48 protein-coding genes, 1 tRNA gene and 1 CRISPR repeat array (2 of these 50 running past the window's edge) are annotated in these 57,671 nt (G+C 64.8%); of the genes, 18 read left to right on the top strand and 31 right to left on the bottom strand.

The window, feature by feature from the left end; translation table 11 throughout:
* Positions 1-701 carry the start of a xylulokinase gene (locus NCR93_RS02840; RefSeq protein WP_239294294.1) on the bottom strand. It extends 733 nt beyond the left edge of the window, so the window shows 701 of its 1,434 coding nt (coding positions 1-701); its start codon is at positions 699-701; its stop codon lies off the left edge, out of view.
* A gap of 334 nt (positions 702-1,035) precedes the next feature.
* On the opposite strand from NCR93_RS02840, the gene NCR93_RS02835 reads away from it, so the two are divergent.
* Positions 1,036-2,427, top strand: coding sequence for a nucleobase:cation symporter-2 family protein (locus tag NCR93_RS02835; RefSeq protein WP_008351297.1), 1,392 nt, complete (start codon positions 1,036-1,038; stop codon positions 2,425-2,427).
* A gap of 78 nt (positions 2,428-2,505) precedes the next feature.
* On the opposite strand, the gene NCR93_RS02830 is transcribed toward NCR93_RS02835, so the two are convergent.
* From NCR93_RS02830 to NCR93_RS02805, 6 genes are all read right to left on the bottom strand, one after another.
* Complete coding sequence (locus tag NCR93_RS02830) at positions 2,506-3,966, bottom strand: efflux transporter outer membrane subunit (protein WP_175979857.1); 1,461 nt, start codon at positions 3,964-3,966, stop codon at positions 2,506-2,508.
* A gap of 1 nt (position 3,967) precedes the next feature.
* Positions 3,968-7,147 (bottom strand): efflux RND transporter permease subunit, encoded by a 3,180-nt coding sequence (locus NCR93_RS02825; protein WP_175979856.1) that lies wholly within the window; start codon positions 7,145-7,147, stop codon positions 3,968-3,970.
* A gap of 17 nt (positions 7,148-7,164) precedes the next feature.
* The gene (locus NCR93_RS02820; RefSeq protein WP_175979855.1) at positions 7,165-8,376 is read right to left on the bottom strand and encodes an efflux RND transporter periplasmic adaptor subunit; all 1,212 of its coding nucleotides are present in this window, start codon (positions 8,374-8,376) and stop codon (positions 7,165-7,167) included.
* A gap of 475 nt (positions 8,377-8,851) precedes the next feature.
* Positions 8,852-10,378, bottom strand: coding sequence for an efflux transporter outer membrane subunit (locus NCR93_RS02815; RefSeq protein WP_008351304.1), 1,527 nt, complete (start codon positions 10,376-10,378; stop codon positions 8,852-8,854).
* A gap of 1 nt (position 10,379) precedes the next feature.
* A complete protein-coding gene (locus NCR93_RS02810; protein WP_008351306.1) occupies positions 10,380-13,544 on the bottom strand; it encodes an efflux RND transporter permease subunit in 3,165 nt (1,054 codons plus the stop codon).
* Positions 13,545-13,559: 15 nt separating this feature from the next.
* Positions 13,560-14,819 carry an efflux RND transporter periplasmic adaptor subunit gene (locus NCR93_RS02805; RefSeq protein WP_175979854.1) on the bottom strand — a complete coding sequence of 420 codons (1,260 nt, stop codon included), beginning with the start codon at positions 14,817-14,819 and terminating at the stop codon, positions 13,560-13,562.
* Between the two features lie 449 nt (positions 14,820-15,268).
* On the opposite strand from NCR93_RS02805, the gene NCR93_RS02800 reads away from it, so the two are divergent.
* A complete protein-coding gene (locus NCR93_RS02800) occupies positions 15,269-15,913 on the top strand; it encodes a TetR family transcriptional regulator (RefSeq protein ID WP_033536527.1) in 645 nt (214 codons plus the stop codon).
* A gap of 10 nt (positions 15,914-15,923) precedes the next feature.
* On the opposite strand, the gene NCR93_RS02795 is transcribed toward NCR93_RS02800, so the two are convergent.
* From NCR93_RS02795 to NCR93_RS02770, 6 genes are all read right to left on the bottom strand, one after another.
* Positions 15,924-16,715, bottom strand: a complete 792-nt coding sequence (locus NCR93_RS02795; RefSeq protein WP_008351310.1) for an SRPBCC family protein — start codon at positions 16,713-16,715, stop codon at positions 15,924-15,926.
* Positions 16,716-16,789: 74 nt separating this feature from the next.
* Positions 16,790-17,167, bottom strand: a complete 378-nt coding sequence (locus tag NCR93_RS02790) for a DUF427 domain-containing protein (protein WP_008351311.1) — start codon at positions 17,165-17,167, stop codon at positions 16,790-16,792.
* Positions 17,168-17,310: 143 nt separating this feature from the next.
* Entirely contained in the window at positions 17,311-17,805 is a 495-nt protein-coding gene (locus tag NCR93_RS02785; protein WP_008351312.1) for a hypothetical protein, read from the bottom strand.
* Between the two features lie 138 nt (positions 17,806-17,943).
* A complete protein-coding gene (locus tag NCR93_RS02780; RefSeq protein WP_175979853.1) occupies positions 17,944-19,449 on the bottom strand; it encodes a DegQ family serine endoprotease in 1,506 nt (501 codons plus the stop codon).
* A gap of 133 nt (positions 19,450-19,582) precedes the next feature.
* On the bottom strand, positions 19,583-20,884 hold the full coding sequence (locus NCR93_RS02775) for an ATP-binding protein (protein WP_034470724.1): 1,302 nt from the start codon (positions 20,882-20,884) through the stop codon (positions 19,583-19,585).
* The gene (locus NCR93_RS02770) at positions 20,884-21,546 is read right to left on the bottom strand and encodes a response regulator (protein ID WP_008351316.1); all 663 of its coding nucleotides are present in this window, start codon (positions 21,544-21,546) and stop codon (positions 20,884-20,886) included. Before NCR93_RS02770 ends, NCR93_RS02775 begins: the two co-directional genes overlap by 1 nt.
* 262 nt (positions 21,547-21,808) lie before the next feature.
* Here NCR93_RS02770 and dacB point away from each other — a divergent pair, with 262 nt between their 5' ends.
* On the top strand, positions 21,809-23,407 hold the full coding sequence (gene dacB / locus NCR93_RS02765) for a D-alanyl-D-alanine carboxypeptidase/D-alanyl-D-alanine endopeptidase (RefSeq protein WP_175979852.1): 1,599 nt from the start codon (positions 21,809-21,811) through the stop codon (positions 23,405-23,407).
* A gap of 223 nt (positions 23,408-23,630) precedes the next feature.
* Positions 23,631-24,734: an SGNH/GDSL hydrolase family protein gene (locus tag NCR93_RS02760; RefSeq protein WP_008351318.1), complete on the top strand. Its 1,104-nt coding sequence runs from the start codon at positions 23,631-23,633 to the stop codon at positions 24,732-24,734.
* A gap of 127 nt (positions 24,735-24,861) precedes the next feature.
* A CRISPR array of direct repeats spans positions 24,862-25,256; the repeat unit is 29 nt; unit sequence GGGTCTATCTCCGCGCACGCGGAGGAACC.
* A 76-nt stretch (positions 25,257-25,332) separates the two neighbouring features.
* Here NCR93_RS02760 and NCR93_RS02755 read toward each other — a convergent pair.
* The 4 genes from NCR93_RS02755 to NCR93_RS02740 are packed head-to-tail and all read right to left on the bottom strand — an operon-like array spanning position 25,333 to position 28,998.
* Positions 25,333-26,352: an L-threonylcarbamoyladenylate synthase gene (locus tag NCR93_RS02755; RefSeq protein WP_175979851.1), complete on the bottom strand. Its 1,020-nt coding sequence runs from the start codon at positions 26,350-26,352 to the stop codon at positions 25,333-25,335.
* Between the two features lie 20 nt (positions 26,353-26,372).
* Complete coding sequence (locus tag NCR93_RS02750) at positions 26,373-27,560, bottom strand: 5-(carboxyamino)imidazole ribonucleotide synthase (protein WP_008351320.1); 1,188 nt, start codon at positions 27,558-27,560, stop codon at positions 26,373-26,375.
* 25 nt (positions 27,561-27,585) lie between these two features.
* Positions 27,586-28,098 carry a 5-(carboxyamino)imidazole ribonucleotide mutase gene (gene purE / locus NCR93_RS02745; protein ID WP_175979850.1) on the bottom strand — a complete coding sequence of 171 codons (513 nt, stop codon included), beginning with the start codon at positions 28,096-28,098 and terminating at the stop codon, positions 27,586-27,588.
* Positions 28,099-28,107: 9 nt separating this feature from the next.
* Positions 28,108-28,998, bottom strand: a complete 891-nt coding sequence (locus NCR93_RS02740; RefSeq protein ID WP_034470824.1) for a phosphoribosylaminoimidazolesuccinocarboxamide synthase — start codon at positions 28,996-28,998, stop codon at positions 28,108-28,110.
* Between NCR93_RS02740 and NCR93_RS02735 the strand changes: the two genes are divergently transcribed.
* Positions 28,991-29,140 (top strand): hypothetical protein, encoded by a 150-nt coding sequence (locus tag NCR93_RS02735; protein WP_160172878.1) that lies wholly within the window; start codon positions 28,991-28,993, stop codon positions 29,138-29,140. The two genes, NCR93_RS02740 and NCR93_RS02735, sit on opposite strands and share 8 nt — an antisense overlap.
* Here NCR93_RS02735 and fba read toward each other — a convergent pair.
* The 5 genes from fba to NCR93_RS02710 all read right to left on the bottom strand — a co-directional run bounded on the left by fba (position 29,125) and on the right by NCR93_RS02710 (position 34,825).
* Positions 29,125-30,189, bottom strand: coding sequence for a class II fructose-bisphosphate aldolase (gene fba / locus NCR93_RS02730; protein WP_008351323.1), 1,065 nt, complete (start codon positions 30,187-30,189; stop codon positions 29,125-29,127). The two genes, NCR93_RS02735 and fba, sit on opposite strands and share 16 nt — an antisense overlap.
* 176 nt (positions 30,190-30,365) lie before the next feature.
* Positions 30,366-31,802, bottom strand: coding sequence for a pyruvate kinase (gene pyk / locus NCR93_RS02725; protein ID WP_008351324.1), 1,437 nt, complete (start codon positions 31,800-31,802; stop codon positions 30,366-30,368).
* A gap of 352 nt (positions 31,803-32,154) precedes the next feature.
* Complete coding sequence (locus tag NCR93_RS02720) at positions 32,155-33,351, bottom strand: phosphoglycerate kinase (RefSeq protein ID WP_008351325.1); 1,197 nt, start codon at positions 33,349-33,351, stop codon at positions 32,155-32,157.
* Positions 33,352-33,758: 407 nt separating this feature from the next.
* Positions 33,759-34,082 (bottom strand): AzlD domain-containing protein, encoded by a 324-nt coding sequence (locus NCR93_RS02715; protein WP_008351327.1) that lies wholly within the window; start codon positions 34,080-34,082, stop codon positions 33,759-33,761.
* Positions 34,079-34,825: an AzlC family ABC transporter permease gene (locus NCR93_RS02710; protein ID WP_034470821.1), complete on the bottom strand. Its 747-nt coding sequence runs from the start codon at positions 34,823-34,825 to the stop codon at positions 34,079-34,081. The genes NCR93_RS02715 and NCR93_RS02710 overlap by 4 nt, the downstream gene beginning before the upstream one ends.
* Before the next feature lie 356 nt (positions 34,826-35,181).
* On the opposite strand from NCR93_RS02710, the gene NCR93_RS02705 reads away from it, so the two are divergent.
* The 6 genes from NCR93_RS02705 (at position 35,182) to NCR93_RS02680 (ending at position 39,876) form a co-directional block, all read left to right on the top strand.
* A complete protein-coding gene (locus NCR93_RS02705) occupies positions 35,182-36,102 on the top strand; it encodes a branched-chain amino acid transaminase (RefSeq protein ID WP_008351330.1) in 921 nt (306 codons plus the stop codon).
* A gap of 66 nt (positions 36,103-36,168) precedes the next feature.
* The gene (locus tag NCR93_RS02700; protein ID WP_008351333.1) at positions 36,169-36,366 is read left to right on the top strand and encodes a zinc-finger domain-containing protein; all 198 of its coding nucleotides are present in this window, start codon (positions 36,169-36,171) and stop codon (positions 36,364-36,366) included.
* Between the two features lie 126 nt (positions 36,367-36,492).
* Positions 36,493-37,566, top strand: coding sequence for a lipopolysaccharide heptosyltransferase II (gene waaF / locus NCR93_RS02695; protein ID WP_008351335.1), 1,074 nt, complete (start codon positions 36,493-36,495; stop codon positions 37,564-37,566).
* Positions 37,567-37,731: 165 nt separating this feature from the next.
* Entirely contained in the window at positions 37,732-38,178 is a 447-nt protein-coding gene (locus tag NCR93_RS02690; RefSeq protein ID WP_008351336.1) for a nuclear transport factor 2 family protein, read from the top strand.
* Between the two features lie 33 nt (positions 38,179-38,211).
* On the top strand, positions 38,212-39,285 hold the full coding sequence (locus NCR93_RS02685; RefSeq protein WP_008351338.1) for a YheT family hydrolase: 1,074 nt from the start codon (positions 38,212-38,214) through the stop codon (positions 39,283-39,285).
* Positions 39,286-39,291: 6 nt separating this feature from the next.
* On the top strand, positions 39,292-39,876 hold the full coding sequence (locus NCR93_RS02680) for a DUF2946 family protein (protein WP_008351340.1): 585 nt from the start codon (positions 39,292-39,294) through the stop codon (positions 39,874-39,876).
* 5 nt (positions 39,877-39,881) lie between these two features.
* Here the strand turns inward: NCR93_RS02680 and NCR93_RS02675 are convergent, their stop codons facing one another.
* Positions 39,882-41,852 (bottom strand): M48 family metalloprotease, encoded by a 1,971-nt coding sequence (locus NCR93_RS02675; RefSeq protein ID WP_175979849.1) that lies wholly within the window; start codon positions 41,850-41,852, stop codon positions 39,882-39,884.
* Between the two features lie 167 nt (positions 41,853-42,019).
* On the opposite strand from NCR93_RS02675, the gene moaC reads away from it, so the two are divergent.
* Positions 42,020-42,517 (top strand): cyclic pyranopterin monophosphate synthase MoaC, encoded by a 498-nt coding sequence (gene moaC / locus NCR93_RS02670; protein ID WP_008351343.1) that lies wholly within the window; start codon positions 42,020-42,022, stop codon positions 42,515-42,517.
* Between the two features lie 4 nt (positions 42,518-42,521).
* On the opposite strand, the gene NCR93_RS02665 is transcribed toward moaC, so the two are convergent.
* From NCR93_RS02665 to recA, 8 genes are all read right to left on the bottom strand, one after another.
* Positions 42,522-44,327 (bottom strand): PglL family O-oligosaccharyltransferase, encoded by a 1,806-nt coding sequence (locus NCR93_RS02665; RefSeq protein ID WP_175979848.1) that lies wholly within the window; start codon positions 44,325-44,327, stop codon positions 42,522-42,524.
* A gap of 162 nt (positions 44,328-44,489) precedes the next feature.
* The gene (locus NCR93_RS02660) at positions 44,490-45,080 is read right to left on the bottom strand and encodes a pilin (protein WP_008351347.1); all 591 of its coding nucleotides are present in this window, start codon (positions 45,078-45,080) and stop codon (positions 44,490-44,492) included.
* 111 nt (positions 45,081-45,191) lie between these two features.
* On the bottom strand, positions 45,192-45,902 hold the full coding sequence (locus NCR93_RS02655) for a TerC family protein (RefSeq protein WP_008351349.1): 711 nt from the start codon (positions 45,900-45,902) through the stop codon (positions 45,192-45,194).
* A 110-nt stretch (positions 45,903-46,012) separates the two neighbouring features.
* Positions 46,013-46,894 (bottom strand): succinate--CoA ligase subunit alpha, encoded by an 882-nt coding sequence (gene sucD, locus NCR93_RS02650; protein WP_008351350.1) that lies wholly within the window; start codon positions 46,892-46,894, stop codon positions 46,013-46,015.
* 97 nt (positions 46,895-46,991) lie between these two features.
* Positions 46,992-48,158, bottom strand: a complete 1,167-nt coding sequence (gene sucC, locus NCR93_RS02645; protein ID WP_008351353.1) for an ADP-forming succinate--CoA ligase subunit beta — start codon at positions 48,156-48,158, stop codon at positions 46,992-46,994.
* A 105-nt stretch (positions 48,159-48,263) separates the two neighbouring features.
* Positions 48,264-48,902 carry a DUF2889 domain-containing protein gene (locus NCR93_RS02640; RefSeq protein WP_034470713.1) on the bottom strand — a complete coding sequence of 213 codons (639 nt, stop codon included), beginning with the start codon at positions 48,900-48,902 and terminating at the stop codon, positions 48,264-48,266.
* A 112-nt stretch (positions 48,903-49,014) separates the two neighbouring features.
* The gene (gene recX / locus NCR93_RS32100) at positions 49,015-49,584 is read right to left on the bottom strand and encodes a recombination regulator RecX (protein ID WP_350029596.1); all 570 of its coding nucleotides are present in this window, start codon (positions 49,582-49,584) and stop codon (positions 49,015-49,017) included.
* Between the two features lie 397 nt (positions 49,585-49,981).
* Entirely contained in the window at positions 49,982-51,052 is a 1,071-nt protein-coding gene (gene recA, locus NCR93_RS02630; protein WP_008351360.1) for a recombinase RecA, read from the bottom strand.
* 282 nt (positions 51,053-51,334) lie between these two features.
* Between recA and NCR93_RS02625 the strand changes: the two genes are divergently transcribed.
* The 6 genes from NCR93_RS02625 to NCR93_RS02600 form a co-directional block, all read left to right on the top strand.
* A complete protein-coding gene (locus NCR93_RS02625; RefSeq protein WP_034470819.1) occupies positions 51,335-52,063 on the top strand; it encodes a response regulator transcription factor in 729 nt (242 codons plus the stop codon).
* A gap of 5 nt (positions 52,064-52,068) precedes the next feature.
* Positions 52,069-53,640: a sensor histidine kinase gene (locus tag NCR93_RS02620; RefSeq protein ID WP_008351363.1), complete on the top strand. Its 1,572-nt coding sequence runs from the start codon at positions 52,069-52,071 to the stop codon at positions 53,638-53,640.
* 233 nt (positions 53,641-53,873) lie between these two features.
* A complete protein-coding gene (locus NCR93_RS02615; RefSeq protein WP_008351365.1) occupies positions 53,874-55,532 on the top strand; it encodes an MFS transporter in 1,659 nt (552 codons plus the stop codon).
* An 88-nt stretch (positions 55,533-55,620) separates the two neighbouring features.
* A tRNA-Met gene (locus tag NCR93_RS02610) sits at positions 55,621-55,697 on the top strand.
* A 119-nt stretch (positions 55,698-55,816) separates the two neighbouring features.
* Entirely contained in the window at positions 55,817-56,677 is an 861-nt protein-coding gene (locus NCR93_RS02605; protein ID WP_175979834.1) for a MurR/RpiR family transcriptional regulator, read from the top strand.
* A 107-nt stretch (positions 56,678-56,784) separates the two neighbouring features.
* A protein-coding gene (locus NCR93_RS02600; protein ID WP_175979833.1) for an aspartate aminotransferase family protein crosses the window boundary here: on the top strand, positions 56,785-57,671 show its 5' portion. The gene runs 445 nt beyond the window's last position; 887 of the gene's 1,332 nt are visible here — the first part of the coding sequence; the start codon lies at positions 56,785-56,787; its stop codon lies beyond the right edge, outside the window.

The raw sequence follows: 57,671 nt of genomic DNA, 5'->3' as shown, positions 1-57,671 counted from the left end.
CTGCCGAGCGCAGCGCACGGCGTATCGCCGGCGCCGACGGCCATCGGAATGCCCGCTTCGAGACCGAGCGCGGACGCCGACGCCGCAGACAACGCGCCGGCGACTTCATGCGATGCCGCGAGCGGCGCGAACCACGCGCGCGGCAAGCCGAGCCGGCCGATCAGCGCCTCGTCCCATTCGCCCGATGGCGCGGCGAGCGCGGTCGCGCACGCATCGGATGCATCGGTGACGAACGCACCGCCGAGCTTCGCGCGCAGCCAGTCTTTCGGCTGCAAGGCCCAGCGCGTTTGCGCCGCGATCCGCGGTTCGTTCGATGCGAGCCAGCGCAGCAACGGCCCCGCCATGCCGGGCGCGACCGGATTCGGCTGCGGCTCGCGCCACGCGTCGAGCAGATCGCGGGCACGGGTGTCGGGCCACAGCATCGCGGGGCGAAGCGCGTGGCCATGCGCGTCGGTCAAAACGACGCCGTGCATCTGCCCCGAAAAGCCGATGCCGCGCACCGCTTGACGCTCGTTGGCGGGCAAACGCGATGCTGCGTCGACGAGCGCGCCATACCACGCATCGACGCTGGTTTCGGCCCAGCCGGGCTGCGCGCTCGTCACCGCGTACGCCGCACTCGACGACGCGATGTCGCGTCCGGCTTCATCGACGATCGCGAGCTTGAGGGAGCCCGTGCCGAGATCGATGCCTAAAAAACGCATGGGATTCCGAGTCTGAAAAGGCGTTAGGGAAAACGCGTAAAACGGGGGTTAACCCCGCCATCGCGCGATGAACGTGAAAAATGGACTATACGCGGGGCGTGATGCACATCATAACGACCGTCCGAAGATCGCGGCCTTCCGTCAGGCGACGAATTTCCCTTGATTTGCGTCAAACCCCTTGTGACAGGGCCGTTCGCACGTTTGCGCCGCTCGCGGCGCGCGAGACCCATATCGGCACGCGAACGCGACGTATAGCGCCGCGTGGTCTTGTTCATGGTTGCCGATGCACTTAACTTGGAGGCCATTCAAATGGAAGTAGACATAGGAGAGAGACATGGCTTCAAGTTCGGTGAACCCGTCGGTGCATCCGTGCGACGAACGGCTCCCCGCCGGTCAACTGCTGACGCTCGGCATCCAGCACGTTCTGGTGATGTACGCGGGCGCGGTGGCGGTGCCGCTGATCCTCGGCGCCGCGATGGGCCTGCCGAAAGATCAGGTCGCGTTTCTCATCAGCGCGGATCTGTTCTCGTGCGGCGTCGCCACGCTGATCCAGACGCTCGGCCTGTGGATCTTCGGCATTCGCCTGCCCGTCATCATGGGCTGCACCTTCGCCGCCGTCGGCCCGATGGTCGCGATCGGCACGAATCCTTCGCTCGGCATTCTCGACGTGTTCGGCGCGACCATCGCGGCGGGCGTCATCGGCATCGTCCTCGCGCCGATGATCGGCAAGCTCCTGCGCTTCTTCCCGCCGGTCGTGGTCGGCACGGTGATCGCGGTGATCGGCCTCTCGCTGATGGGCGTGGGCATCAACTGGGCGGCGGGCGGCATCGGCAATCCCGACTACGGCAATCCGGTCTTCCTGCTGCTGTCGCTCGTCGTGTTGTCGCTGATTCTGCTCATCAACAAGTTCGCGCGAGGTTTCATCGCGAATATTTCGGTGCTGCTCGGGATCGTCGTCGGCTTCGTGATCGCCGCGATGCTCGGCCGCGTCGACATGGACGGCGTCGCGCACGCGCCGTGGGTCGGCATCGTGCTGCCGTTCCACTTCGGCATGCCGCATTTCGATGCGCTCTCCGTCGCGACGATGGTCATCGTCATGTTCGTGACGTTCATCGAATCAACGGGCATGTTCCTCGCGGTCGGCGATCTCGTCGAGCGTCCGGTCGACCAGAAGGCGCTCGTGCGCGGCTTGCGTGTCGACGGTCTCGGCACGCTGATCGGCGGCATCTTCAACTCGTTCCCGCATACGTCGTTTTCGCAGAACGTCGGTTTGATCGGCGTGACGGGCGTGAAGAGCCGCTTCGTCTGCGCGACAGGCGGCGTGATTCTCGTCGTGCTCGGCCTCTTTCCGAAAATGGCGCAGGTGGTGGCGTCGGTGCCGCCGTTCGTGCTCGGCGGCGCGGGCATCGTGATGTTCGGCATGGTCGCGGCGAACGGCATCAAGACGCTGTCGCGCGTGGACTTCTCGAAGAATCAGCACAACCTGTTCATCGTCGCGGTGAGCGTCGGGATGGGCATGGTGCCGGTCGTCGCGCCGAAGTTCTTCACGCAACTGCCGCACGCGCTCGAGCCGATCCTTCACAGCGGGATTCTGCTGGCGTCGGTGTCGGCGGTGGTGTTGAACATCGTGTTCAACGGCGTGCGCAAGGAACGCGATGCCGAACGCGATGCGCGTGAAGCCGCGCATGAGTTCGAAGGCGCGGCCCATGCGGGCGACGCGCACTGAGGAGTTTGGGCTGTGCTTGCGTTGAGCGCCGCGGCGGGAGCCGCGGCGTTTTTTGTTTATCGAAGCGAGGGCCGCGCGTCAGCCCGCATCCGCCGCCCGCGGCGCATCGCCCGTCCGCTCGATCCACCCGCCTCCCAGCGCCTGATACAACGTCACGAGATTCGCCAACCGCTGCGTGCGCGCGGCAATCAGCGTCTGCTGCGCCGAATACAGATCCTGCTGCGCGGTCAGCACGCCGAGATAGCTGTCGACGCCCTGCTTGTATCGCAGCGTCGACAACTCCAGCCGGCGTTGCTGCGCGGCCGTATCGCGCACGAGCGCGGCGATCTGCTGATCGTAGGTGCCGCGCGCGGCGAGACCATCGGCGACATCCTTGAACGCGGATTGAATCGCCTTCTCGTAATTGGCGATCTCGATCTTCTTCTGGATATTCGCGTACTCGAGATTCGCGAACTGATCGCCGTAGATCGGCAAGGTGATGGTCGGCGCAAAGCTCCATCCCGCCGACCCCGCTTTGAACAGACCACCGAGCGTCGGGCTCAGTGTGCCGAGCATGCCGGTCAGCGAAATGTTCGGAAAGAACGCTGCGCGCGCCGCGCCGATGTTCGCATTCGCCGCGAGCAGATTCTGTTCGGCCTCCATGATGTCCGGCCGCCGCAGCAGCAAATCCGACGGCAGACCCGCAGGAATGTCCGCGAGCAGGTTTTGACCGTCGAGCGGCATGCCGCCCGGCAGATCGTCGGGCACCGGCTCGCCGAGCAGCAACACGAGCGCATTGACCGCCTGCGCCCGCGCGCGCTCCTGCGCCTGCAGATTCGCCGCCGCGCCTTCCATCACCGTTTGCGCCTGGCTCACGTCCAGCTCCGACGCGGCGCCGTTGTCGAATTGCAGCTTGACGATCCGGTACGATTCGCTCGCGCTGGCCAGCGTCTGATGCGTCACCTTCAGCAGGTCGTCCGTCTGCAAGACCTGAAGGTACTGCGCCGCCACTTGCGAGACGAGCGAAATCTCCGCAGCCTTGCGCGCATAGGCAGTCGCGAAATATTTCGCGAGCGCCTGATTCCGCATGCTCTGCACCCGGCCGAACAGGTCGATCTCCCACGACGCATTCAGGCCCACCGTGTAGGTATTCGAGATGGTCTGATTCAAGAACGACAGATTGTCGGGCTTGCGCGTTTTCGACTGCGCGCCCACGGCGGTGATGGACGGAAGCAGAAGCGTCGTGACGACCTGATACTGCGCCTGCGCGGCCTGCACGTTGAGCATCGCGACGCGCAAGTCACGGTTGTTCTTCAACGCGATGTCGATGAGCCGCTGCAAACGCGCATCGACGAAGAAATCGCGCCAGCCGATATCGGCCGCGGCCACGCCGTTCGCGCTGCGTGCGCCGTCCGGCGTCGCGACCGGCTGCGTCGCGTAGACGCCGTGCGCCGGAAAATTCGCCGACACCGGCGCGGCGGGGCGTTCGTACTTCGGCGCCATCGTGCAGCCGGTCGCCAGTACGGCGACGGCCATTGCAATCAAGGAAAGTCTACGCATGTCAGTGTCCTTCGTTGCCCTGTTGCGCGCGCCGCTGCGCTTCGTAACGCGCGAGCGCGGCATCCGTGTCCTCCTTGTCGCCGCCGAAACGGGAGCGCACCACGACGAAGAACATCGGCACCATGAAAATGGCGAGGAAAGTCGCGGTCGCCATGCCGCCGATCACGCCCGTGCCGATCGCGTGCTGGCTGCCCGAGCCCGCGCCGTTGCTGATCGCGAGCGGCATCGTGCCGAGAATGAACGCGAGCGATGTCATGAGAATCGGACGCAGGCGCAGGCGCGCCGCTTCGAGCGCCGCTTCGATCGGCCCCATCTTTTGCGAGAGCTGGAGATCGCGGGCGAACTCGACGATCAGAATCGCGTTCTTCGCCGACAAGCCCACTGTCGTGAGCAAGCCGACCTGGAAGAACACGTCGTTCTCCAGTCCGCGCAGCGACACGGCGAGCAGTGCGCCGACCACGCCGAGCGGCACGACCATGATCACGGAGAAAGGAATCGACCAGCTCTCGTACAGCGCCGCGAGACACAGGAACACGACGAGGATCGAGATGCCGTAAAGAATCGGCGCCTGCGAGCCGGACTGGATCTGCTGATACGACAGCCCCGTCCATTCGTAGCCGATGCCCGCGGGCAGCTTCGCCGCGAGCGCTTCCATCGCGGCCATCGCCTCGCCGGTGGATTTGCCCGGCTTCGCGACACCCTGGATTTCGATCGACGACAGGCCGTTGTAGCGTTCGAGCTTGGGCGAGCCGTAGCTCCATTCGGTCGTCGCGAACGACGAGAACGGCACCATCGAGCCCGACGCGTTGCGCACGTACCAGCTGTTGATGTTCTCCGGCGACATGCGGAACGGCGCATCGCTCTGCATGTACACCTTCTTGATGCGGCTGTCCGTATCGAGGAAGTTGTTCACGTACTTCGACGCCCACGCGATCGAGAACGTCTGGTCGATGCTCGACGGATCGACGCCCTGCGCCAGCGCCTTCTGACGGTCGATGTTCACCTTGAACTGCGGCGCGTCGTTCAGGCCGTTCGGCCGGACCTGCGCGAGCGTCTCGTCCTTCGCGGCCATGCCGAGGAGCATCGCGCGCGCCTGCATCAGCTTTTCGTGGCCGAGACCGGCGCGATCCTGAAGTTCGAAGTCGAAGCCCGACGCCGTGCCCAGTTCCGGAATCGACGGCGGATTCACCGGAAACACGAGCGCGTTCTTGTAGCCCGCGAACGCGCCGTACGTGCGGCCCACCAGCGCTTGCACCTTCTCGTTGGCGCTCGTGCGCTGGGCGAAGTCCTTCAGCCGCACGAAGATGAGACCCGAGTTCTGGCCATGACCGGCAAAGCTGTAACCGTTCACGGTGAACACCGACTCGACGAGCGCGCTTTCCTTCTTCAGCAGATGGCCCGCGACATCGTCCAGCGCGCGCTGCGTCATCTCCTGCGTGGAGCCGGCGGGCGTCGCCACCAGCACGAACATCGTGCCCTGGTCTTCATCGGGCAGGAACGCCTTCGGCAAACGCGCGAACAACATGCCGACCGCCACGATGATCACCACATAGATGACGAGCCAGCGCCCCGAACGCCTGATGACATGCGCCACGCCGCCGTGATACTTCGCCTGGCTCTTCGCGAACGTGCGGTTGAACCAGCCGAAGAAGCCGGTCGTCTTTTCCGTGTGGCCTTCCGGGTGCGGCTTGAGCATCGTTGCGCACAGCGCAGGGGTGAGCACCATCGCGGTGAGCACCGAGAGACCCATCGCCGAGACGATCGTCAGCGAGAACTGGCGATAGATCGCGCCGACCGAGCCGCCCGTGAACGCCACCGGCACGAACACCGCCGCGAGCACGAGCGCCACGCCGACGAGCGCGCCGGTGATCTGACTCATCGCCTTCTTCGTGGCTTCCTTCGGCGACAGTCCCTCTTCGGTCATCACGCGCTCGACGTTTTCGACGACCACGATCGCGTCGTCCACCAGCAAGCCGATGGCGAGCACGAGCCCGAACATCGACAGCGTGTTGATGGAGAAACCCGCCGCCGCCATGATCGCGAAGGTGCCGAGCAGCACGACCGGCACGGCGATGGTCGGAATGAGCGTCGCGCGCAGGTTCTGCAGGAACAGGTACATCACGAGGAACACCAGCACGATGGCCTCGATGAGCGTCTTCACGACGTCGGCGATCGACTGCTTCACGAACGGCGTGGTGTCGTACGGATACTTCACGACGAGACCGTGCGGGAAGAACTTCGCGAGCTCGTCGACTTTCGCGCGCACCAGATTCGCGGTGGCGAGCGCGTTCGCGCCGGTCGCGAGCTGAATGCCGAATCCGGCAGCCGGACGGCCGTTGTACTGCGTCTCGAAGTTGTAGTTCTCGCCGCCGAGACCGACGCGCGCCACGTCGCGGATACGCACCTGCGAGCCGTCCTGATTCACCTTCAGCAGCACGTTGCCGAACTGCTCCGGTGTGCGCAGCAGCGTCGCTTCGGTGATGGTCGCCTGCATCGACTGGCCCGGCACCGCGGGCACGCCGCCGAGCTGGCCGCCCGCGACCTGCACGTTCTGCGAAGTCAGCGCGTTCTGCACGTCGACCGGCGTCAGGCTGAATTTGGTCAGCTTGTTCGGATCGAGCCAGATTCGCATCGCGTACTGCGAGCCGAAGAGCGTGACGGTGCCGACGCCGTTCAGCCGGCTGATCGGATCCTGCACGTGCGACGCCACGTAGTTCGCGAGGTCTTCGCGGCTCATGCTGCCGTCTTCGGACACGAACGCCAGCACGAGCAGGAAGCTGCTGCTCGACTTGGTCACGCTGATGCCGAGCTGCTGCACGACGGCCGGCAGATTGGGCGTGGCCAGTTGCAGCTTGTTCTGCACCTGAACCTGCGCGATGTCGGCATTGGTGCCGGCCGCGAACGTCAGCGTGACGGTGGCGGTGCCGCTGTCATCGGAGGTCGAGGACAGATACAGCAGATGGTCGAGACCGCTCATCTGCTGCTCGATCACCTGCGTGACGGTGTTTTCGACGGTCTGAGCGGATGCGCCCGGATAGTTCGCGGATATCTGGATCGCGGGCGGCGCGATGGTCGGATATTGCGCGACGGGCAGCGTCGTCACCGACGCGAGACCCGCGAGCATCAGAATGATGGCGATCACCCACGCGAAAATCGGGCGATCGATAAAGAACTTGGCCATGGACGTGTCTCCCGTCCTTACGCGCCGGAGGCGGCCGTTGCGTCGGCTTTCGCTTCGGCTTTCGCTTCGGCTTTAGCGTCGGCTTTCGCTTCGGGCTGACGCGCGGGCACGGCCTTCACTTCCATGCCCGGACGCACGTGATCGATGCCCTCGACGATCACGCGATCGCCCGCGTTCAGACCGCTGTCGACGATCCAGCTCTGGCCGAGCGTCCCGGAGGTGACGAGCGGGCGCATCGCGACCTTGTTGTCCTTGCCGACGACCATCGCGAGCGCGGTGCCTTTCTGATCGTGCGTGATGCCCTGCACCGGCACGACGAGCGCCTTCGGATTCACGCCTTGCTCGATGCGCGCGCGCACGAACATGCCCGGCAGCAGCACCCGGTCCTTGTTCATGAAGATCGCGCGCAGCGTCACCGATCCGGTCGACGGATCGACGCTCACATCGCTGAATTGCAGCTTGCCCTGCTCCGGATACTCACGGCCGTCTTCGAGAATCAGCGTGACCTTCGCCGCGTTCGGGCCGTTGGTCGAAAGACGCCCTTCCTGAATCTGACGGCGCAGCTTGAGACCGTCGAGACTCGATTGCGTGAGATCGACGTACATCGGGTCGAGCTGCTGGACGGTGACCATCAGCGTCGCCTGCGCCGCCTGCACGTATGCGCCGGGCGTGACCTGGGAAATGCCGGCCTGCCCCGAAACCGGCGACGTGACGTCGGTATAGCCAAGCTTGATCTGCGCGGTGTCGATCGCGGCTTTGGCCGACGCGACATCGGCTTCGGCCTGGCCTTGCGCCGCCACGGCGTTGTCGTAGTCCTGCTTGCTGACCGCGTTCGACGCGACGAGCACCTTGTAGCGCTCGGCCTGCGCCGCGGTCGAGACGAGATTCGCATGGGCCTTCGCGAACGACGCCTTCGCGTTGTTCAGTTGCGCGATATACGGCGCCGGATCGATCTTGTAAAGGCGTTGCCCGGCCTTGACGAGGCTGCCTTCCGTGAATTCGCGGCGCAGCACGATGCCATCGACGCGCGCGCGCACCTGGGCATCGAGAAAGGCGCTCGTGCGGCCCGAGAGTTCTGTCGTGACCGGCACAGCGGCCGGCTCGACGATGACAACGCCGACTTCCGGCGTGTGCGGCGCCATCGCGGGATGCTTCTCTCCGCAACCGGCTGCCAGCAAGGCGGCCGTCGTGACACCGATGAGGCGGTATGGAATCCGTATGAGACGCATGGAACGCGAGACCTCTGAGGTTACTGACAATGAAAGGCGCGCGTCTTCGCGTTGACCGCGAGCCGCGCGCAATGTGCTGTCGTGCGATGCGAAAGTCGCTGACCGCGGCGACCGGGGCATTCGTGCGGCCCGCGCGCCTTGGATGGGGCTGGCCGCTTTCGGAAGAAATGCGGCCATATTTTTGGGATAACTGAATGTATGCGACGCTCGCGGCGAGCTTCGTCAACGACTTTTTCGAACGATCGATGGAACGGATCGCGCCGTCACGACTGCGGCAAGCAGCCGATTATAGTTATCGCGCGCAGTGAGGAAGACTAAAGAGTAGGCAGATGTGTGGATCTTTGATGGCAACTGAAACAATGTGCCAAGTCTGTTGCATCACCCAGACATCGATGCAAAACGATGTGGAACAAGTTCGAAAGCGCGAAAAAAAGCCCGGCGCGGCCGGGCTTCGAGTGCGACGGGTTTAGGCGAATCAGCTCGCCGCGGGCGCCGAGGCTGCTTGCGGCGCGCCTTGCGAGCCGTAGTCGACGGGCGCATCGGCGGGACGCGGCGCGTCGCCGGAACGCTCGATCCATCCGCCGCCCATGAACTGATACAGATCGACGAGGTTCGTCAGTCGATTCAGCCGCGCCGTGATGAGCAGCTGCTGCGCTTCGTAAAGCGCCGTCTGCGCGGTCAGTACCGACAGATAGCTGTCCACGCCATTGCGATAGCGCAGGTCCGACAGCTCCAGACGCCGGCTCTGCGAATTGACGAAGCGCTCGAGCGCCTTGATCTGCTCGTCGAAGGTGCCGCGCGCGGCGAGGCCGTCCGCGACTTCGCGGAACGCGGTCTGGATCGCCTTCTCGTAGTTGGCGATCTCGATGCGCTTCTGCACGTTCGCCAGATCGAGATTGGCCTTGTTCTGGCCGCCCTCGAAGATCGGCACCGTGATCTGCGGCGCGAACGACCACGCAGCCGACCCCGGCTTGAACAGGCCGCCGAGCGTCGGCGACAGCGTGCCGAAGCTGCCCGTCAGCGAGACGCGCGGAAAGAACGCCGCGCGCGCCGCGCCGATATTCGCGTTGGCCGCGAGCAGCGACTGCTCCGCCGCCGCGATATCGGGACGGCGCGTCAGCAGATCGGACGGCAGACCCGCGGGAATGTCGGAGAGCAGATTCTGCGTATCGAGCGGCATGCCGGCCGGCAAATCCGCAGGCAACGGCTCCCCGACGAGCAGCACGAGCGCGTTTTCCGCCTGCGCGCGCAAACGCGACTGCGTCTGCAGATTCGCCTGCGCTTCCTCGACCACGCCTTCGGACTGACGCAGATCGAGTTCGGTGCCGGTGCCGTTCTCGTATTGCAGCTTGGTGATGCGGAACGACTCCTGCGCCGTCTTGAGCGTGTTCTGCGTGACGACGAGTTGATCGTCGTAGGCGAGCATCGTCAGATACTGGTCCGCCACCGACGACACCAGCGAGATCTCCGCCGCCTTGCGCGATTCCGCCGTCGACAGATATTGCGCGAGCGCCTGATCCTTCAGGCTGCGGATGCGCCCGAAGAAGTCGATTTCCCACGACGCATTCAGGCCGACCGAATACTCGTTCGAGATCGTGTTACCGAAGAACGACAGATTCTTCGGCGTGCGCTGCTTCGTCTGCGACGCGGCCGCATCGAGCGTCGGGAACAGACCCGCGCGCGTGATCTGATACTGCGCGCGCGCCGCATCGACGTTGAGCACCGAGACGCGCAGGTCGCGATTGTTCTTCAGCGCGAGCTCGACGATCTTCTGCAGGCGCGCATCGGCGAAGAAATCGCGCCAGCCGATGTCCGGCGCGCTCTGGCCGTTCGCCGTGCGGCCGTTGCTCGCGCTCGAACTCGCATCCGGCTGGTGCGCGTACACGCCGCCTTCCGGAAACGTCTGCGTGACGGGCTCGGGCGGACGCTCGTACTTCGGCTGGAGCGTGCAGCCCGCGGCGAATACCGCCACGGCGGCCGCGATCAAGGAATGTTTAAGCATCTCAGTGTCCTTCCTTACCGTTCGTGCCTTCGATGTCGCCCGACGAACCCGGCGCCGGCACGTCCTTGCTCTTGCTGAACTTGCTGATAACGACGAAGAACATCGGAATCATGAAGATGGCGAGGAAGGTCGCGGTCAACATGCCGCCGATCACGCCCGTGCCGATCGCGTGCTGGCTCGCCGAGCCCGCGCCGTTACTGATCGCGAGCGGCATCACGCCGAGAATGAACGCGAGCGAGGTCATCAGGATCGGGCGCAACCGCAGGCGCGCCGCTTCCATCGCCGCTTCGACCGTCGACATGCCCTGCATCCGCAACTCGCGCGCGAATTCCACGATCAGAATCGCGTTCTTCGCCGACAGACCCACCGTCGTCAACAGGCCGACCTGGAAGAACACGTCGTTTTCCAGACCGCGCAGCGTCGCCGCGAGCAGCGCGCCGAGCACGCCGAGCGGCACGACCATGATGACCGAGAACGGAATCGACCAGCTTTCATACAGCGCCGCGAGACACAGGAACACGACGAGGATCGAGATGCCGTAGAGAATCGGCGCCTGCGAACCCGACTGGCGTTCCTGATAGGAAAGGCCCGTCCATTCGTAGCCGATGCCCGCCGGCAGCTTCGCCGCGATCGCTTCCATCGCGGTCATCGCCTGGCCGGTCGACTTGCCCGCCGCCGCCGCGCCCTGGATTTCCACCGCCGAGATGCCGTTGTAGCGTTCGAGCTTCGGCGAACCGTAGGTCCAGTTGCCCGTCGCGAAGGCGCCGAACGGCACCATCGTTCCGGCGCCATTGCGCACGTACCACTTGTTCAGGTCGTCGGGGTTCATGCGGAACGGACCATCGCCCTGCACGTAGACTTTCTTGATCCGGTTGTCGACGTCGAGGAAGTTGTTCACGTACTGCGACGCCCACGCGATCGAGAATGTCTGATCGATGTCCGATACGGCGATGCCGAGCGCGCTCGCCTTCTCGCGATCGACATTCACCTTGAACTGCGGGGTGTCGTTCAGGCCGTTCGGACGCACCTGTGCGAGCGTCGGATCCTTCGCGGCCATGCCGAGCAGCATGTTGCGCGCTTCCATCAGCTTCGCGTGGCCGAGGCCGCCGCGATCCTGCAGCTCGAAGTCGAAGCCCGCCGCCGTGCCGAGTTCCGGAATCGAAGGCGGATTGACCGGGAAGATCATCGCGTCCTTGTAAGGCGCGAAGTGCATGAACATGCGTCCGACGAGCGCCTGCACCTTCTGGTCGCTGTGCTGACGTTCCGCGTAGTCCTTCATCCGCACGAACACGAGGCCGGAGTTCTGGCCGCGGCCCGCGAACGAGAAGCCGTTCACCGTGAAGACCGATTCGACGATCGATTTCTCGTCCTTCAGCAGATAGTCCTGCACGTCCTTCAGAACGTGCGCGGTGTACTCCTGCGTGGAGCCGGACGGCGCGTTCACGAGCACGAACATCGTGCCCTGGTCTTCATCGGGCAGGAACGACTTCGGCAGACGCAGGAACAGCATGCCCACCGCGACGATCACGACGATATAGATGATGAGCCAGCGTCCCGAGCGGCGAATGACGTGCTGCACGCCGCTGTGATACTTCTCCTGACTCTTGTTGAACGTGCGGTTGAACCAGCCGAAGAAGCCCTTCTTCTCGGGCTCATGCCCTTCCGGATGCGGCTTCAGGATCGTCGCGCACAGCGCCGGCGTGAGAATCAGCGCGACCATGACGGACAGCACCATCGCCGCGACGATCGTCAGCGAGAACTGACGGTAGATCGCGCCGACCGAGCCGCCGGAGAAGGCCACCGGCACGAACACCGCCGACAGCACGAGCGCCACGCCGACCAGCGCGCCGGTGATCTGCCCCATCGCCTTGCGGGTCGCTTCGCGCGGCGATAAATGCTCCTCCGACATCACCCGCTCGACGTTCTCCACGACCACGATCGCATCGTCGACGAGCAGGCCGATCGCGAGCACGAGGCCGAACATCGACAGCACGTTGATCGAGAAGCCCACCGCCGACATGATCGCGAACGTGCCGAGCAGAACGACCGGCACCGCGATCGTCGGGATGATCGTCGCCCGCAGGTTCTGCAGGAACAGATACATCACGAGGAACACGAGCACGATGCCTTCGATCAGCGTCTTGACCACTTCCTCGATCGACAGTCGCACGAACGGCGTCGTGTCATACGGATACTTCACCACCAGTCCATGCGGGAAGTATTTCGACAGATCGTCGATCTTCTGGCGGACCAGTTTCGCGGTCTGGAGCGCGTTCGCGCCCGTCGCGAGCTGGATACCGAAGCCGGCCGTCGGCTGTCCGTTGTACTTCGTATCGAAGTTGTAGTTTTCGCCGCCGAGTTCGATCCGCGCGACATCCTTCAGCAACACGCGCGAGCCGTCCTGATTCACTTTCAGCAGGATGTTGCCGAACTGCTCGGGCGTGCGCAGCAGCGTCGCTTCCGTGATGGTCGCCTGGAGCATCTGCCCCGGCACCGCCGGCGTGCCGCCGAGCGCACCCGCCGCCACCTGCACGTTCTGGTTCGTGATCGCGTTCTTCACGTCGACAGGCGTGAGCGCGAAGTTCGTGAGCTTGGTCGCATCGAGCCAGACGCGCATCGCGTACTGCGAGCCGAACAGCGTCGTCGTACCGACGCCGTCGATACGCGAGAGCGGATCCGCCACGTTCGACGCCACGTAGTTCGCGAGGTCGTACTTGCTCATGCTGCCGTCTTCGGACACGAACGCGAGCACGAGCAGGAAGCTCGAACTCGACTTCGTGACCTTCGTGCCCAACTGCTGCACGACTTGCGGAAGCAGCGGCGTCGCGAGCTGCAGCTTGTTCTGCACCTGCACCTGCGCGATGTCCGGGTTCGTGCCCGCCGCGAACGTCAGCGTGACGGTGGCCGTGCCCGAGTCATCGGACGTCGACGACAGGTACAGCAAGTGGTCGAGGCCGGTCATCTGCTGCTCGATCACCTGCGTCACCGTGTTTTCGACGGTGCTCGCGGATGCGCCCGGATACGTCGCGCTGATCTGGATCGCGGGCGGCGCGATCGTCGGATACTGCGCGACCGGCAGCGTGAAGATCGACGCCATCCCCGCCAGCATCAGGATGATCGCGATCACCCACGCGAAGATCGGTCGATCGATAAAAAACTTTGCCATGTAACAGGCTCCCTTTTATTGCGCGCCCGATGCAGCGAAGGCGGCCGATGCGGCTTGCGGACCGCTGGCAGCGCTCGCGCCGCTGGCACTGGCCGGCGCCGATGCCGCCTGCGCATCCGATGCGCCGGCTACGGGATACGGGAATTTCGCGTCGACCGGCTTCACCTGCATGCCGGGCTTCGCCTTCTCCACGCCGTTCACGATCACGCGGTCGCCCGGGTTCAGGCCGCTGTCGACCACCCAGTTGTTGCCGAACGTGCTGCCCGTGACGAGCTGGCGCAGTTCCACCTTGTTGTCCTTGTTGACGACGAGCGCGGTCGGCGTGCCCTTCTGGTCATGCGTGACGCCGATCTGCGGCACGACGAGCGCGTGGTCGTTCGTGCCTTCCTGAATCCGCGCTCGCACGAACATGCCCGGCAGAAGCACGCGGTCCTTGTTCTGGAAGATCGCGCGCACCGTCACCGAACCGGTGCTCTGGTCGACGCTCACGTCGGAGAACTGCAGCTTGCCCTGCTCGGTGTACGTGCGGCCGTCTTCGAGCTGGAGCGTGACCTTCGCGGCGTGGATGCCTTCGGTCTGCAGACGGCCTTCCTGAATCTGACGGCGCAGGCGCAAGCCTTCGACGCTCGATTGCGTCAGATCGACGTAGATCGGATCGAGCTGCTGCACGGTCGTGAGCAGCGTCGCGGCGCTCGCCTGAACGTAGGCGCCCGGCGTGACCTGCGAGAGACCGGTGCGGCCGGTGATCGGCGAGACGACGTCGGTGTAGCCCAAGTTGATCTGCGCGGTATCGACCGATGCTTTGCCCGCGGCGACATCCGCGACGGCCTGGCCTTGCGCCGCGACGGCGTTGTCGTAATCCTGCTTCGACACGGCATTGGCCGCGACGAGGATCTTGTAGCGCGCGACGAGCGCGTTCTGCGACGCGACGTTCGCCTGCGCCTTCGCGAGCGTCGCCTTGGCGTTGTTCAGCGAGGCGATGTACGGCGCCGGATCGATCTTGTAGAGACGCTGACCGGCCTTGACCTCGGAGCCTTCAGTGAACTCGCGGCGCAGCACGATGCCATCGACCCGTGCGCGCACTTGCGCGACCAGATAGGCGTTGGTGCGGCCCGGCAAATCGACGATGACCGGCACGCTCGTCGGCTGCACGGTGACGATACCCACTTCGGGCGTTTGCGGCGGAGGCGCTGATTGTTTTTGCCCGCACGCTGCCAGGAACACGGCAGCCGTCGCGGCGGTGATTAAGCGGAGTGGAACCCGTTCGACGCGCATGGAGCGACCTCTGTCTAAGACTGAGAGTGAAGTTTGGGCACGCGGCGGCCTTCCCCGGGCAACGCCGCGCACGAGCGTCCTTCGGGACGCTGTGAATACACCAACTTGTCCGGCGAGTGAGCGGCGACGCCAGCCTGCGCGTGACGCCTCATACCCGTGCGCGACGCTCGGAGGCGTCGCCCGTGGCCACAGGACGGCCAGAACGGGCAATGGAAACGCAAGCTTATGCGAAATCCGCCCGCCGGATGAATTTGTGAATATTCGTAAACGGGTGGTATTGTATATACATTCACGAATGAATGTAAAAAACCGTACGTGTTTCTCCCCATTGGCGATGAGAAGAAACCGCTCCGGGGAATCGATTACGTTCGACGAACCTTCGACAGAGCCGTCCACAGAGCGGCTTTCAAACGGCAGTAGCAGGAGCAGACGGCCACCGGCCGCAGGATATGGTCAGACGAACCAAGGAAGAAGCGCAGTTGACGCGCAACCGCGTACTCGACGCGGCCGAGCGCGTCTTCTACGAAAAAGGGGTATCGCGCACGACGCTCGCGGACATCGCGCAGGCGGCGGGCGTCACGCGCGGCGCGATCTACTGGCATTTCGCCAACAAGGGCGATCTCTTCAACGCGATGTTCGACCGCAGCCTTTTGCCGCTCGACGAACTCGTGGAATCCACGCTGGACGGCAAGGAGGAAGACCCGCTCGCGCGTTTGCATGAACTCTTCGTCTGGTGCATGCGCAACATCACGACCGACGAGCAGCGGCGCCGCGTCTTCGACATCCTCTTCATGAAATGCGAATTCGTCGAGGAAATGGGGCCGGTGCGCGAGCGGCATCAGAACAACATGCGCGACGGCATGGAGCGCATCGAGCGCGCGCTGCGCAACGCCGTCGAAAAGAAGCAGCTTCCGGCGACGCTCGACACGCGCCGCGCGATGACCATGCTCCACTGTCTCTTCACGGGCATCCTGCACGATTCGCTGATGCTGCCCGACATCGTTCATCCGGAACGCGACGCCGAAGCGCTCATCGACGCATGCTTCGACGCATTGCGCTGCAGCCCGTCGCTGCTGATGCCCGCGAGCGCCTGATTCGCGCCGTCTATTGCGAACCGATGCGCTGCGCGAAATACGCGAACAGCGCGATGCACACGAGCATCGCCGCCCACGCCCATATCGGCAGGCCGAGCGGATGCGGATCGTGGGAATGATCGCGGTCGTTGTGCACGAATCCGTGTCCGTGCAGCCGATGCCGCAGCACGCCGCTCGCGTGGGCGTCGGCGGAATGCCCGCGCATCGCGCCCGAGCGACGCGAGAACGCCGCCGACATCGCGCCCGGCCGCAAGAACACATGCCGGCGCTCGGCGCTTGCGCCTGCCGCGCGCATCGACGGCAAGCCGTGCTTCGCACGCACCACTTCGCAGAACTCGGCGAAGAAATCGTCGGCGCCTTCACGAAGCGCGTTTTCGATCTGACGCGCGGGCAAGCCGGCGAGCGGTCCCGAGACCGTCGCCCAGACGGTGTATTCGATCCACGTCGCGGCGCCGTCGTCATCGGGATTGAGCGCGACCGCGATCTGCCCGCGCAATGAGCCGACGCCTTCGCCGCGCGCCTTGAAGCTCAGCGTGCGCGCGTACGCGCCGTCGTGCGACGCGTCGCTTTCCCCTTCTTCATGCGCCGCCTGTCGCGTGCGCCCGGCGGCGTGCGCGCGGATTTCGTAGCGCGCCCGCAGCGCGCCGAGCGGCACGATCAGCGTGAGGACATACTCGCCGTTGGGCGTGCGCGTGAACGATTCGCAATTGTCGAGGCTCGCGCGCAGCAACGCGAGATCGGAGAGCGCCTCGCGGACGTGCGCGCAATCGAGCGGAACGCACAGCGCATCGGTGACTTCCATTCGAGCCTCCGGGACAAGGATCGCATGCGTTCGTTATGGCGGAGCGGATGTAAGGTGTCTGTTCGGATGCGCGCCTAGGAAGTCTCGTCGATGCGATCGACGCGCGAACCGTAGAACGCGAGATAGCCCTTGATTTTCGCGGCGGCGTCGAGCGGCGCTTCGTAGCTCCACGCGGCGTTCTCGACCGGGCCGTCTTCGGTCAGCAGATGATAGTGCGTCGCCTGGCCCTTCGTCGGGCAGTGCGTGGTGTGAATCGAGCGTTCGAGGCGCGCCATGTTCACGTCGGCGCGCGGAAAGTAGTGCACTTTCTCCGCGCCCTGCTCGACGAGCGTGAGGGATGCGTGCGTATCGGCGTAGGTCACGCCCTGATGGATCACGCGGCAGCGCCGGCCGTTCAGCGTGATCTCGATGTGATGCGCCGTTTCGTGCCCGACGTTCAGTTCCGTGCCCATCGTGCTGCCCCTCCGCGTAAGAACCGGCTTCCAAAGAAAAAGCCACGAGTCATCGAGACACCCGTGGCTTAATTATGAGACAAACTTCCGATTCTGCGTGAGCGCTTTCGACGGCCCGGGCGTTTCCCTTTCGACGCCCGCGCTTACTGAATGTTCCAGTGGAATGCCGCCTTGGCCTTGCCCGGCCCCGCGACCGTCACGGCCTGCTTTTTCTCCTGATCCTTGTACTTCGCGTAGACCGTATAGTTGCCGGGCGGCAGCTTGACGAGCATGTACGGTCCCATCGATTCCGTGGACAGCACCTCGCCGCCCTTGCCGCCGACGACGCGCACATGCACGCCCGAAAGGTAATCGGAAGTCGGACCCGTGAAGCGCAGCGATAGCGGCCAGTGCGCCTGTTCGCGCAACAATGCGCGCGACTCGTCGAGGCCGACGCCGCCCGACGTATACGAAACGTCGCCTTGCTGCTCGATCTGCGGCAGGCCGCCGCCGTTGGTGTTGCCGGCGCTCGACAAATCGGTCGCCGTGCCGCCCGAGGCGCCGCTCGCCTGCTGCGCCCAGGCGCTGCCCGCCATGCTCGCGCTCGCCGCCGCAACGAGAAGCGCGGCCGCCAGCCTGCCCGTGGTTCTGCTCGTCATGTTTTCAGCTCCTTTTTCCGATGCCGCCGCGCTCGAAAGCGCCGGCGGCGTCACGCCCGATGCGTCGGTTTCACGCGATGGGGCACCAGGGAACCCGGGAGCATGGTTCGTGCCCGCGTCGCGGCCCGATGCGCTGCGTCAGCCGAGATCGACAGGCACGAATATCTGCGCGTCGTCGCGCTGGATCAGGAGCGCGATGCTGTCGCCCGCGTGCTGAACCATCGACTTCAACTGTTGCACGGACGTCACCGGCTGGCCGTTGACGGCGAGAATCACGTCGCCCGGCTGAATGCCCGCGTTCGCTGCCGCGCCGCCCGCCTGCTGCACGAGCAGGCCGCGCGAGAGCGAATCGTTCTGCCTTTCTTCCGGCGTAAGCGGACGCACCGCGACGCCGAGGCGCGCATCCTGCGCCGACGATTCGTCACCGCCGCCGGTCTTCGCGCTCGCGGTCTTCGTGTCCTTCAACGCGCCGATGGTCACGCTGAGATGCTTCGCGCTCTTGTCGCGCCACACCGTGACCTTCGCGGACGTGCCCGGCGCGAGACCCGCGACCTGCGACGGCAGCGAGGTCGAATCCGTGACCGGCTCGCCGTTGAGCGCCGTGATGACGTCGCCCGGTTGCAGACCCGCCTTCGCGGCCGGCCCGCCCGGCTCGACCGAGCTCACGAGCGCGCCTTGCGGCGACTTCATGCCGAAGGAATTCGCGAGCGTCTGATTCATGCCCTGCACCGTCACGCCGAGACGGCCGCGATCGACGTGACCCGTCTTGATGAGCGCGTCCTTGACCTTGATCGCCTCATTGATCGGGATCGCGAACGAAAGGCCCTGGAAGCCGCCCGTCTGCGAATAGATCATCGAATTGATGCCGATCACTTCGCCTTGCAGATTGAAAAGCGGCCCGCCGGAGTTGCCCGGATTCACCGGCACGTCGGTCTGGATGAACGGCGTGTAGTTCTCGTTGGGCAGCGCGCGCGACTTCGCGCTGATGATGCCCGACGTCACCGTGTTGTCGAACCCGTACGGCGAGCCGATCGCGACGACCCACTGGCCGACCTTGCTGCCGTTCGGATCGCCGATCTTCACCGTCGGCAGGCTCTTCGCGTCGATCTTCAGCACGGCGACGTCCGACTGCTTGTCCGCGCCGATGACCTTCGCGCGGTATTCGCGCTTGTCCGTGAGCTTCACGGTGACGACGTTCGCGTTATCGACGACGTGCGCGTTGGTGAGGATGTAGCCGTCGCTGCTGACGATGAAGCCGGAGCCGAGGCCTTCGCTCGGACGATCCGCGCGCGGGCCGCCATCGCCGCCGCCGAAGCCGGGCATGCCGCCGAAGCGCTTGAAGAACTGATAGAAGGGATCGTCGGGGTCCATCGGCAACTGATTCTGGCCGCTGCGCGCGGACGTCTGCTTGACGACGTGCTTCGCGCTGATGTTGACGACGGCCGGGCCATACGTTTCCACGAGACCGGAGAAATCGGGGATGCCCGTCTTGGCCGCGGCTTCGGCGGGCATCATCGCGGCGGCTTGCGCGGGCGCGATGACTTGCGGTGCAGGAACGTTGTTATGACCCGCCACGTAACCCGCCGACAAGGCGACGGCAACGGCAGCCGCGACGGCGCTGCGGGTAAGAATCTTCGCTTTCATCGTGTGTGCTCCTGACGAGGGATGCGCTCTCACGGAGCGCGCTTTATCGATGGAGCAAGGTTACGGGGCGTCGCTTAAACCGCTCTTAAAAGAGGAGAAAGAGCGGCTTGCTTCGGCGCGGCGGCCACGCGCATCAGAACGTTACGGCCACCTTGAGACCGCCCGCGCTCGACTCCGCCAGCGTCACCGTCGCGCCATGCTGCTGCGCGATCCGCTTCACGATCGCGAGCCCGAGGCCGCTGCCGGACACATCCGTGCGCGCGCGATTCGCCCCTTCGCCCACGCGATAGAACCGGTCGAACACCCTTTCTCGCTCTTCTTGAGGAATGCCCGGCCCGGTATCGGAGATTTCGACGACGGGACGGCCATCGGCGAGACGAAGGCACACGTCCACGCGGCCGCCGCGAGGCGTGTACTTCGTCGCGTTGTCGATGAGATTGTTGAACATCACGCGCAGCGAATCGGGATCGCCGTTCACGGTCGCCGGTTCGCTCTCCTCGATGCCGAGATCGACGCCGCGTTGCTGCGCCACCAGCACCGAGCCGCGCACGCATGATTCGAGCAGCGCGGCGAGATCGACCGATGCGAACGCCGCCTTGCCATCCGGTTCCGAGCGGGCGAGCGCCAGCAGTTGCTCCGCAAGCCGCGTCGCGCGCGCGATGCCTTCGTGCAGATCCCTGAGCGCCTCGCGACGCGTTTCGTCATCCTGCGCGCGCGCGACGAGCTGCGCCTGAATCTGCACCGCGGCGAGCGGCGTCCGAAGCTCGTGCGCGGCATCGGCGACGAAGGCCTTTTGCGTGTCGAGCGCCGCCGACAAGCGCGACAGCAGCGCATTCAGCGCACGCACGACCGGCCGCACTTCCTGCGGCAGCGGCCGATCCGGCAGCGGATCGAGCGCTTCCGGATGACGCGTGTCGAGCGCGCGCGTGACGCGTTGCAAAGGCGCGAGCCCGAGCCCGACGATCACCCAGATCGCGAGCCCGAGCAGCGGCAGCAGCAGCACGAGCGGCCACAGCGTGCGCCACGCGACGCCCGCCGCGACGCGATTTCTGATCGACAGCGGCTGCGCGAGCTGCACGACGTTATCGCCGACGATCGCGCTATATACGCGCCATTCGCCGCGCGGCGTCATCTCCGTGGAGAAGCCGAGTTCGGCATGCGGCGCGAGCGGCACGCGCGGATGCGAGAAGTACATCAGCGCGCCGTTGCGATTCCAGATCTGGATGACGACGCCTTCGTCGCTTTCGCTGCGCGAACTGAGCACCGAAGAAAACGGCTCGGACGGCAGCGCGGCCGCGATCTGCTGAAGCTGATAGTCGAAGAGTTCGTTGGCTTCGGCGAGCGCCTGCCGGTAAATGAGCCAGCCCGCGAAGCCCACGCCGACGATCACGAGCGCAAGCAGCCAGATCAGCAATTGCCGGCGGATCGACCGCATCAGGCGTCCTTCGCGACCATGTAGCCGAGGCCGCGCACGTTGCGGATGAGATCGGCGCCGAGCTTCTTGCGCAGCGAATGGATGTAGACCTCGACCGTATTGCTGCCGATTTCCTCGCCCCAGCCGTAGATCTTTTCTTCGAGCTGGCTCTTCGACAGCACTGCGCCGGGCCGCGCCATCAGCGCTTCGAGCAGCGCGAATTCGCGTGCCGACAGCGACACGGGATTGCCCGCGAGCGTCACCTGATGACCGACCGGATCGAGCGTCAGTTCACCGTGCCGAACGAGCGATTCGCCGCGCCCCGCATGACGGCGGATCAGCGCACGCATGCGCGCGCCGAGTTCGTCGAGATCGAAAGGTTTGACGAGGTAATCGTCCGCGCCGGCGTCGAGTCCTTTGACGCGGTCCGCGATGGCGTCGCGCGCCGTCACGATCAGCACCGGCAGCGAGTTCGAACGCGCGCGCAGGGTCTTCAATACGTCGAGGCCGTCGCGCTTGGGCAGGCCGAGATCGAGCAGCATCAGATCGTAGGACTCGCCCGCGACCGCCGTGAGCGCGGCCTCGCCGTCCTGGACCCAGTCGACTGCGAAGCCGTCCGCGCGCAGCGCACGGCGCACGCCTTCGGCGATCATCCGGTCATCTTCGACAAGCAGGATTCGCATGGCACATGTCTGTTGATGGTTACGTGGCGCAGCCGGGGGCCGCGAGTCATTGTATCCGCGCGGGGCTTAAACGGGACTTAACGGCGCCGATCGTCCAGCATCGGAGGACAACCGCATGCCGCACCCGAAGCGCGTCGTGCGATGATTTTTTACCCGTACGATTTCCGCAAGCCAGCTTGTCTACAATAGCCGCTTCCTCGCGGCGCGACCCCGCCCGGCCACGCGCCGCCGCTCGTCATCCAGCCAAGAACAACGCTCGTCCATGCCGCCCGTTTTCCGTTCCTTCTCTCGCCGACTGTCTTCGTACGCTCTCGCCGCAGCGTTCGCCTGCGCGGCCCTCGGCCATATGCCGGATGCCGATGCGCGCGGCGGCGGCTCGAAGGCCGATGCGCAAGGTTACGCGCCGCAGCGCGCGGCCATCGGCGGGGCGAAGTCGAAGCGCGCGAAAGCCGAGCGCGCGGCGAAAGCGGTCGTGCCGGCCGGCCCGCTGCCCGCATCGGTGATGACGGCGCTCGCGCACGCGCATGTGCCGCTGTCGTCGATGAGCGTCGTCGTGCAGCGTGTCGGCGCGCCGCTGCCGCTCGTCTCGGTGAACGCGAACGAGCCGATGCTGCCCGCATCGACGATGAAGCTCGTCACGACCTTCTCGGGCCTTTCGATGCTCGGCCCGGACTATCGCTGGAAGACGACCGCGTACGCCGACGGCCAGCTCGATGCGCAAGGCGTGCTGCACGGCAATCTGTACATTCAGGGTACGGGCGATCCGAAGCTCGTGCCGGAAGAGCTGATCGATCTCGTCGATCAGATTCGCAAGAACGGCATCACGGGCATCGACGGCGCGCTCGTGCTCGACAAGCGCTACTTCGACGCGTCGACGCGCGATCTGCCCGCGTTCGACAACGACGACAGCGCGCCCTACAACGTCGGCCCCGATCCGCTGCTTTACGCGTTCAAATCGCTGTCCTTCACGCTGACGCCCAACGCCGACGGACAAGTATCCATCGACGTATTGCCGCAACTCGCGCAACTTCAGATCGACAACGAACTGCGCGTGACGCGCGGCGCGTGCGTCGGCTCGCTTTCGGCGGCGTCGCCGAGCGTCGCGCAGACGCAGGGCGGCTTCGTGCAGGCGTCGTTCGTCGGCGACTATCCGCTGCGTTGCGGCTCGCGCACGATCAACGTCGCGGCGCTCGATCATTCGACCTTCTTCGCGGGCGGTTTCCTCGCGCTATGGAAGCAGGCGGGCGGCACGTTCGCAGGCACGACGCGCGAAGGCCCGACGCCGTCGAATGCGCGCCTCGTCGGCACGCATCGCAGTCCGGTGCTGTCCGATGTCGTGCGCGACATCAACAAGTTCAGCAACAACGTGATGGCGCGCAACCTGTTCCTGACGATCGGCGCGGCGCAACTGAAGCCCCCCGCGACGACGGCGAAATCGGCGACGGCGATCCAGGCGTTCCTGAAACGCAGCGCCCTGCCGATGAACGGTCTCGTGCTCGACAACGGCTCCGGCCTTTCGCGCGACGAGCATATTTCCGCGATCTCGCTCGCCGATCTGCTGATGGCCGCGAACGCGAGTCCGGTCGCGCAGGTGTTCGTCGAATCGCTGCCGATCGCGGGCGTCGACGGCACCATGCGCAACCGTCTAACGAACGCGGGCGCGCTCGGCAACGCGCACATCAAGACCGGCACGCTGCGCGACGTGCGCGCGATCGCGGGCTATGTCGGCGCGGCGAACGGCGAGAGCTATGTGGTCGTGAGTTTCATCAACGATCCGCGCGCCGAGGCCGCGCGCGCCGCGCACGATGCGCTGCTCGAATGGGTCTACGAAGGCGCGCGTCGGCCGGGCGTGGCGGATTGAGCGGGCACGGGCGTCTGCAAACACCGAAGATTTCTTCTACGAAGTCGCGTTCGGAAAGACGCGCGCCGCGTGTACGCTGTCGGGCACGGCGCTCGGCCGTAAGCTGCGCGCGCGCCAGGATGGCGCGCGGCATCGCTTAAACTCGCAGCTAGCGGCATGAAGACCGCGACACGGTCTGACGCCGTAATCGAACTAGAAAACAGGTAAGAAGGGAGACGAGGTCATGAAGAAGCAACGCTCGACGCGCGCCGCACTGGTGCGCTTTGCCCAAGTCGCGACGGCCAGCGCGGCCTTCGCCCTGATCGCCGCGTGCGGCGGCGGCGGCGATGACAACAATTCGACGCCCGCGGGCGGCGTGAAGCTGCAAGTGGTGTCGTTCGGCGACAGCCTTTCCGATGTCGGCACGTATGCGCCGGTCGCGGCCGCGAACTTCGGCGGCGGACGGTTCACGACGAATCCGGGTCAGGTGTGGGTGCAGAACGTCGCGCAGTATTACGGCGATACGTTGACGCCGGCGATGACGGGGGGGTTTGGGGTTGCGCCGACGAATCAGTCGGGACTCGGCTATGCGCAAGGCGGCGCGCGCGTGACGAATCCCATGGGCATCGGTCACGCCACGGATCCGAACAGCTACGCGGGCGCGTTGACCGTGCCGGTCGCGACGCAAGTGCAGAACTACCTTGCGGCGCACGGCAGTTTCAACGCGAATCAGCTCGTCATCGTGAATGGCGGCGCGAACGACGTCCTTTACAACTTGCAGTTGGTTAAGGCCGGCGCGATCTCGCAGGCCGATGCATCCACTGCGATCATCACGGCGGCCAAGCAACTCGGCGGAATCGTCGCGACGATCCTGCAGCACGGCGCGACGCATGTGCTGGTATCGAACGTGCCGGATATCGGCACGACGCCGCAGGGCACGATGAGCGACGCGGTCACGCGCGCCGGTCTTTCGAGCGCTTCGATCGGGTTCAATACTGCGCTCGATCAGACGTTGCAGGCGCTCAACATCAAGTCGAAAGTCATCTACCTCGATACGCCGCCGAAGCTGGCGCAGATCACCGCGAACTATCAGCAGTTAGGCTTCACGGTGTCGAATACGGGCACCGCGTGCAACCTGAAGGCGATGGCCGCGGCCGCGCAGAAGTACGGCGAGCCGAATCCGCAGGATTTCGCGACGTCGCTGTTCTGCTCGCCGGAAACATTGACGGTCGCGGGCGCGGATCAGACGTACATGTACGCCGATACCGTGCATCCGACGACGCATCTGCATGCGCTGTACGCGCAGGCCGCGGAGCAGACGATTGCGGCGACGGGGTTGGGGAAGTAAGGGTTGGGGTTTTAGGATGAAAAACCGCTCGGGCGAGGGATCGCCCGAGCGGTTTTTTTTGTTGCGGTGAGAAAGGCTCCGCGGGGCGGAGGAATTCGTCGATACGGTCCAGTTTGACGTTCTAGTACGGTCTATCTCCGCGCACGCGGAGGAACCTTTGGCGTGAGCGTGAGCGGCATGAGATCGTTGGGTCTATCTCCGCGCACGCGGAGGAACCAGCAAAAATCGTCCAAACCTGTGCTGTAAGTCGGGTCTATCTCCGCGCACGCGGAGGAACCGCTTTCACCAGTCCACCAACGCCACAAAAGGTGGGTCTATCTCCGCGCACGCGGAGGAACCCACGCCATGCGTACAGACCGGTCCTTCGTCGCGGGTCTATCTCCGCGCACGCGGAGGAACCGAAGCGCCCCTCGCGAATGTCGCGCGCAATATGGGTCTATCTCCGCGCACGCGGAGGAACCGGGCTGCGTCGTGCATGGAAACCAAGGCGTGCGGGTCTATCTCCGCGCACGCGGAGGAACCCCTGCATCATAACTTCCTGACCGGAAAGCAAAATCCCCCAAACCCATCTTTCACAAACAGGCGCAAAGTCCAGTAATCACTCTTCCGCCTCGAACGCCGCCGCCGCCCTGCCAAGCCGATCGTTGACAGCAATCCACTCCACCGTCTCCGGCAGCTTCTCGATCAGAATCCGCTCGACATTGGCCCGATCCAGCGCCCGCAGCAAGCCATAAAGATCGCGCGCGTAAGTCTGCGGATCCTCAGGCGCCGCCACGAAGTGAACATCGGCAGCCCGCACCCATTCCCCCGCGCTCGACGCCCGCGCCACCAGCGCAATCTTCCCGTCACGATTACGAAGCAACGGCTCGATCGACGCGAACGGCAGCAGCAAAAGCGGCGTGCGCGGCGCGTAATGCGCCTTCAGCGTCCCGGAAGCACGCGGCGCGGTCGCATCCGATCCATCCGGCAGCTTCGGCGCGATCCCGATGACATCCGCGATCTGCCGCGGACTCACATGCCCCGGCCGCAGCAGCGCCGGAAAGCCCCGCGACAAATCCAGAATCGTCGATTCGATGCCGACATCCGCCGCGCCGCCATCGAGCACATGCACGGCATCGCCGAACTCGTCGCGAACGTGCTGCGCGGTCGTCGGACTCACATGCCCGAAACGGTTCGCCGACGGCCCCGCGACGCCGCCCTGCTTGCCCGTCCCCGTTCGCCGCCGATGAAACGCCGACAACAATTGCTGCGCCACCGGATGCGACGGGCACCGCACGCCCACCGAATCCTGTCCGCCGCTGACCGCCGCCGGAATATGCGCGGCGCGCTTGAGAATCAGTGTCAAAGGGCCGGGCCAGAACGCATCGATGAGCTTCTGCGCATCGGCGGGCACCTCGCGCACCCAATAGCCCGGATCAGCCTCGGGCGCGAGATGCACGATCACCGGATGATTCGCCGGCCGCCCTTTCGCCGCATAGATGCGCGCGATGGCCTCGGGATTCTCGGCGTCGCCGCCAAGCCCGTAGACCGTCTCGGTCGGAAACGCGACGAGTTCGCCGGCATCGAGCAGGGCCGCGGCTTCGTCGATCTGCGCGGCGCTCGGATAGATGATGGTCATTGCTTCTACTACGAAAAAACTCAATCGAGCGGGATATGCAGCATGCGCGCGCAGTCACGCGCCGCCGTGCGCGCTTCCTCGAGCGTCGCCGCCGTGAAGTTGATGTGGCCCATCTTGCGGCCCCGGCGCGCCTCTTCCTTGCCGTACAGATGCAGCCGCGCCGCCGGCATCGCGGCGACTTCCGCCCACGCGGGCGAACGCGCCTTGTCGCCATCGAACCAGATATCGCCGAGCAGATTCAGCATCGCGGCCGGCGAATGCTGGCGCGTGTCGCCGAGCGGCATGCCGGTCATCGCGCGCACCTGCTGCTCGAATTGACTCGTGGCGCAGGCATCGACGGTGTAGTGGCCGGAATTGTGCGGGCGCGGCGCCATTTCGTTGGCGATGAGCGAGCCGTCTTCCAGCACGAAGAATTCGACGCACAGCACACCGACGTAACCGAGCTTCGCGGCGATCGTCAGCGCGGCGTCCTGCGCCTGCGCGACGAGCGCATCGGGCGCATCGGGCGCGGGCACGACCGTCCTCGCGAGAATGCCGTTCACATGCACGTTCTGCGCGAGCGGAAACACGGCCGATTTGCCGTCGCCGCCGCGCGCGATCAGCACGGACACTTCGTACTTCAGCGGCATGCGCTTTTCCAGCACGCACGGCACGCCCGACAGCGACGCATGCGCGTTGCGCAATTCCGCGACGTTGCGCACGCTGACCTGCCCCTTGCCGTCATAGCCGAGACGCGCGGTCTTGAGAATGCCCGGCAGCACGGCCGCGATCTTCTCGTCGGGCAGCGCGGCGAGCGCTTCCGTCGATTCGATCACGACATGCGGCGCGACCGGCACGCCCGATTCCGCGATGAAGCGTTTCTCCGCGACGCGATCCTGCGCGATCGCCACGCAACTCGCCGCCGGGCTCACGAACGTGCACGACGCGAGAAATTCGAGGCTGGCGGACGGCACGTTCTCGAATTCCGTCGATACTGCCGCGCACAGTCGGCCGAGTTCCGTGAGCGCGGCGCGGTCGTCGTAGGCGGCGCGGATATGGCGATCCGCGACGGCGCCAGCGGGGCTCGTCTCATCCGGATCGAGAACGGCGACGCGATAGCCCATCGATTGCGCGGCGAAGCAGAACATGCGGCCGAGCTGGCCGCCGCCGACCATGCCGAGCCATGCGCCCGGCAGGATGGGAGAGATCGGGGAGTTTTGTGGATTCATCGTTGGGCCAGATTGCGAAGTGGGATCACAGCGGCGGCAGCGTCATGTCCCGCGCCGCCTGATTCTGCTTCACGCGAAAAGCGGCGAGCGCATCGGCGAATTTCGCATCGGTGACGCTCAATATCGATACCGCGAAGAGCGCCGCGTTCGCCGCGCCCGCCTCGCCGATGGCGAACGTCGCGACCGGCACGCCCTTGGGCATCTGCACGATCGAATACAGCGAATCGACGCCCTTCAGATACTTGCTCGCCACCGGCACGCCGAGCACCGGCACCGTGGTTTTCGCGGCCAGCATGCCCGGCAGATGCGCCGCGCCGCCCGCGCCCGCGATGATCGCGCGCAGGCCGCGCTCGCGCGCGCTTTCCGCGTAGGCGAACATCTCGTCCGGCATCCGGTGCGCCGAGACGACCTGTGCCTCGTACGGCACGCCGAATTCCTGCAGCATCGCGACGGCATGCTTCATCACGTCCCAGTCGGAACTGGAGCCCATCAACACGCCGACGAGCGGCGCTTCGTTCTTGTGTACTTCGTTCGTCATCTTTCTTACTCAGTCGAGCGTCTTGCCGGTCAAACGCTGGAGCGCTTCCTGATACTTCTCCGACGTCTTCGCGATCACGTCGTCGGGCAGCTTCGGCGCGGGCGGTTCCTTCTTCCACGGCTGCGTTTCGAGCCAGTCGCGCACGAACTGCTTGTCGAACGACGGCGGATTCGTGCCCACCTGATAGCCATCGGCGGGCCAGAAGCGCGACGAATCGGCGGTCAGCACTTCGTCCATCAGATAGAGATCGCCCTTGTTGTCGAGGCCGAACTCGAACTTCGTATCCGCGATGATGATGCCGCGCGTCGCCGCGTACTCGGCCGCTTCCTTGTACAACTGGATGGAAATGCGCTTGATCGTCGCGGAAAGCTCCGTGCCGATGCGGCGTTCCATCTCATCGTAGGTGATGTTTTCGTCGTGATGGCCCATTTCGGCCTTGGCCGCAGGCGTGAAAATCGGCTCGGGCAGTTTCTGCGCGTTTTGCAGGCCCGGCGGCAGTTCGACGCCGCACACCGCGCCCGTCGCCTGATAGTCCTTCCAGCCGCTGCCCGCGAGATAACCGCGCACCACGGCTTCGACGAGAATCGGCTCCAGGCGCTTCACGACGACCGCGCGGCCCTTCACCTGCTCGGCTTCGTCCGCCGCGACGACCGTCGCCGGATCGATGCCCGTGTTGTGGTTCGGCACGATGTGGCCGAGCTTCTCGAACCAGAAATCGGCCATCGTGTTGAGCACGCGGCCCTTGTTCGGAATCGGCTCGCCCATGACGACGTCGAATGCGGAAAGCCGGTCGGTCGTCACGATAAGGAGCTTGTCGTCGCCGACGGCGTAGTTGTCGCGGACCTTGCCGCGGCCGAGCAGCGGCAGCGATTTGATCGTGGATTCGTATAGCGTGGACATCGTCATGTACCGGAAAAAAGTGATTCGCCGCTTCGACGTGGGAAGCGGCGAGGAGAAAGACGAACGGGTTCCGAACCCGGAACCCGTTGATTTTACTTTACAAAACCCGGCTGATTCAGATCAGTCTCATTTCACGATCTGAGCCAGCGCGCCGGACTTGTACTTTTCGGCGATCTTGTCGAGCGAAACCGGCTTGATCTTGCCGGCCATGCCCTCGCAGCCGAACTGCATATAGCGCTGGCGGCAGATTTCCTTCGCCGCTTCGCGCGCGGGCTTCAGATAATCGCGCGGATCGAACTTCGACGGATTTTCGAACAGATAGCGGCGGATCGCGCCGGTGATCGCGAGGCGCAGATCGGTGTCGATGTTCACCTTGCGAACGCCGTGCTTGATGCCTTCCTGAATCTCCTCGACCGGCACGCCATAGGTTTCCTTCATGTCGCCGCCGAATTCGCGGATTTCGGCCAGCAATTCCTGCGGTACCGACGACGAACCGTGCATCACGAGGTGCGTGTTCGGAATGCGCTGGTGAATTTCGCGGATGCGGTCGATGGCGAGGATATCGCCCGTCGGCTTCTTCGAGAACTTGTACGCGCCGTGCGACGTACCGATCGCGATCGCCAAAGCATCGCATTGCGTCTGCTTGACGAAATCGGCGGCCTGCTCGACGTCGGTCAGAAGCTGCTCGCGCGTCATCGTGCCTTCGGCGCCGTGGCCGTCTTCCTTGTCGCCCTTCATCGTTTCGAGCGAGCCGAGCACGCCCAGTTCGGCTTCGACCGTGACGCCGATCGAATGCGAGAACTCCACGACCTGCTTCGACACCGCGACGTTGTACTCGTAGGAAGCGACCGTCTTGCCGTCGGCTTCGAGCGAGCCGTCCATCATGACGCTGGTGAAGCCCGAGCGGATCGCGGCCATGCACACCGCGGGCGACTGACCGTGATCCTGATGCATCACGACCGGAATATGCGGATACGACTCGACCGCCGCTTCGATCAGATGACGCAGGAACGCTTCGCCCGCGTACTTACGCGCGCCAGCGGACGCCTGCATGATGACGGGCGCGTTGACTTCGTTCGCCGCCGACATGATCGCCTGCACTTGTTCCAGATTGTTGACGTTGAACGCCGGGAGACCGTAACCGTTTTCCGCAGCGTGATCCAGCAGTTGACGCATTGATACGAGAGGCATTGTGGTGAGACTCCATAAGTGAAACGAATTCTTCAGCGCGCGAACTCGCTCTCGGGCGGTTTTCGGCTTCATCGTCCTGCGCGCTTGACGAAACGAGCGCGGCTGCCGGGACCGCGCTCGCTCCGGACTTGCGACAAATCGCGCGGCGTTTGACCGCGCAGCGTTCTCAAAAACGCTTAGAAGTGATCGCCCACGCGCACGATCTTGAGCGTGTTCGTGCCGCCTGCCTGGCCCATCGGTTCGCCGACCGTCAGCACGACCATATCGCCGCGCGCCGCGTAACCCTTCGACACGACCACTTCCAGCGCCTGATTCAGCGCCGTGTCGCGGTCCATGTTGGTGTCGACGTGCAGCGGCGTCACGTTGCGGTATAGGGACATCGTCCGTTCGCTCGACACGCGCGGCGTCAGCGCGAAGATCGGCACGTGCGTCCAGTGACGCGACATCCACAGCGCGGTCGAGCCGGATTCCGTCAACGCGACGACGGCCTTCGCGCCGAGATGGAACGCCGTGAAGAGCGCGCCCATCGCGATCGACTGGTCGATGCGCGTGAACGTGCGGTCGAGGAAATCGCGATCGAGCTGCGATTCTTCCGACTTCTCCGCTTCGATACAGATGGCGGCCATCGTTTCGATCGTCGTCACCGGATACTTGCCGGCCGCGGTTTCGGCGGAAAGCATCACGGCGTCGGTGCCGTCGAGCACGGCGTTCGCCACGTCGGAGACTTCGGCGCGCGTTGGCACGGGCGCGTGGATCATCGATTCCATCATCTGCGTGGCGGTGATCACGAGCTTGTTCGACTCGCGCGCCATGCGGATCATGCGCTTTTGCAGCGCCGGAACCGCCGCGTTGCCGACTTCGACCGCGAGATCGCCGCGCGCGACCATGATGCCGTCCGATGCGTCGAGAATGCCTTGCAGCGCCGGAATGGCTTCGGCGCGCTCGATCTTCGCGATCATCTTCGGCTTGATGCCGTACGGCGCGCCCGCGATGTTCGCGAGCTGACGCGCCATTTCCATGTCGGTCGCGTTCTTCGGGAACGACACCGCGACGAAATCCGCGCCGAGCGACATCGCCGTCTTGATGTCCTCCATGTCTTTCTCGGTCAGCGCGGGCGCGGTGAGACCGCCGCCCTGACGGTTAATGCCCTTGTTGTTCGAGAGCTCGCCGCCGACCTTCACCGTCGTGTGAATCTCTTCGCCGATGACGCGCACCACGTCGAGCACGATGAGGCCGTCGTTGAGCAGGAGCACGTCGCCCGCGCGCAGGTCGCGCGGCAGATCCTTGTAGTCGAGCCCGACGCGCTCGTTGTTGCCGAGCGTGCAGTTCGCATCGAGGATGAACGGATTGCCCGCGACGAGCATCGTCTTGTTGTTCTCGAACTTGCCGACGCGGATCTTCGGGCCCTGCAGGTCCGCCATGATCGCGACTTCCCGGCCCACCTGACGCGCCGCCTCGCGGACGATTTCGGCGCGCTGGCGGTGATCGTCGGCGGTGCCGTGCGAGAAGTTGAAGCGAACGACGTCGAGGCCCGCCTGCAGCATTTGCAGCAGGACGTCCGGGCTCGTTGAAGCCGGGCCGATGGTGGCAACAATCTTGGTAGCGCGATGCATGTCTTTCCTCGTCTCTGTAGGAACGCCCGTGTTGAGGCCGCGAGCACGTTGCGCTTGCAGTGAGGTGTTGCTCACCGGTTGCGCGCGCGCGCCGGTTCGTGCCGGCGTCGCTTTGTCGATTTCATTCAGGGCATGGGCGGGCACGCCGCCGATGATGACCGGAGGCGTTTCCGGAATCACCGATTCGTCTTCGGGCGCCGTCTGATCGGGTTGAGCCGCTTCCGCGATCACCCGCGCTGCTTCGGCGGCCGCGTCGAGCGCGGCGCCGCTTTCCATTTCTTCGGTTTGCGCGCCGCCGGCTGGCGCGCCCTTCTTTCCTGCTTTCGCCGGATTGTTTCGGGCGGCCAACGCCTCAAGCCCCGGCGCGGGATTCGAGCACTTCGACCGCGGGCAGCTTCTTGCCTTCGAGGAATTCCAGGAACGCGCCGCCGCCGGTCGAGATATAGCTCACCTTGTCGGCGATGTCGTACTTCGCGATGGCCGCGAGCGTGTCGCCGCCGCCGGCGATGGAGAACGCCGACGAATTCGCGATGGCCTGCGCGAGCGTCTTGGTGCCGTTGCCGAACTGGTCGAATTCGAACACGCCGACGGGCCCGTTCCAGACGATCGTGCCGGCCGTTTCGAGTTGCGCGGCGAGCGCCTTCGCGGTGTCCGGGCCGATATCGAGGATGAGGTCGTCGTCGGCGACGTCGGCGACGGGCTTCGTTTCCGCCTTCGCGGTCGCGGCGAATTCCTTCGCGGTGACGACATCGCTCGGAATCGGCACCGATGCGCCGCGCGTGCGCGCCTGTTCGATGATTTCCTTCGCCTCGCCGACGAGATCGGCTTCGGCGAGCGACTTGCCGATCTTCAGGCCCGACGCGAGCATGAACGTGTTGGCGATGCCGCCGCCGACGATCAGCTGATCGACCTTCTCGGCGAGCGACTTGAGAATGGTGAGCTTGGTCGACACCTTCGAGCCCGCGACGATCGCGACGAGCGGACGCTTCGGGTTGCCGAGCGCCTTGCCGAGCGCATCGAGTTCAGCGGCCAAGAGCGGTCCCGCGCACGCGACAGGCGCGTACTTCGCGATGCCGTGCGTCGTGGCTTCGGCGCGGTGCGCGGTGCCGAACGCATCGTTGACGTAGACGTCGCAGAGCTTCGCCATCTTCTGCGCGAGGCCGTCGTCGTTCTTCTTCTCGCCCTTGTTGCAGCGGCAGTTTTCCAACAGCACGACGTTGCCCGGCTGGACCTGAACGCCGTCGACCCAGTCGGCGACGAGCGGCACGTCGCGGCCGAGCAGCTCCGACAGACGCTTCGCGACCGGCGCGAGCGAGTCTTCCGGCTTGAACTGGCCTTCGGTCGGACGGCCGAGGTGCGACGTGACCATCACGGCCGCGCCCGCGTCGAGAGCGGCCTTGATCGCCGGGACCGAGGCGCGCACGCGCGTATCTTCGGTGATGTTGCCGTTATCGTCTTGCGGCACGTTGAGATCCGCGCGGATGAACACACGCTTGCCGGAGACTTTGCCTTCGGCGATCAGATCGGTGAAACGCAGTACTTTCGTCATGGGAGTCAACGTAGATAAAGAAGCGGTTCGGGCGGGAACGGCCGTCGGGGCGGGCCGGTTCGTGGAGTCGCCGCGCGCAGGCCGCCGGGCAGGACGGCTCGCGCGCGGTTCAAGCTGGGGGCGAAGGACGCGCGCTTAAGCCGAACGCGCGCGCGGGATGCGGGAGAAAGGGATGAGACAGATGAATCCGGAGAGGCGCGCAAGCCCTGCCCGGGCGCGGCGATGGAGCCGGGAGCGGCGTGTTGCAAAATGAATTGCAAAACCGTAGCGCGGTGACTGCCGGACACACTTTCGACCTCGCTCACTCGGGAAAGACCCTCATTTTAACCGATCAACCCGGCCGCTTTTAGCGGGCAATCGTTGATGACGCGTATTTGACGCGGCGCGTAGCCATCTCCACGCCGCGGTCAGGCCACGAGCCGCAGCAGCGTGAACACCACCATGCCGACGGCGATCGTGCCCATCATGCCGCGCCGCCACAGGTAATACGCGAGTCCCGCCGCCGATGCCCACAACGCATGGTTCGACAGCCACAGCGAAATGCCCGCGGGCGTTTCGAGCAGATCCGGCACGACGACGCCCGCGAGCGCGGCGGCCGGCGCATACCGCAGCACACGCTGCACGCGCGGCGGCAGCACCATGCGCTCGCCGCCGATCAGAAAGAGCGCGCGCGTCACCGCCGTGACCACGCCCATGCCGATGATCGCGAGCCAGACTTGCAGCGCGCTCATCGGCTGGACCTCGTGGCATCGGATGCGGATTTGGGCGCGGCCCGCTCGGCGACGACATCCGCGAGCGTGCCCGCGATAAGCGCCGCGAACACCGCGAGCGGCAAGCCGAAACGATACGGCAGATCGAACGCCAGCAACGCGACGACGCTCGCCACCGCGACCGCCGCGAGCGTCGAACGCGTCGCGATAGCGGAAACGATGAGCGGGATCAGCGCGAGCGTGCCGGCGAGTTCGAGGCCCCAGTCATCGGGAATCAGGCTCGCGAGCAAGATGCCGAGCACCGACGATGTTTGCCATGACAACCAGCTCGATACCGCCAGTCCCCAGAAGAACGCCTCCTTGCCGGGCTGCCAGCCGGCAGGAAAATTCCGCTTCGAGAACATCAGATAGATGATGTCGCCGTTGAAATAGCCGAGCAGCAGACGCCGCTTCAGCGGCAGCCACGAGAAATGCGGCGCGAGCCCCGCGCTGAAGATCACGAAGCGCAGATTGACCATCGCGGCGGTCAGGAGAATCGTCCAGAGCGGCAGCTTCGCGGCGAAGAGCGGCAGCACCGCGAGCTGCGACGAGCCCGCGTACACCGCGAACGACATGCCGAGCGCCTGCGGCACGGTGAGCACGGACTTCGTCATCGCGACGCCGGTCACGAGACCCCAGGAAAACGTCGCCAGGACGGCGGGAGAAAAGGTACGCACGCCCTCGAAAAACGCGCGGCGATTGGTGTCGGACAGCCGGTCAAGCATGAGCGAATGCGAGGCGATGAAGACCACCCGTGATGCCAATGCGCGGCCTCGAGCGATTGCGCGATGGATCGGGAAAAACCGGGAAAATCGGGAATGGCGGGCTTCGCCGTTTCGTCCCGCTGTTTTCAGCGGACGGCGAAAGGCAAATTATAGCGTCGTGAAAGGCGCTCCAAGATCGGTTTCGTCGCGAAAAGACGCTAAAATGACGGTCTTTCACAGCCTTTGCGCCTCCGATGCGCGCGTTCGCCGGCAATCGCCGATGCACGAACGCGGCGCGAGATGCGCGAGCGCCGCCGCCCGGAAGTCTTTGGCGGCCTGCCCCGAACTCACTTGAACGAGACAGCTAGGAGAACCGTATGTCAATGGCCGACCGCGACGGCAAGATCTGGATGGATGGCAAGCTGATCGACTGGCGTGATGCCAAGATCCACGTTCTGACCCACACGTTGCACTACGGCATGGGTGTCTTCGAAGGCGTGCGCGCGTACAAGACCGCGCAGGGCACGGCCATTTTCCGCCTGAAGGAACACACGAAGCGCCTGCTCAACTCGGCGAAGATCTTCCAGATGGACGTCCCGTTCGATGCCGCGACGCTCGAAGCCGCGCAACTCGAAGTCGTGAAGGCGAACGCGCTCGAGTCGTGCTACATCCGCCCGATCATCTGGGTCGGCTCGGAAAAGCTCGGCGTGTCGGCGAAGGGCAACACCATCCATGTTGCGATCGCCGCGTGGCCGTGGGGCGCGTATCTCGGTGAAGACGGGCTCGCCAAGGGCATCCGCGTGAAGACGTCGTCGTTCACGCGCCATCATGTGAACGTGTCGATGGTCCGCGCGAAGGCGTCCGGCTGGTACGTGAACTCGATTCTCGCCAACCAGGAAGCCGTCGCCGACGGCTACGACGAAGCGCTGCTGCTCGACGTCGACGGCTACGTGTCGGAAGGCTCCGGCGAAAACTTCTTCCTCGTGAACAACGGCAAGATCTACACGCCGGATCTGGCTTCGTGCCTCGACGGCATCACGCGCGACACAGTCATCACGCTGGCGCGCGATTTCGGCATCCCGGTGATCGAAAAGCGCATCACCCGCGACGAGGTCTACACCTGCGACGAAGCGTTCTTCACCGGCACCGCCGCCGAAGTCACGCCGATCCGCGAGCTGGACAACCGCACCATCGGTTCGGGCGCGCGCGGTCCGATCACGGAAAAGCTGCAAAGCGCGTTCTTCGACGTCGTCGGCGGCAAGAACGAGAAGTACGCGAGCTGGCTCGCGAAGGTTTAAACAATCTCATGCGACGCGGCGGGCCGTTCGCTCGCCGCGCGACGTACATCACGAAAAGAGATAGCAATGAGCGACCTGAAGGAAATGCCGCTGGTGGAATTGTCGGCGAAGGATCTGCCCGCCTTCTGCCCGAACCCGAAGATGCAGCGCTGGAGCACGCATCCGCGCGTGTTCATCGACGTGACGCACGGCGAGGCGCGCTGCCCGTATTGCGGCACGCGCTACAAGCTGAAAGACGGCGAAGTGCTCAAGGGCGGTCACTGAAGCCCGCGGGGCGCTGGCCGCGCCCTGGCTCATGCGCGCCGTACGCGGCGCGAAACATACCCACGACAATCGACGGCTCGCCCCAAGGCGGCGGGCCGCGTTCATTTTGAGATCGGATAACAACAGATGCGCCGCGCGCTGGTTATAGCACCGAACTGGATCGGTGACGCATTGATGGCGCAGCCGCTCTTCACGCTCTTGCGCAAGCTTCATCCGCGTATCGCGATCGACGCCGTCGCGCCCACCTGGGTCGCACCCGTGCTCGAGCGCATGCCGGAAATCCGCGATGTCTACGCGACCGACCTCGCCCACGGCAAGCTGCAACTGCTGCGCCGCTGGCAGCTCGCGAGCGATTTGCGCGATGTCGGTTACGACGCCGCCTATGTGCTGCCCAACTCCGTCAAATCCGCGCTGATTCCGTGGATGGCGGGCATCAACCTGCGCATCGGCTACAAGGGCGAGAGCCGCTACGGGCTCTTGAACGTGCGCCACGCGAATCCGCCGAAAACCGACCGTCCGCCGATGACCGCGCATTACGCGGCGCTCGCCTATGCGCCGGGCGCGAAGCTGCCGTTCGTCGACCGGTTCGCGCAGCCGGAAGCCGCCGCGCTTCCCGACGCGCAGACGCTGCCCGTGCCGCGCCTCGAAGCCGATCCGAACGAAGCCGCGCGCGTCTCGACGCGCTTCAACCTCGACACGCGCGCGCCGCTCGTCGTGTTCTGCCCCGGCGCGGAATACGGTCCGGCCAAGCGCTGGCCGCCGGAGCATTTCGCTTCGCTCGCCCAGTTCATCGCGCAGTCGTTTCCGTATGCGCGCATGATCGCGCTCGGTTCGAAGAAGGATGCGCCGATCGCGCAGGCCATCGCGGAGCGCGCGCCTATGGTGCGCAACCTGTGCGGCCAGACTTCGCTCGGTGAGGCGTGCGCGCTGATTTCGCGGGCGAGCGCCGTCGTCACGAACGATTCGGGGCTGATGCACGTCGCGGCCGCGTCGCGCCGGCCGCTCGTCGCGGTCTACGGCTCGACCGATCCGCGCCACACGCCGCCCTTGTCCGATCTCGCAAAGGTACAATGGCTGCATCTTGAATGCAGTCCGTGCTTTGCCCGCGAGTGTCCGCTCGGCCATCTGAACTGCCTTCGCGAACTCTCGGCCGAACAGGTCTTCGCCGATGTGCGCGGCATGCTGCTCGCGCATCGTTGATGTTGCGCTCACGCGTCGAAACGCGTGTTCGTACCGGCGGTTTCCGGCCGTGTGTGCGGGTGCGGACACGCGAATGTCTCCGAACGGGGGCATGCTTTGACCAATGACCGTTGCAGCGCGCCGTTTCGTTGGCGTGAAGCATCGAATGCCAGAGACCCACGAGCCATGCCACGTTTCGCCCGCCTCTTCGAAGCCGCCGCCGATACCCTCAACGCTTACTATCAGGCAGTCGCGGACAACAGCATCGACACGGTGATGTCGTTGTGGATCGACGAGGAGTTCGCCACCTGCGTGTGCGCGGACGGCACGCATCTGCACGGGCTGGAAAGCATCCGCGCGGGTCTCGCGAAGCAGTTCGAGACGCAGCCCGTGACCGTCGAACCGCTCGATATTCGCGTGTACGACAGCCTGGGCACGGTCGTCTATGCGATCGCCGAGGCGCATCAGCCGGCCGAGCCAGCCAGCGCGCCGCGCATGATCTACACGACGTATGTGATGGTTCACGAACGCGGCGAGTGGCGCATCGCGCATATTCACGCAAGCGAGATGCCGATCGAAACCGCGGGCCAGTTCGCCGCGAAGCTGCGTCACGGTCAGGGACCGCTGCACTAAGAAATTCGAAGAAGACGTCTGTCGGGAGGGGCCATGAAGCGCGATCCGTTGTTGAAGCACGATTCGTCGTTCGTGGACAAAGCGCCCGCCGTGGCACTGAAGGAAACCGCGCGCCTGCTTTCGCCGGGCGCCGCCGAATGGCTCTACAGCGCGCCGCGCTGGCTGCCCACGAGCCATGCGCAAACCATCGTCCCGGCGCTCTTCGGCCGCAAGCCCGACGTGCGTTACCGGCGCGAGCGCTGGAATACGCCCGACGGCGATTTCATCGATCTCGACTTTCTCGCGCACGATCCCGCCGATCAACCCGCCGCGAACGCCCCGCTCTTCGTGCTCTTCCACGGCCTCGAAGGCAGTTCCGATTCGCACTACGCTCGCACGATGATGGCCGCCGCCCGGGCGCGCGGCTGGCACGGCGTCGTGCCGCATTTCCGCAGTTGCAGCGGCCCGCTCAATCTGCTGCCGCGCTTCTACCATCTCGCGGACAGCGCCGAAGTCGACTGGATTCTGCGGCGGCTCGCGCAAGTGCATCGCGGGCCGATCGTCGCGGCGGGCGTGTCGCTCGGCGGCAACGTGCTGCTGCACTGGCTGTGCCAGCGCGGCACGGACGCGTCGATCATCAGCGCGGCGGCGGCCATTTCCGCGCCGCTCGACGTCCACGCGGGCGGCCTCGCGATCTCGCAAGGCTTCGGCATGGTCTATACGCGCAGCTTCCTGAAGTCGCTCAAAAAGAAGGCGCTCGCGAAGCTCGGGCAGTATCCCGGTCTCTACGACCGCAACGCCGTGCTCGCCGCGCGCACGCTGTACGAGTTCGACAACGTCGTCACCGCGCCGCTGCACGGCTTTCGCGACACCAATCACTACTGGTCGACGGCGACGATCCGCGCGCATCTGAAGCACATCGAAGTGCCCGCGCTGCTGCTGAACGCGCGCAACGATCCGTTCCTGCCCGAGTTCGCGTTGCCGTCGACGGCGGAAGTATCGGCGCGCGTGACGCTCGATCAGCCGAACCACGGCGGGCACGTCGGCTTCATGACGGGACCGTTTCCGGGCCGGATCGACTGGCTGTCGCAGCGCGTGTTCGGTTATCTGGAGAACTTCGTTTCGTGAACCGTCATGGATGACATCGTCAAGCAGGCGCTCGCCAAATGGCCCAACGTTCCGCACTGCACGGGCTGGCTGCTGCTCGACCGGCGCGGTCAGTGGCGCATGCGCGACGACGCCGCGCAAGCCGCCGGCGAACTCGGCACGCCGATCCGGCATGAGGCGCTGCTGGGCTTCATCAACCGCAACTACGAAAGCGATGCCGACGGCCAGTGGTTCTTTCAGAACGGCCCGCAGCGCGTGTATGTTGAGCTCGTGTACACGCCGTGGATCGTGCGTCTGCATGCGGCGGACGGCGCATTGCGGCTGATCGATCAGGGCGGCGCGCCGTTCGAGCCGGCGCATGTCTGGATCGACGACGCAGGCGGCATTCTCCTTTCCGATGACGCCTCGCCCGCACGCATCGCCGCCCTTCACGATCACGATCTCGAACTCTTCGCGGACCACGCGTCGCTCGACGATGCCGGCACACGCGGCGTGTTCCACTGGCGCGACGGCGTCGATCTGACCGTGCAGCCGATCGCCCGCGCCGATGTCGCCGCGCGCTTTGGCTTCGTCGCGAGTCCGGCCGAACGCGCCGCCGCGAAGAAAGACTGAGCTAGCTAGCCGTTCTTCTCCATCTCGCGCTCTTCCTTGTAGCGCGTCTCGAAATCGCGCAGCCGGGCGGAAATCGTCGAAAGATCGTAGAAACTCGCGGTCTTGACGTCGCGCGCTTCCTTCAGTTGCCGGATCGCGGATGCCCACGCGCCATCGAGCGCGAACTTTTCCGCCATCGCCTGATGCTGTTGCAGCGGATCGTTGAGACCCGCGCTTGCCTGCGCGAGATAGAACCACCAGTCGGGGCGCGTCGGCTCGGCGCGTGTTTCGCGGCGCGCGAGCGTCTGGGCGTCGGCGAAGCGGCGCGCGGAAAGCAGCGTCTGCAGATGCACGTCGATGGCGGCGTGCGACGCCGGCCAGCGCTTTTGCGCGAGGTCCGCGAGGCGGATCGCATCGTCGTTGCGGCCGGCGCGGCGCGCGATGTCGGCGGCGAGCACGTCGAGGCTCGGCGTGCTGCGCAGCGCCGGCGGTGCGGATTGAGGTTTCGCCGGCGGAGCCGATCGGGCTTCGACGCGAACCGGTGGAAGCACGATGTCGCTCTTCGCGCGCGGTGCATCGCCGTTGCCGGAGTCTCCGAGATTGAGCGGCGTGCGCGCGTTGTCGAGCGGCGTCGCGATCGTCGACGCATCCGCGTTGCGCAGCGACGGCTCGCCGCTCTTCTTGCGCGGAGCCGGCTGCGTTTGACCAACCGCGCGATCCTCCTTTTGCACTTGCGCCGATGCCGCCGCCGCGCTCGCCTCCTCGCCCTCGAATAGCGCGCGCGCCTTCGCGAGCGCGTCGCTGGCCGCGTCGTGATTGCCCAGCAGCGATTGCGCGAGCGCGATCCCGTACCAGTTGGACGCGGGATTGAGCGCCGTCTGATCCTCGATTTCCGATTTGAGCCGGCTCGCGACCTCGCGATAATCACTCGCGTAATTCACCTGCAGCACGCGCGCCCGGGCGCGAACGAACGCATATTCGGCCGACTGACGCGGCTGCCGGTACGGCACGCGCCGCGCGCGGCCTTCCATGTCGGCGATGCGGTCGATCGTGAGCGGGTGCGTGCGCACGTACGGCGGCACGCCGTTATCGGCCATCGACGCGCGATCGAGACGCTCGAAGAACGCTGCCATCGCGTAAGGATCGTAGCCGGCGGCCGCGAGCATCTGGAAACCGACGCGGTCGGCCTCGTGCTCGGCCGCGCGCGAGAAGCGCAACTGATTGTCGACGGCGAACGCCTGGCCGCCCATCGCGATGCCCATGCCGAGATCGCCGCTATGGGCGAGCAGGCCCGCGAGCAGGCCGGCGAGCATCCCGGCGAGTGCGGCGTAGGAACTCTTTTCCTGCGTGCTGAGCATCCGCGCGATGTGCCGCTGAAGGACGTGCCCCATTTCATGGCCGATGACCGACGCCAGCTCCGATTCCGTTTGCGTCGCGGCAATCAGCCCCGTGTTCACGCCGATAAAGCCGCCCGGCATCGAAAACGCGTTGATCTGCGCGTCGCGCACGGCGAAGAGATCGAAATCCGGCCGATAGCCGCCGAGATACTGCGTCGCCGCCGCCGCTGAAAGCTTCGACGAGATCGAGTCGAGATAGTCGCGCAGCAGCCAGTCGTCGAGATAATCGGGATCGGCGCGCACTTCGCGCATCATCTTCTCGCCGACCTTGCGCTCGGCCTGCGGCGTGAGGGAGCCGCCGGAGCCGTCGCCGAGATCCGGAAGCTGCACCGACGACAGCGGCGCGCGCAAACCGGACATCGTCCCGGGGCGGTTCGCGAAACGGCTTTCCGCGCCGCCGTAGACGCCGAACACGCCTTCCGCGATGTTGCCCGGCACGTCGCCGCTGGCGCTTTCCTGCGACGCGCGCAGTTGCGCGGCCGCGAGCGTGCCGGTCGAGCCCGCGGAAGGCGAACTGGATTGCGCCAGCGCCGCGGGCGGCATGGCGAGGGCGACGCAAAGGAGGGAGGCGAGCGCGCGGCTCGGACGTGTGAAATGCATGGCGCGAAGCGCCGATAGTCGGCTCGAGAATCGAAACGGGCTTATCGTATCAAGTGTTGCGGGCGGCGCGTCTCAGGTCGGCGGTGCGTCGCGCCGGACCGTGGCGTTCTGCGGAAAATCGCGCGGATTCACGCTGGTATGATAGGCGCCCATTCGAAGGAGACGCTATGTCCGGACTCACCCATTTCGATGCCGCCGGCGAGGCGCATATGGTCGATGTCGGCGCGAAAAACGAAACGCGCCGCGTGGCCGTTGCACGCGGCTCGATCGCGATGCTCGCGCCCACGCTCGCGCTGATCCGCGAAGGCCGAGCGAAAAAAGGCGATGTGCTGGGCGTCGCGCGCATCGCCGCGATTCAGGGTGCGAAGCGCACGGCCGATCTGATTCCGCTGTGTCATCCGCTGGCGCTGACGCGCGTCGCGGTGGATTTCACGATCGATGAAGCGCTACCCGGCGTGCACTGTGAAGTGCGCGTGGAGACGGTCGGGCGCACGGGCGTGGAAATGGAAGCGCTGACCGCCGTGCAGGTCGGATTGCTCACGATCTACGACATGTGCAAGGCGGTGGATCGGGGGATGACCATCACCAATGTGAAAGTGATGGAAAAGCACGGTGGGAAGTCGGGGGATTGGGTGGCGGACGACCAGCCGTCGCCCGCGCCCTGACCGCTCACTCTTCTTCCTCATCCTCCGAAGGCTCCTGATTCGGCAGCGGCACACCATACAGCTTCACCAGATCCGCCTTGAACGACGCCAGCGGCTTGCCCGCTTCGTCCGCCAGATCGTAGACGGCCAAAAGCTGCTTCGGCCAGTCGTGCAACTGCGTCGCGAAGATCTTCAGGCGCGCCATCGTGTCGAGCGCCTCGGCCTTCTGCCCGGCGAGCGCCTGCAACACCGCGTAGCGGCGCAGCACGGTCTCGCCCGGCAACAGCGCAATCGCCTTCCGATGCGCCGCGAGTTTCTCCTCGACGTTCTGCGCGTTGATCGGCAGCAAGGTCGCCGCACCGTATTCGCCCCACGCCGTGAACAGGAAAGACGGATTTTCACGATACTGCTCGGCCGGGCGCGAGCCGTAGTACAGCACTTCCGCGCGGTTGTAGTCGCGTAAGGTCGGATACAACGCCGCGAGCCCGCCGAGCACCAGCACGACATATACGCCATAAGAGAGCGGACGCGGAACCAGCCGCAAGGGACGCGTCTCCAGAAGGCCGATGACGAGCATCGCCGGCATCAGAAAGAACATGTACTGCTGCGGATACTCGACGAGCGCATGCATCATCAGGACGCCGAGCAGCGACAATCCGAAGATGCGCGCCGGCGTCTGCGGCGCGCGCAGCACGCGAATCAGCCAGAAGACGACGCTCGCGACCAGAATCGCGACGCCGAGCGCACCCGTTTTTGCGAGCAGATCGATGAAGATGTCGTGCGCGTTGTTCGCGATCTCGACGCCGCCCAGATCGCGCACGAGGTCGAACTGATAGCGCGGAAACTCGCCCCATCCGACGCCCAGCAGCGGATGCGTCTTGAACATCGTCCAGCCGTACTTCCAGAGCGCGAGCCGCGGCGCGATCTGACTCGCTTCCTGCATGCGCTCCGCCGCCGATTGCGCGAGCCCGAAATCGAAGCGCACGTTCGCCCAGCGCACGGCCGCGTTCACCGCGAAAAAGACGATCGCGAGCAGAATCGGGACGATCCACGCGCGCGTATCGCGGCGGCCGGGGCCGTCGAAGCCTTCCGACGCTACCGGCCGCCCAAGCACGAACGCCATCCAGAAGCCGGCGACGACGATCACCGCCGTCTGCAGCCACGGCCCGCGCGATACGGTCAACGCGAGCCCGAGCGAGTAGATCGCCGACAAGATCAGCCACAGAACGAGCGGCAGCCGACGCGCCTGCACGAAATAAAGCGCGCCCGCCAGCGCGAACGCGATCACGGTCGCGAGGTGATTCGCCTGCGCCATGTTGCCGAACGGGCGCCGTTCGATCATCACGTTGTACGCGACCACGAACGGCGTGAATTTCACTTCGAGATGCAGCAACTGCACGATCTGGCAGAAGACCGCGAACAGTCCGCCGACCATCAGCGCAGCCGCGCCAATACGCAGCGTCTTCTCGCCGAGCCCCGCCCGCACGAGACCGAAGCCCGTATGCACCGCGAGAAACGAAGCGAGCAGAAACGCGCCGCCGAGCCAGTTCATCGATGGCTGCGCGATCGGCAACAGCAACGTCTGCGCGACGAGCAACACGCCGAACGCAAGCGGCATCAATGCGACGACCGGCGATGCGAACGGCACCTTCGGCTCGGAGACGCGCACGAGGAGCGCAACCGTCGCACCGAGCGCCAGATAAAGCGCGAGCGCGCTGTATTCGGCGTAGAAGGTCGGAATCGGATACGTGTGGTTGACGACCGCGAAGGGAAACGTCAACGCAAGGCACAGAACGGCGAAGCAGAGAAAGCGCGCGTATTGGGAAGGCATGAGGAACTGGGAACGTCGGCGACCGGCGCACTATACAAAACTTTGCCCCCGCTGTCCGTCGAACGGCCGGTTTTGCTACCAAATCGCCAACTTTCGCGCAAAAACGACGGCGCGACGGCGCGGCGGCGACGTAAATCCTCCCGCCGCGCTTCGCGTCAGTGCTTACGCGCGGCACTCCGGCGGTGCGAGATTGCCTGGCAATGTCGGCGCCTGCGCAGGCGTCGGACCGGCGCCCGGCGCGGGCAGCGACGACTCGGTCTTCTTGCCCGCGAAGCATTCCCACGTCACCGACCCCGATTGCACGGAACCGCGGCTGAGCGACACGCGCGCCGTAGGTGTATCGGCGTTGTCGGGTGTCGAAGGCACGAGCACCAGCGTGTTCGAACCCGCCGGCGCGACGCGCGTCGTATAGGCGATCGTGATCTGCCCGTTGTCGCTGTCGACGTGAATCGACTCGACGTTGCGCGTGCCCGGCGGCGACGCGAATCCGCCCGCCAGATCCGCGCCGCTCGCCGCGTTCTCCGCCACTGCGAGGCGCGCGGCCGCCGCGAGCGTCATGCCCTCGCCCACGCGGCTTCGGGCAAGATAATCCTGATACGCCGGTATCGCATACGCCGCGACCACGCCGACGATCGCAAGCACGATCATCAGTTCGATCAGTGTGAAGCCGCGTGTCAGCGCATCTTTCGTGCGCCCGAACCACCATGCGCGCCGTTCGCGCGGCACGTCCAAAACCGAAGCCTTCGTCGTCATTGCTACTCCCTGAAAAACAGAAAAGCGCCCTTCCGCGCAATGCGGTCAGGACGCTTCGATCGTATTCAGGGAGCCGCTCCGGCGGCAGTCAGCCGAACGGCCTAGGAGAAATCAACCCGCCGCGCGATTGCCGTCGGCGAGCGCGCGCCGCTTGAGCAGCCAGCCCAACGCGACGACAAGCAACGCGCCCGCCAGACGCGCCGCATATCCGACGAGTTCGGTATTGAGCGCGGGCCATCGGTCGATGAATGGATCGTCGATGATGAGGCCGCCCGCGATCCAGCCGAGCAGACCCGCGCCGAGCAGCACGACGGCGGGCAAGCGGTCGAGCAGCTTCAGCACCAGCGTGCTGCCCCAGACGATGAGCGGAATGCTCACGACCAGGCCGAAGATCACCAGCGTGAGCCTATGACGCGGATCGGCGGCTTCGGCCGCGCCCGCGATCGCGATGACGTTGTCGAGGCTCATGACGGCATCGGCGACGATGATCGTCTTCACCGCCGCCCACAGCCGGTCGGATGCGTCGATCTGATGATCGTCGTGGTCCGGCTGCATCAGCTTTACGCCGATCCACAGCAACAGCAAGCCGCCGAGAAACTTGAGAAACGGAATGTCGAGCAGAAAGACCGCGAAAGCGATGAGCACGACGCGCAGGATGATTGCGCCGAGCGTGCCGAACACGATGCCGCGCGTGCGCTGCCGATCCGGCAGATTGCGGCAGGCGAGCGCGATCACGACGGCGTTGTCGCCGCCGAGCAGAATGTCGATCACGATGATCTGAACGACCGCGCCCCAATGGAGCGTCGAAAAGAATTCAAGCATGAGGCTGAAAAATGAAAAAAGCGAGGAAGCAGCGCTCCCTCGCTTTTCAATGGCTTTTACGAAAGGAATCAGTAAGAGTACCAAACCCCCGCGTAATTTGCCTGCTTCGATCAGAGAACCGACTTCAGCAGACGTGCCATCTCCGACGGATTCTTCGTGACCTTGATGCCGCACGCGTCCATGATTTCGAGCTTGGCGTCAGCCGTGTCCGCACCGCCCGAGATCAGCGCGCCTGCGTGGCCCATGCGCTTGCCCGGAGGCGCCGTCACGCCCGCGATGAAGCCGACGACCGGCTTCTTCATGTTGTCCTTGATCCAGTAAGCGGCGTTCGCTTCGTCCGGACCGCCGATCTCGCCGATCATGATGACGGCGTCCGTTTCCGGATCGTCGTTGAACATCTTCATCACGTCGATGTGCTTCAGACCGTTGATCGGATCGCCGCCGATACCGACCGCCGACGACTGGCCGAGGCCCAGCGCCGTCAACTGGCCGACCGCTTCATACGTCAGCGTGCCCGAACGCGACACGACGCCGATGCGGCCCTTCTTGTGGATGTGACCCGGCATGATGCCGATCTTCAGCTCGTCCGGCGTGATCGTGCCGGGGCAGTTCGGTCCGAGCAGCAGCGTCTTGCGATTTTCGCGGCGCATGCGGTCCTTGATTTCGAGCATGTCGCGAACCGGAATGCCTTCCGTGATGCAGATCGCGAGATCGAGGTCGGCCTCGACGGCTTCCCAGATCGCGGCGGCAGCGCCCGCGGGCGGCACGTAGATGACCGAAACGGTCGCGCCGGTTTCGGCCTTCGCTTCCTTCACGGACGCGTAGATGGGAATGCCTTCGAAGTCTTCGCCGGCCTTCTTCGGGTTCACGCCCGCGACGTACGCTTCGCGGCCGTTCGCGTATTCGCGGCAGGCGCGCGTGTGGAACTGGCCGGTCTTGCCGGTGATGCCCTGCGTGATGACCTTCGTGTCTTTGTTGATCAGAATCGACATGTAGTGACCTCTGTTCGTTTGGCGTCGCCATGCAAAAAGCCAGGCGCCGCCATTCGTATCTGGTGGAACGCTCTCTTAAGGCAACAAGCGAACGCGCTTACTTGCCTTCGGCCGCCGCGACGACCTTCTGCGCGGCTTCTTCCATGCTGTCCGCCGAGATGATCGGCAGGCCCGAGTCGGCCAGCATCTTCTTGCCGAGGTCTTCGTTCGTGCCCTTCATGCGCACGACGAGCGGCACCTTCAGGTCCACGGCCTTCGACGCAGCGATCACGCCTTCGGCGATCACGTCGCAACGCATGATGCCGCCGAAGATGTTCACGAGGATCGCCTTCAGGTTCGGGTTCTTCAGCATCAGCTTGAACGCTTCGGTCACTTTCTCGGTCGTCGCACCGCCGCCGACGTCGAGGAAGTTCGCCGGCTCGCCGCCGAACAGCTTGATGGTGTCCATCGTGGCCATCGCGAGGCCTGCGCCGTTCACGAGACAGCCGATGTTGCCGTCGAGCGAGATGTATGCGAGGTCGAACTTCGACGCTTCGACTTCAGCCGGATCTTCTTCGTCCAGATCGCGGTACGCGACGATTTCCGGATGACGGAACAGCGCGTTCGAATCGAAGTTGAACTTGGCGTCGAGCGCGATGACCTTGCCTTCGCCGGTCACGATCAGCGGGTTGATTTCCGCGAGCGATGCGTCGGTTTCGAAGAACGCCTTGTACAGGCCTTGCAGGATCGCGCGCGCTTGCGGGATCGATGCATCGGGAATGCCGATCTTGCGTGCGAGATCATCGGCGTCCGCGTCTTGCAGACCGGTCGACGGCTCGACGGCGAACTTGTGCAGCAGTTCCGGCGTCTTTTCCGCGACTTCTTCGATGTCCATGCCGCCTTCGCTCGACGCCATCACGACGATCTTCTGCGAAACGCGGTCGAGCACGAGGCCGACGTACAGTTCCTTCTTGATGTCCGCGCCTTCTTCGATCAGCAGGCGATTGACCTTCTGGCCTTCGGGGCCGGTCTGGTGCGTGACGAGCTGCATGCCGAGGATCTGGTTCGCGTATTCGCGGACCTGTTCGATCGACTTCGCGACCTTCACGCCGCCGCCCTTACCGCGGCCGCCGGCGTGAATCTGCGCCTTGACGACCCAAACCGGGCCGCCCAGCTCTTCCGCGGCCTTGACCGCATCATCCACCGAGAACACGGGTTTGCCGCGCGGGACCGCGACGCCGAATTTCCGCAGGATTTCCTTACCCTGGTACTCGTGAATCTTCATGCGTGATTCCTTCAGTCTGAGAGTTGGAGTGAACTTCTGTTTGCTTGAACCGCTGATTCTTTTCTTGTTTGAATTCCGTGCGTGAGCGCGAGCGCTGCTTGCGCGCTACGAGGCGGACTTTGTCTCCGGCCTGTCTTGCACCGTTGTTCCGGATCTGGATGGTTCGCCGGGCGCGTGGCCGAACCAGCGCGGGTAGTGTTCCCTCACCGCGGGTCCGTCGAAGCGCAGCGCGTGGCATCGGCCGAGCTGAAACGGCGGCTCGTCGCGCTGCGCGTTGGCGTCGGCTTGCTTGAATGGATTGCCGTCCTCGATCTTCCAGACGTCGCCCGCGAATGCCTGAATGGCTGCGGTCGGCAAGACCCCGCACAACTCGGTGAGATGCGTGCAGCCGGCAGTGCCGCGCAGCAGCGTGTTGGCTTCGCGGCGAAAATTCTGGAGGAGATTGAGCCCGATGAGCTTGCGATAGACCGCATTGGACTCGGCGCACAAACCGCCATACGGCGCCCAGTCGGACGACGCTTCGACGTCGACGATGCTGAGTGTGCGATCGATGGTGATGCGCAGCCAGAGTTCATGGATCGGCAGGCCGTGCGGCCGGACGCCCGTCGCGAGCTGGAAGTCGCGCGGCTTCTCATCGGTTAGACAGGCTTCGATATCCCACAGGCCGTCGTCGCGTTCGAACGCTTCCACTCGAATCGCGCGGCTATGACGCAATTGTCGGGGAGCGGGAGGCGAGAGAGGCATGCTGGAGTGAGCCGGTACGGGGAAAACCGTGGAATTTTAGCATATCGGGTATTTCGAGCCGGGCATGTGCCTGACGAATGGAACGCGCGTGCGGATCAAGCCGAACGGGCGCTCAGTCGTCGACGATTTCCTCGCTCCAATCTTCGTCACCGCCCTTCAATATCTTGCCGATCGTACCGCTCGAAAAACCGCGCGCAGCCAGAAAGCGCGCCTGCTTGGCGCGCTCGGCGGGCGTCTCCGGCGGCACGCCGTATTTCTTTTCCCACACCGCCCTGGCGCGCGCGGTTTCGGACTGTGCGAGCTTGTCGGCGGTTTCGCTGATGAGCGTTTCGCCGACGGCATGCCGCTTCAGCTCGCTGATGATCCTGCTGCCGCCCATGCGCGACGCCCGCCGATGCACGACGCTCTCGACGAAGCGCTCGTTCGACAGCCAGCCATCGCGCTCGAGACTGTCCAACAGGGATTCGAGCGGAGCGGCTTCTTCGACGTACGGACGCAGCTTGCGCGACAACTCCGCGCGGCTGTACTCGCGACGCGACAGGAACGCGAGCGCGCGGCCCTTCAACGAGCGTTGCGGACGTTTGGGATTGTTGACTTCGTTTGCCGATGTCTTGCGGGTGCGCTGGCTGGAGCGGCTATAAACCGTTTCGCCGGAAACGGCTGGCGATGGCTCGGAAGGCACGCATTGTTCGAAGGGCTCGAATGGATCGGCGTCTTCGAATGGGTCCGGCGGGTTAGCGGACGGCGGGCTGCGATGGGCGGGGGGCGCCTTCGGCTGCGCTGTCGCCTGCTTCAGTAAGGCGCGAGCTTGTTCCAGGCGGGCCGCGCGATCATTCGCGTCTACGCTGCTTTCATCCCTTTTAACAGGCTCGAAAACGCGACGCGCCGACGCGAATGACTTCGCGCCGGCGCGTTCCTTGTTGCTGCGCCTGAAGCCGCCTGACTTCGACGATGCACCGCGCCGCTCGCTGCTTCGCTCGTAGCGATCGACGGAATCGGAATCGTCGCCGGTTCCGTTATCCGCCGGGTCTGCCTTGGATCCGAGCCGGCGCGTCTGCATCTTCCTTCAGGCTCGATGCTTACTCGTCGTCGGCCGCTGCGGCGCTTGCGACGACAGCTTCGCCCAATGCAGCGACGCCCAGCGATTCGCGGATCTTGTTCTCGATCTCGCGCGCGATGTCCGGATTTTCGCGCAGGAATTCCCGCGCGTTGTCCTTGCCCTGACCGATGCGATCGCCGTTGTAGCTGTACCAGGCGCCCGCCTTGTCGACCAGCTTCGCCTGCACGCCCAGATCGATGATTTCACCCTGACGCGAAATGCCTTCGCCATAAAGAATGTCGAAGATGGCTTCGCGGAACGGCGGCGAGACCTTGTTCTTCACAACCTTCACGCGCGTCTCGTTGCCGATGACTTCGTCGTTCTTCTTGATCGAACCGATACGGCGGATATCCAGACGCACCGACGAGTAGAACTTGAGCGCGTTGCCGCCCGTGGTGGTTTCCGGGTTGCCGAACATCACGCCGATCTTCATGCGGATCTGGTTGATGAAGATGACGAGGCAGTTCGTGCGCTTGATCGTGCCGGTGAGCTTGCGCAGCGCCTGCGACATCAGACGCGCTTGCAGACCCGGCAGCGAGTCGCCCATTTCGCCTTCGATTTCCGCCTTCGGCACGAGCGCCGCGACCGAGTCGATCACGATCATGTCGATGGAGCCGGAGCGCACCAGCGCGTCCGCGATTTCGAGCGCCTGCTCGCCCGTGTCCGGCTGCGAGATCAGCAGTTCGGGCACGTTCACGCCGAGCTTGCCGGCGTACTGCACGTCGAGCGCGTGTTCCGCGTCGATGAACGCCGCCGTGCCGCCGAGCTTCTGCATCTCCGCGATCACCTGCAGCGTGAGCGTGGTTTTACCCGACGACTCCGGACCGTAGATTTCCACGACACGACCGCGCGGCAAGCCGCCGACGCCGAGCGCGATGTCCAGCCCGAGCGAACCGGTGGAAACCACTTGAATGTCTTCGACCGCCTCACCTGCGCCGAGCCGCATGATCGACCCTTTGCCGAATTGCTTTTCGATCTGCGAGAGCGCGGCGGCCAGGGCCTTGCTCTTCTCCGCAGTCATGCCAGCCGGGCCTTTCTTGCTTTCTTCCATGAATCGTCCTTTGCTATGATGAACGGCGTCTGAGGCAGTGTTCACGGGGTTTTTCGCCGCTCGATCGAGCATACGAAACCGCCCTTCCCACTCACGCAGACACTGTATAAAAAAACAGTAGTTTTTGCAAGCCTGTCGCGGCGTGGCGCAGCTTTTTTTCCACGTCGCCCAAGCACGCAAGAACCACGAACACCTGGAGACCGCCGCGCCGGGCGACACACGGTGCCGGCAATGCCGATGCGCTTCATCGCGCATGCATGGCGTACAAAGGCGCACACGACGATGCGAATCCTCATTGCCGAAGACGACAGCATACTCGCGGACGGGCTCGTCCGATCACTCCGCCAATCGGGATACGCCGTCGACCATGTGAAGCACGGCGTCGAAGCGGACACCGCCCTTTCCCTGCAAACTTTCGACCTGCTGATCCTCGATCTCGGCCTGCCGCTGATGCCCGGTCTCGAGGTGCTGCGCCGCCTGCGCGCGCGCAATTCGCAGATGCCCGTGCTGATCCTCACCGCCGCCGATTCCGTCGACGAGCGCGTGAAAGGTCTCGATCTCGGCGCGGACGATTACATGGCGAAGCCCTTCGCGCTCAACGAACTCGAAGCGCGCGTCCGTGCGCTCACGCGCCGCGGCGCGGGCGGCGGTCCGACCGTCGTCCGGCACGGCTCGCTCGCCTTCGATCAGATCGGGCGCATTGCGACGATCGGCGATCAGGTCATCGATCTGTCCGCGCGCGAACTCGGCGTGCTCGAAGTGCTGCTGCAGCGAACCGGCCGGCTCGTATCGAAGGAGCAGCTCGTCAATCACCTGTGCGAGTGGGGCGAGGAAGTCAGCAATAACGCGATCGAGGTCTACGTGCATCGGCTGCGGAAGAAGATCGAGCCGAGCGGCGCGAAGATCATCACGGTACGCGGTCTCGGTTACACGCTGGAGAAAGCGGCCGCCACGACGAACGGCGCGGGCGGGCCGCACGCCGGCGAGTCCGCCAGCCATCACTATAAGTAGGCCGCATGGCGTCGCCCGTTTCCCACGAAACTCAGCGAAACGCACAAGCGAACGACGACTCCGACGCGCTGCGCGACGCGCGCTACGCGAATCCGTTCGCGCCGCCCGACGAGCTCGAGCCCGACGCCGAAACGCATCCACGCTCGCTCTTCGGCGAGATTCTCGACTGGATGCTGGCGCCGCTGCTGCTGCTCTGGCCGATGAGCATCGCGGTTACGTATCTGGTCGCGAAATCGATCGCGAACGGGCCGTTCGACCGCGCGCTCGAAGCCGACGCCTACGTGCTCGCGCGCCAGATTCAGCCGGTAAACGGCGTCGCGGAACTCCGTCTGCCCGACGCGACGCGCGATTTCCTGCGCGCCGATAACGTCGACAGCGTGTTTTTCCAGGTGCTCGGCACGCGCGGCGAACTCGTCGGCGGCGATCGCGACATGCCCTTGCCGCACGACGACGATCGTCCGCAGCCGGGCATCGTCGAGTTTCGCGACGATGTGCTGCGCGGCAACGATATCCGCGTCGCATACACGACGGTCGATCTGCCCGGCCTCGCGCCCGGGCGCGATCCGCACAGCGCGCAGCCGGTGCTCGTGCAGGTTGCGGAGACCCTCGACAAGCGCAGCCAGCTCGCCAACGACATCATCAAGGGCGTGATCCTGCCGCAGTTCGTGATCCTGCCGCTCGCGATCATCCTCGTATGGTTCGGGCTTTCGCGCGGGCTCGCGCCGCTGCACGCGCTGCAGTCGAACATCCGCGCGCGCCGCCCCGACGATCTCTCGCCGCTGCAGGCCGGCAGCGCGCCGCCGGAGATCGCGCCGCTCGTCGCGTCGTTCAACGACCTGCTCACGCGCCTCGAACAGAACATGGAGTTCCAGAAGCGCTTCATCGCCGATGCCGCGCATCAGATGAAAACGCCGCTCGCGGGCCTGCGCATGCAGGCGGAACTCGCGATGCGCCAGGACGTCTCGACGGAAGTGCAGCGCTCGCTAGAACAGATCGCGATGAGTTCCGAGCATGCCGCGCGTCTCGTCACGCAATTGCTCGCGCTCGCGCGCGCCGAGAATCGCGCGACGGGGCAGATATTCACGCGCATCGTCCTGACCGATCTCGCGCGGCTCGCGGTGCGCGACTGGGTTCAGGCGGCACTCGCGAAACGCATGGATCTCGGTTATGAGGAGCCGCCGTTTGCGGTCGAAGTGGAAGGCAATGTCGTGATGCTGCGCGAGATGCTGTCGAACCTGATCGACAACGCGATCCGCTACACGCCGGCGGGCGGGCGCATCACCGTACGCGTGCGGACCGACGACGACGATCTCGATCTCGTGCATCTGGAAGTGGAAGACACGGGACTCGGCATTCCGGCGGCGGAACGCGAGCGCGTGGTCGAGCGCTTCTATCGCATTCTCGGGCGCGACGGCGACGGCAGCGGACTCGGTCTTGCCATCGTCAAGGAGATCGCGGCGATGCACGGCGGCGCGCTCGCCATCGAGGATCACGTGTATCAGGACAGCCCGCGACTCGCCGGAACGCTTGTCCGCGTCAGTCTTCAGCGGGTTTTTCCTGCCCGGGACAAACCCTGAGCGCGAGCGCGGCAGATTCGCATTTCGCGCGCACGAAGCACGAGCATAGACGAATTTAGACGGTCGTTCGCATCACATATGCGCGGCTTCGGCGCAAATCGTCGTTTCGGACGTCACTCGCGTCCGGACACGCCGCGTCAGAACGCCGTAAGTTTTCGTTCCAATAATCCTTTGCACCGGGAGCCGCCTTATCGCGGACCGATGTAATCGAAAATCAGAACAGGAGACGATGCATGGCTACGGTCGAAGGGCGCGTGTCACACGCACCGATGACGGCGGAGGAGAAGAAGGTCATCTTCGCTTCGTCGCTCGGCACGGTGTTCGAATGGTATGACTTCTATCTGGCGGGCTCGCTCGCCGTCTATATCAGCAAGACCTTCTTCTCGGGCGTCAATCCGACGGCCGGCTTCATCTTCACCTTGCTGGGCTTCGCGGCGGGCTTCGCGGTGCGTCCGTTCGGCGCGATCGTGTTCGGGCGGCTCGGCGACATGGTCGGGCGCAAATACACGTTCCTCGTGACGATCGTCATCATGGGTCTGTCGACGTTCCTGATCGGCTTCCTGCCGGGATACGCGACCATAGGCATCGCGGCGCCGATCATCTTCATCGCAATGCGGTTGTTGCAAGGCCTCGCGCTCGGCGGCGAATACGGCGGCGCGGCGACGTATGTCGCGGAACATGCGCCGTCGAACAAGCGCGGCGCGTGGACGGCGTGGATCCAGACCACGGCGACGCTCGGCCTCTTCATCTCGCTGATCGTGATTCTCGCGGTCCGCACGATCATGGGCGAAGAGCAGTTCGGCGCTTGGGGCTGGCGCATTCCGTTCCTCGTATCGATCCTGCTGCTCGCGATCTCGGTGTGGATTCGGATGAAACTGCATGAGTCGCCGGTGTTCGAGCGCATCAAGGCGGAAGGCAAGACCTCGAAGGCGCCGCTCAAGGAAGCGTTCGGCGAGTGGAAGAACCTGAAGATCGTGCTGCTCGCGCTCTTCGGTCTGACGGCGGGACAGGCGGTCGTGTGGTACACGGGCCAGTTCTACTCGCTCTTCTTCCTCACGCAGACGCTCAAGGTCGATGGCACCAGCGCGAACATCATGGTCGCGGTGGCGCTGCTGATCGGTACGCCATTCTTCGTGTTCTTCGGGTCGCTGTCGGATCGCATCGGCCGCAAGCCGATCATCATGGCGGGCTGCCTGATTGCCGCGCTCTCCTTCTTCCCGCTCTTCAAGGCGCTCGCGCACTACACGAATCCGACGCTCGAAGCCGCGACGCAGAAGTCGCCGATCGTCGTCATCGCCGATCCGGGCGAGTGCTCGTTCCAGTTCAACCCGGTGGGCACGGCGAAGTTCACGAGCTCGTGCGATATCGCGAAGAGCGCGCTGTCGAAGGCCGGTCTCAACTATGAGAACGTGGCGGCGCCGGCGGGCACGCAGGCGCAGATCAAGGTCGGCGAAACGGTGGTGAACACGTACGACGGCAAGGCCGCCGACGCGAAGACGCAAGGCGCGGCGTTCGACAAGACGCTCGCCGGCACGCTGAAGAGCGCGGGTTATCCGGCAAAGGCCGATCCGGCGCTGATCAACTGGCCGATGGCGATCGTGGTGCTGACGATCCTCGTGATCTTCGTGACGATGGTCTACGGCCCGATCGCGGCGATGCTGGTCGAGATGTTCCCGGCGCGCATCCGCTATACGTCGATGTCGCTGCCGTATCACATCGGCAATGGCTGGTTCGGCGGCTTCCTGCCGGCGACCGCGTTCGCGATCGTCGCCGCGAAGGGCGATATCTACTCGGGCTTGTGGTATCCGATCGTGATCGCGTTGATCACCTTCGTGATCGGCATGCTGTTCGTGAAGGACACGCGCAAGTCGAATGTCTATCACGAGGATTAATCGACGGGCTTCTGCGCGATTTGTTAAATAAATCGCGCAGAAGGGGTTGACACCCGCTTCGACGCTCGCCATAATCTCGTCTTCTTTCGGCGAATTAGCTCAGTCGGTTAGAGCGACGGAATCATAATCCGCAGGTCCGGGGTTCGAGTCCCTGATTCGCCACCAGCTTCAAGAAAAAGCCGCTGTTCCACAAGGACAGCGGCTTTTTTGTTTTCTGCGCGCGACCGCTCTCCACGTCGCGCTCATGCTTAAATAGCGCGTCCGCTTCCTCAAGCATCCAGAACGTGCCCACCTTCGACCAACTCGCGGCGACGATCCGCGACCGCTTCCCCGATCTGAGCCCGCAATTCCAGGCCGGCGCCGCCTTCCTTCTCGACTATCCCGACGAAGTCGCCGTCCTCTCGATGCGCAAGGTCGCCGAGCGCGCCAAGGTCCAGCCCGCCGCGATGGTCCGTCTCTCCCAGCAACTCGGCTTCCCCGGCTGGAACGAGTTGCGCGAAATTTTCGTGAGCCGCGTACGCACGCGCCCCGAGCCGCTGACGACGCGCGCCCGTTCGCTCGTCAAAGGCGGCGCCGACAATCACCTGAGCCGCGATCTCGCACACGCGCAATCGCACAATCTCGAACTCACGCTCGCGCAAAACGCGCAGAGCGTCGTCGATACGGCGAAGACGCTCAAGAAAGCGCCGCATGTGCACGTCGCGGGCTTTCGGTCGTGCTATCCGGTCGCGTTCGGCCTGCTTTATGGATATCGCCTGTTTCGGCCGTCGGTGAGTTTGATCAGCGGCGAAGCGGGCACGCTCGAAATGCAACTGCGCGGCATCGAGAAAAAGCACGCGGTGGTCGTCGTCAGCTTTGCGCCGTATTCCGTCGAAGCCGTGCGCGTCGCGCAGGCGGCGATCGAGCGCGGCGCGAAACTCATCACGCTCACTGACAGCGCCGTGTCGCCCATCGCGCTGAACGCCGATCACACGCTAATCTTCGCGCACGAATCGCCGTCGTTCTTTCCGTCGCTCGTCGCGGCGTCGGCGCTGGCGGAGATGCTCGTCGCGCATCTGCTCGCGCTGGAAGGCAAGGACGCCGTCGCCCATCTCGAACAGGCCGAAGCCGCGCTGCACGCGCACGGCGCCTACGCGGCGAGCTAATCGGCCGAGCGTTGCGTCACACGCGATATTGACAACATATGTTGTTATCACGCTAGAATGCCACATCGCGTGTTGCACGCGCATTCCGCATTCGAAAGGCAGGCACCATGACCACGGTATTTCATCGCGCGCCGCGCGCCACGCTTCCGGTCGCCGTCCGCGGCGACGGCATCGAGATCGTCGATTCGACCGGCAAACGCTACATCGATGCATGCGGCGGCGCAGCCGTCTCGTGTCTCGGACACAGCCATCCGCGCGTGATCGAAGCCATCCAGCGGCAAGTGCAGCAGTTGCCGTACGCGCACACGTCGTTCTTCACGACCGAGCCCGCCGAAGAACTCGCCGACCGGCTCATCGATGCCGCGCCGAAAAATCTCGGCCACGTCTACTTCGTGTCCGGCGGCTCCGAAGCGATGGAAGCCGCGCTCAAGCTCGCGCGCCAGTATTTCGTCGAGAAAGGCGAACCCGCGCGCCGGCATTTCATCGCGCGCCGGCAGAGCTATCACGGCAACACGCTCGGCGCGCTCGCGATCGGCGGCAACGCGTGGCGGCGCGAGCCCTTCCTGCCGATGCTGATCGAAGCGCATCACGTCACGCCCTGCTTCGCGTATCGCGAACAGCGGGCGGGCGAAACCGACGAAGCCTTCGCGCAACGTCTCGCCGATGAACTCGAAGCGAAGATTCTCGAACTCGGAGCCGAATCGGTGGCGGCGTTCGTCGCGGAAACGGTCGTCGGCGCGACGGCGGGCGCGGTGCCGCCCGTGCGCGAATACTTCCGCAAGATCCGCGCGGTCTGCGACAAATACGGCGTGCTGCTGATCCTCGACGAAGTGATGTCGGGCATGGGCCGCACCGGTCGTCTGTTCGCGTGCGAGGAAGACGGCGTATCGCCCGATATTCTCGCGATCGCGAAGGGTCTCGGCGCGGGCTATCAGCCGATCGGCGCGACGCTCGTCAGCAACGCGATCTTCGATACGATCGTCGGCGGCTCGGG

This window comes from Caballeronia sp. ATUFL_F1_KS39 (genome assembly GCF_023630985.1).
Lineage (GTDB): Bacteria > Pseudomonadota > Gammaproteobacteria > Burkholderiales > Burkholderiaceae > Caballeronia > Caballeronia zhejiangensis.
Note: the sequence above shows the minus strand (reverse complement) of the source record. Positions and strands in the feature narration are given on the sequence as shown.

Excerpts from the sequence above, each read along its gene's own strand:
- NCR93_RS02625 (WP_034470819.1), top strand. The coding sequence starts at position 51,335 with ATGCGAATCCTCATTGCCGAAGACGACAGCATACTCGCGGACGGGCTC.
- NCR93_RS02825 (WP_175979856.1), bottom strand. The coding sequence starts at position 7,147 with ATGGCCAAGTTCTTTATCGATCGCCCGATTTTCGCGTGGGTGATCGCC.
- NCR93_RS02775 (WP_034470724.1), bottom strand. The coding sequence starts at position 20,884 with ATGCGGTCGATCCGCCGGCAATTGCTGATCTGGCTGCTTGCGCTCGTG.
- dacB (WP_175979852.1), top strand. The coding sequence starts at position 21,809 with ATGCCGCCCGTTTTCCGTTCCTTCTCTCGCCGACTGTCTTCGTACGCT.
- NCR93_RS02665 (WP_175979848.1), bottom strand. The coding sequence starts at position 44,327 with ATGCCTTCCCAATACGCGCGCTTTCTCTGCTTCGCCGTTCTGTGCCTT.
- NCR93_RS02810 (WP_008351306.1), bottom strand. The coding sequence starts at position 13,544 with ATGGCAAAGTTTTTTATCGATCGACCGATCTTCGCGTGGGTGATCGCG.
- NCR93_RS02655 (WP_008351349.1), bottom strand. The coding sequence starts at position 45,902 with ATGCTTGAATTCTTTTCGACGCTCCATTGGGGCGCGGTCGTTCAGATC.
- NCR93_RS02795 (WP_008351310.1), bottom strand. The coding sequence starts at position 16,715 with ATGGAAGTCACCGATGCGCTGTGCGTTCCGCTCGATTGCGCGCACGTC.
- NCR93_RS02800 (WP_033536527.1), top strand. The coding sequence starts at position 15,269 with ATGGTCAGACGAACCAAGGAAGAAGCGCAGTTGACGCGCAACCGCGTA.
- NCR93_RS02780 (WP_175979853.1), bottom strand. The coding sequence starts at position 19,449 with ATGAAAGCGAAGATTCTTACCCGCAGCGCCGTCGCGGCTGCCGTTGCC.
- NCR93_RS02785 (WP_008351312.1), bottom strand. The coding sequence starts at position 17,805 with ATGACGAGCAGAACCACGGGCAGGCTGGCGGCCGCGCTTCTCGTTGCG.
- NCR93_RS02750 (WP_008351320.1), bottom strand. The coding sequence starts at position 27,560 with ATGAATCCACAAAACTCCCCGATCTCTCCCATCCTGCCGGGCGCATGG.
- NCR93_RS02835 (WP_008351297.1), top strand. The coding sequence starts at position 1,036 with ATGGCTTCAAGTTCGGTGAACCCGTCGGTGCATCCGTGCGACGAACGG.
- moaC (WP_008351343.1), top strand. The coding sequence starts at position 42,020 with ATGTCCGGACTCACCCATTTCGATGCCGCCGGCGAGGCGCATATGGTC.
- NCR93_RS02705 (WP_008351330.1), top strand. The coding sequence starts at position 35,182 with ATGTCAATGGCCGACCGCGACGGCAAGATCTGGATGGATGGCAAGCTG.
- NCR93_RS02710 (WP_034470821.1), bottom strand. The coding sequence starts at position 34,825 with ATGCTTGACCGGCTGTCCGACACCAATCGCCGCGCGTTTTTCGAGGGC.
- NCR93_RS02755 (WP_175979851.1), bottom strand. The coding sequence starts at position 26,352 with ATGACCATCATCTATCCGAGCGCCGCGCAGATCGACGAAGCCGCGGCC.
- NCR93_RS02815 (WP_008351304.1), bottom strand. The coding sequence starts at position 10,378 with ATGCTTAAACATTCCTTGATCGCGGCCGCCGTGGCGGTATTCGCCGCG.
- fba (WP_008351323.1), bottom strand. The coding sequence starts at position 30,189 with ATGCCTCTCGTATCAATGCGTCAACTGCTGGATCACGCTGCGGAAAAC.
- recA (WP_008351360.1), bottom strand. The coding sequence starts at position 51,052 with ATGGAAGAAAGCAAGAAAGGCCCGGCTGGCATGACTGCGGAGAAGAGC.
- waaF (WP_008351335.1), top strand. The coding sequence starts at position 36,493 with ATGCGCCGCGCGCTGGTTATAGCACCGAACTGGATCGGTGACGCATTG.
- sucC (WP_008351353.1), bottom strand. The coding sequence starts at position 48,158 with ATGAAGATTCACGAGTACCAGGGTAAGGAAATCCTGCGGAAATTCGGC.
- NCR93_RS02805 (WP_175979854.1), bottom strand. The coding sequence starts at position 14,819 with ATGCGCGTCGAACGGGTTCCACTCCGCTTAATCACCGCCGCGACGGCT.
- purE (WP_175979850.1), bottom strand. The coding sequence starts at position 28,098 with ATGACGAACGAAGTACACAAGAACGAAGCGCCGCTCGTCGGCGTGTTG.
- NCR93_RS02685 (WP_008351338.1), top strand. The coding sequence starts at position 38,212 with ATGAAGCGCGATCCGTTGTTGAAGCACGATTCGTCGTTCGTGGACAAA.
- NCR93_RS02720 (WP_008351325.1), bottom strand. The coding sequence starts at position 33,351 with ATGACGAAAGTACTGCGTTTCACCGATCTGATCGCCGAAGGCAAAGTC.
- NCR93_RS02700 (WP_008351333.1), top strand. The coding sequence starts at position 36,169 with ATGAGCGACCTGAAGGAAATGCCGCTGGTGGAATTGTCGGCGAAGGAT.
- NCR93_RS02830 (WP_175979857.1), bottom strand. The coding sequence starts at position 3,966 with ATGCGTAGACTTTCCTTGATTGCAATGGCCGTCGCCGTACTGGCGACC.
- NCR93_RS02715 (WP_008351327.1), bottom strand. The coding sequence starts at position 34,082 with ATGAGCGCGCTGCAAGTCTGGCTCGCGATCATCGGCATGGGCGTGGTC.
- sucD (WP_008351350.1), bottom strand. The coding sequence starts at position 46,894 with ATGTCGATTCTGATCAACAAAGACACGAAGGTCATCACGCAGGGCATC.
- NCR93_RS02790 (WP_008351311.1), bottom strand. The coding sequence starts at position 17,167 with ATGGGCACGGAACTGAACGTCGGGCACGAAACGGCGCATCACATCGAG.
- NCR93_RS02820 (WP_175979855.1), bottom strand. The coding sequence starts at position 8,376 with ATGCGTCTCATACGGATTCCATACCGCCTCATCGGTGTCACGACGGCC.
- NCR93_RS02740 (WP_034470824.1), bottom strand. The coding sequence starts at position 28,998 with ATGTCCACGCTATACGAATCCACGATCAAATCGCTGCCGCTGCTCGGC.
- NCR93_RS02640 (WP_034470713.1), bottom strand. The coding sequence starts at position 48,902 with ATGCCTCTCTCGCCTCCCGCTCCCCGACAATTGCGTCATAGCCGCGCG.
- NCR93_RS02615 (WP_008351365.1), top strand. The coding sequence starts at position 53,874 with ATGGCTACGGTCGAAGGGCGCGTGTCACACGCACCGATGACGGCGGAG.
- NCR93_RS02760 (WP_008351318.1), top strand. The coding sequence starts at position 23,631 with ATGAAGAAGCAACGCTCGACGCGCGCCGCACTGGTGCGCTTTGCCCAA.
- pyk (WP_008351324.1), bottom strand. The coding sequence starts at position 31,802 with ATGCATCGCGCTACCAAGATTGTTGCCACCATCGGCCCGGCTTCAACG.
- NCR93_RS02660 (WP_008351347.1), bottom strand. The coding sequence starts at position 45,080 with ATGACGACGAAGGCTTCGGTTTTGGACGTGCCGCGCGAACGGCGCGCA.
- NCR93_RS02675 (WP_175979849.1), bottom strand. The coding sequence starts at position 41,852 with ATGCATTTCACACGTCCGAGCCGCGCGCTCGCCTCCCTCCTTTGCGTC.
- NCR93_RS02770 (WP_008351316.1), bottom strand. The coding sequence starts at position 21,546 with ATGCGAATCCTGCTTGTCGAAGATGACCGGATGATCGCCGAAGGCGTG.
- NCR93_RS02680 (WP_008351340.1), top strand. The coding sequence starts at position 39,292 with ATGGATGACATCGTCAAGCAGGCGCTCGCCAAATGGCCCAACGTTCCG.
- NCR93_RS02620 (WP_008351363.1), top strand. The coding sequence starts at position 52,069 with ATGGCGTCGCCCGTTTCCCACGAAACTCAGCGAAACGCACAAGCGAAC.
- NCR93_RS02690 (WP_008351336.1), top strand. The coding sequence starts at position 37,732 with ATGCCACGTTTCGCCCGCCTCTTCGAAGCCGCCGCCGATACCCTCAAC.